Origin of the sequence: Streptomyces sp. NPDC006691 (genome assembly GCF_042869955.1) — a bacterium.
In the GTDB taxonomy this organism is placed as follows: Bacteria; Actinomycetota; Actinomycetes; order Streptomycetales; family Streptomycetaceae; genus Streptomyces.
Window position 1 is genome coordinate 1 of record NZ_JBIAGW010000004.1, and the last position, 57,108, is coordinate 57,108.

The window sequence follows — 57,108 nt, forward strand, 5'->3', positions numbered from 1 at the left end:
CTCTCGCAGCGGCACCCCAGTTTCTGCGCCCCGCGGGGGCGGGGGCCCCCCCCCGGGCCCGGGGGGGGGGCGGGCGCCCGTGGGGGCCCCCCCCCCCCCCCCCCCCAGGGGGGGGGGGGGCACGTCGGCGCGCTGTCCCGGGGCGCTGTCGCGCGGCTCGTCAGCCGAGCTGCGGCAGCACCTTGGTGCGGTAGAAGTCGAAGAAGCCCTGCTGGTCCTTGCCGATCTGGTTGATGTAGACGGTGTCGAAGCCCGCGTCCACGTACTCCTTCACCGCCGTCACATGCGCGTCCGGATCCGGCCCGCACGTGACGTTCTCGCGGACCCGGTCGGGCGTGACCAGTTCCGAGGCCTGCTCGAAGTGGCGCGGGGTGGGCAGGATCTGCGGCAGTTCGCCGGGCAGCTGCTCGTTGGCCCACAGCCGGTGCGCGGTGCGGACGGCTTCCTCCTCGTCCACGTTCCAGCACACCTTGAGTCCGGCGTACACCGGCTTGGTGCCCCCGCCGCTGCGCCGGAAGCGCTCGATCGCCGAGGCGTCGGGCGTCATGGTGACGAAGCCGTCCCCGATCCGCCCCGCGACCTCGGCGGCCTGCGGCCCGAACGCGGAGACGTCGATGGGCACGGGCTCGTCGGGGACGGTGTAGAGGCGGGCGTTCTCCACCGTGTAGTGCTTGCCGTGGTGGCTGATCCGCTCCCCGGTGAACAGCTGGCGCATCACCCGGACGGCCTCCTCCAGCATCTCTAGACGGATCGGAGCCTCGGGCCAAGGGTCGCCCAGGATGTGCTCGTTGAGCGCCTCGCCGCTGCCGACGCCCAGCCGGAAGCGCCCGCCGAACTGCACGGCGCTGGTGGCGGCGGCCTGAGCGATCACGGCGGGGTGTGTGCGGATGAGGGGGCAGGTCACCGCCGTCCCCACCGGGAGCGAGACCGCCTGGGACAGTGCGCCGATCACCGACCAGACGAACGGGGCCTGGCCCTGTTCGCCGTTCCACGGGTGGTAGTGGTCGGAGATCCACAGGGCCGTGAACCCGGCCTGCTCCGCCATCCTCGCCTGCTCCACCAGCTCGGCGGGACCGTGCTCCTCGGTGGACAGGAAGTAGCCGTATTCCGTCATCGGAGACTCCTCGGGAGTGATGAGCGCAATCCCTGTCCGGGTGGCCGTGGAACGGTCCGGCAAACGGCCTGGGACCCCGAATCCGGTGGCGCGCACCGGCGCCCACACCAGTCACCCTAAGCGCGGCCCCGACCCGGCGCACGCCCGAGCCGAGGCGCCGGCCGGCTGGCGGGGAGCCCCCGGCTCGGGTAGCCGTAGGGGAGTGTGGGTGCCCTGGTCAGGGGTACTGGCGGAGCGACCCGGTACGGCACCAAGTTCATCGACCGCACCGTGATCCCCGCGGTGCACTGAGAAGGGAGCGACATCATGAAGGTGGCATTCCTCGTGGCGACGGAAGGCATCGAGCAGGTCGAGCTGACCGAACCCTGGAAGGCCGTGACCGACGCCGGTCACACGGCGGAACTGGTCTCCACCGAGTCGGGGCGCGTACAGGCCTACAACCACCTGGACAAGGGCGACACCTTCCCGGTGGACCGGACCGTCGGGGACACCGGCCCCGGCGACTACGACGCCCTGGTGCTGCCCGGCGGAGTGGCGAACCCGGACGCGCTGCGCCTGGACGCGGACGCGGTCGCGTTCGCCAAGGGGTTCTTCGAGCAGGGCAAGCCGGTGGCCGCCATCTGCCACGCCCCCTGGACGCTCGTGGAGGCCGACGTGCTGCGCGGCCGCACCCTCACGTCCTGGCCGAGCCTGCGCACCGACATCACCAACGCGGGTGGCACCTGGGTCGACGAGCAGGTCAAGGTGTGCACCGGCGGCCCCAACACCCTGATCACCAGCCGCAAGCCCGACGACCTGAAGGCGTTCTGCGCGGCCTTCCTCGACGCGTTCGGCAGCTGACCCGGCCCGGCAGGAACCCGCATCCACCGGGTTGCCCGCCGCATGTGCGACCCGATGTTTCCCGGCCGCGCCCCGTGGTAGTCGGAAGTGCGTTCCTTACGTACGAAGGAACGAAGGCGCCGGACGGGTTGGGACCATCAGCCGCCGGCGCCGCCCTTGGCGGGACCCTGCCCTCAGGGGGCGGTGGCCTCGGACGTGATGAGCTCGATCACGGACGGGAAGCCGCCCTCGGCGAGCGCCTCGCGCTGGCGATCGGCGCCGTTGCCCTGGCGCAGCAGCCGGTGGATGAGCGAACCGACCTCGCGTTCGTCGCCGGATTCCGCCAGGTCCCGCGCGATGTGCTGGGTGAGCTGGCACAGCGTGTCGCCGGCTGGGCGCGGGCGGCCTGCCGAGTCGATCAGGGTGCCGCCGAGGCCGTGCCGGGCGGCATGCCAGACAGCGGCCTGCAAGAGCTCGGGCGCGCACTGCTGCTCGGGCTCGCCCGCCTGGTGCGCGCGCACGGCGGTGGCGGCGAGGGCCCGGACGATGCCCGCGAACATCACGGCGTCGTCCGCCCTCAACTGCACGTCCAGACACCGCAGTTCGAGGGTGGGGTAGCGCTCGGAGAGGCGCGCCTGCCAGTAGAGCTGGCCGGTGTCCGCGATGACCTTGGACTCGACCAGGGCCCGGGTGCGCCGCTCGTAGTCCTCCAGGCCGTCGAACCGGGGCGGTGGACCGCAGACCGGCCAGCGGCTGAAGACCGGGGTGCGCCAGCTCGCGAAACCGGTGTCCCGGCCCTGCCAGAAGGGGGAGTTGGCCGACATGGCGAGCAGCGTCGGCAGCCACAGCCGGATCCGGTTCAGGACGGACACGGCCACCTCCCGGTCCGGCATGCCGACATGGACGTGCATCCCGTTGATGAACTGCTCGTCCACCAACTGCGGGGCGCGGGCCCGCAGATCCTGGTAGCGCGGCTCGTGGGTCACCTCGGTGGGCGCGGAACCGGTCAGCGGGGCCGCCGCGGTCGTCGCGAGGCGGCAGCCGTACCGCTCCGCCGCGGAACCGACGGCGTGCCGCAGGCGCAACAGGTGACCGCCCACCTCGTCGAGGGACGAGCAGACCGGCGTCGCGACCTCGACCTGGGCCAGGAGCAGTTCGGGCTGTACTTCGCGCTCCTGCACCATGGGTTCGAGACCGGCGGCCGTACGCACCTCGTCGGACAGCGGTACGGGCAGACCCGAGTCCGGGTCCACCAGCAGATACTCCTCTTCGACCCCAATGGTGATCACGAGATGTGAGTACCCGCTCCGGGCCGCCCGTACCCGGCGCCCGACACGCTCGCGGGCCCTCGCGACCGGGCTCCGCCGGGCCGCGCTCCGAAGGCCGGTGCCTCAGGCGTCGCTGAGACACCGCACGTCGGCGGGCTCGGCCCGCTCCGCCCGGGGGTGCGGCCGGGTGTCGAACCGAGGCAGGGCGGGGACGCTCGCCGCCGCGGTGAGCACGGGGCTCGGGGGCAGCGCGCGCAGCGGGCGCAGCTCCTGCGGCTGGGCGGTCAGCGTGAACCACACGACCTTGCCGCCGGGCGTGTTCTGGGTGCCCCAGCTGTCGCTGAGGTGGGCGACCAGGGCCAGGCCGCGGCCGCGCTCGGCGAACGGCCGGGGGCCGTGCAGCCGGGGCAGCCGGGGATCGCCGTCGGCGACGGACGCGGTGAGCTGGCCGCGGGCCCAGCGCAGTTCCAGGACGCAGTCGTGGTCGCCCTGGGTATGGCGGTGCACATTGCTGAGCAACTCGGTCACGCCGAGGCTCACGGGCTGGATGATGCTCTCCAGCCGCCAGTGCCGTAGATGCGCGGCGACGATGCGGCGGACCTGGGGTATGCGGGCCGGCGTCGCGTCGAGGCCGAGGGTGTACTGGCGGGGACTGTCGATGGTGAACACTGCGACTCCCTTGTCGGCGGGAGCGGCTCGCCGGCCACTCCCACGTCCGCAGCCACGCGAGGGCTACTAAAAGTAGCCGGTCGGGCACAGCGCGGATTCCTCCAGCATGACCCGTACGGCCGCATCCGCAACACGAGGCGCCGGAGCCCCGCGGCAGCGGCCCGAAACGCCGGTGGTGCCGCGGTCGGCGGGCATCGGCGGCCGCGCCGGGCGATAGTGGAAGAGTCTGTGACCGGTGCCTCGGCCCCGTGACCGGCCCACCGGAACTCCTGGAAGCGAGGGCTTCAGTGACGCCCCCATCAACTGATTCCACCACCCGACTCGGCTCCGGGGCACCGGTGTTCGGCGCCCCGTGCTGGGTGAGCCTGATGGCCCGTGACCTGGACGCGGCGCTCGACTTCTACGGCGAGGTGATGGGCTGGACCTTCGGGCCCGTCAAGCTCGGCGACGAATTCCGGGTCGCGCTCGCGGACGGGACGCCGGTCGCCGGCATCTCCGCGCTGGCGTCGGCGTTCCAGGTCGCCGTGGCCTGGACCCCGTACTTCGCGGTCGAGGACGCCGATGTCACCGCCTCCCGCATCCGCGAGCGCGGTGCCACGGTCGCGGTCGGCCCGGTCGCGGTGTATACGGGCCGGGGGGCGCTGGCCGCCGACCGGGAGGGGGCGGTCTTCGGGATCTGGCAGGGGCCGCTCGTCTCCAACTGGGAGAGCTGGCGCGACTCCGCTCCGGCCTGGACCCGGCTGCACACCCGGGACGCGTTCGACGCGGCGATCTTCTACGGCGAGGTCCTCGACTGGGCCTCGGGCCGGCCCGGCTGCTGCGACGTCGAGTACGAGCACGAGGAGGTCGTCCTGCGGCACGGCGGCCGGGTCGTCGCCCGGCTCACCTCGGGTGCCATGGAGGCCGCCCCCGACCCCAACCTCAGGCCGCACTGGCACACGCACTTCGCCGTCGACGATCCGCACGCCCACGCCGAAAGGGCGCGCGCGCAGGGCGGCACCGTCCTGGCCGAGGGCACCTCGCCCGCCGGCCCCTGGGCGCGCATCAGCGACCCCGACGGCGCCGCCTTCACCCTCAACGGCAAGGGGTAGGGGTAGGGGAGAGGTGGGCAGAGCCCGCCCGGCGTTGCACTCCCACCGTCGGCGCGGCACGATGCCCGGGCGGGGCAGCTCCGGAACCGATCGTGGAGGTGGCGTGCGATGTGCCGACTGTTCGGACTGAGCAGCGCCCCGCGCCGCAGCCGCGCCACCTTCTGGCTGCTCGAAGCCCCCGACAGCCTCGCGGCACAGAGCCATCGCGATCCCGACGGCACGGGCCTCGGCTACTTCGACCCCGACGGCACGCCCGAGGTGCGCAAGGCACCGGACGCCGCCTACCAGGACCGGGACTTCGCCAGGGAGGCCCGCCGGATCTGCTCGGCCACCTTCCTCGCCCACATCCGCCTCGCCTCGACCGGAGGCCTCACCGCCCCCAACACCCACCCCTTCGAGCAGCAGGGACGGCTGTTCGCGCACAACGGGGTAGTCGAGGAACTGGCCTTTCTGGAAGCCCACTTGGGGCCGGACATGGCGCTGGTGCGGGGAGAGACGGACTCCGAGCGGGTCTTCGCGCTGATCACGCGGGAGATCAGGGACTCCGGCGGGGACATCGGGGCCGGAATCGAGCGCGCCGTACGCTGGATCGCCGCCCAACTCCCGCTCTACGCACTCAACTTCATCCTCACCACCCCGGACGAGCTGTGGGCCCTGCGTTACCCCGACACGCACGAGCTGTACGTACTGGAGCGCGAGGCGGGTGGACCGCACGGGACGCGGCACCTGGACCACAGCGGCACGGACGGCCGGCTGCGCGTCCGCTCCGGGGACCTCGCCGACCGGCCGGCGACCGTCGTCGCGAGCGAGCGCATGGACGAGCATCCCGACTGGCGGCTGATGGAACCCGGCGAGCTGCTCCGAGTCACCCCCGCCGGCTGCGCCGACCGGCATCTCGTGCTGCCCGACCCGCCGGCCCACCCGCTCCGGCTCGCCGACCTGACGGGCCGGGCCGCCCACTCGCAGAAGGCGGGCGGCTGAGCGCGGAGCAGCGGCGGATCAGCGGCCGAGGGCCTTGCGCAACTGCTGCTTGTTCATCGACGAGCGGCCCTCGATGTTGCGCTTCTTCGCCTCTTCGTAGAGCTGGTCCTTCGTCGGCCCCTGGGCGCCGCTGTGCGAGCGCTCGCCGCCGCGCTGGTACGCCGACTTCTTGTCCTGTGTCGAGGTCCTGCTCGCCGTCCTGGACTCGCCCGAGCGCGCGCGTTCCTTGTTGACGGTCCGCGCGGCGATCTCCTTGGCGCGCTCGGCGGAGGCGCCGCGCTCCTCCGCGCTCTCCTTGATGTGCTCGTACTGCCGCTCCCGCTTGGGGCTCGAACCTGCCGGCATGACGCCTCTCCTCACTTTCGCGAACCTTCGCGGCCCCCGGCCTGCCCGGGATGCGCAGCGACTGGTCGGACGCGGACGGACACCGCCGGGGAGCGGGCCGCGACCCGTGCCAGTCCACTGCGCCGCGTCACGGAACGCGACATCAGTACGTCTGGGCGGGTGACCGCGAGGCCTAGGCGCGGTGCTCGGGGTCCGTGGGCTCCTGGCCCTGCGAGGCCTCGGGCGGCTGCCAGGAATCAGCGCCCGGCTGCGGCGCCTGGGGAGGCATCGGCTTGTGGGCCGTACGCCGGCTCCCGAACCAGAAAGCCCCGATCAGCACGGCGACGATGACGACGCCCACGCCGGTGAACAGCCAGGTCGTGGAGGACGAGGCGAGTGTCTGCGAAGCAGCGAAACTGGTCATGTGAAGCGCCTACCCCCTCGGTGGCCGGCCTGACACGGAGATCCCGACGACTTCCGGCATCCGGCCCCGTACATCGAGCACGTCGAACGATCGCTGACTGTGTGTGACGGTTCGGGATGCGCGGGTCCCGGGTCGCTGTTTCCCTGTGGGTATCCGTAACCCACCGATGTCCAGGAGTGATCATGAGCGTCGCAGACGAGTTCCGTGCCCGTGCCCAGCAGATGCGCGAGAAGGCGGACCAGCTGGAGCAGGCGGCCGAGCGTGCCTCGGACCCGGCGGAGCGCCAGCGCCTGAAGGACAAGGCCCGCAGGCTCCAGGAGCAGAGCAGGATGCAGGGCGACAGCACGGGCATCGACCCCATGTGAAGGCGAAGCCGGCCCGTCATGTGCCCGTCATCCGGATGGCGGCCCGCGGGACCGGCATACAAGGCCGAGGACGGGATACCTGGCTAGGGTCGGAGCTGGAAGCCCGGTACCGGCGCCCGCCGCCGCTGTGCGCGCGGGGCGGTCACCACCCGGGGTGGCGGCGCACGAAGACCCCGTCCCGGCCTCGAAGAGAGGTACTGGCAGATGCACCCGTCGTACGCCTGCGCCTCACCCGCCCCGGCCGGGACCGGAGGCCGTGATGACATCGCCGCCGCCTGAGCGCGGCGGCGACCACGAGCCGGCCGGAATGACCTCGGGGGGACCCCCGGCCCCTGGCGGACGGTCGCGCGGGACGCGGATCGTGTTCGGCGGGTCATGGATCTCCAGCGGCTTCGGCCTCGGCCTCGGCGCGACCCTCGCGTGGCTGACCGTGCAGACCGTCCTGGAGGTCGGCAGCCTCCTGACCCTGCTGCTCCTGGCCGTGTTCATCGCGCTCGCGCTCGAACCGGTCGTCGCCTGGCTCACCCGGCACCACCTGCGGCGCGGCTGGGCCGTCCTCGTGGTCCTCCTCGTGCTGCTCGCGCTCTTCGCGGGCTTCCTCGCACTGGTCGTGCCGCCGGTCACGGACGAGGTGGACGCACTGATCAAGGCGGTGCCCGACTGGCTGAAGCAGCTGCGCGACCACGACTCGGCGCTCGGCAGGTTCGAGGACCGGTACCACGTCCTGCAGAAGGCCAAGGACCAGTTCTCCAACGGCGGGGCCGCGGGCCTCGCGGGGGGTCTGCTGGGTGCGGGGCGGGTGGTGGTCGGGGCCGTGACCTCGGCCGCCGTCGTCATCGTCGTGACGGTCTACGTGATGGCGTTCCTGCCTTCCCTGAAGCGGTTCTTCCTGCGGTTCGTCGCCGCCCGCAAACGTCCGCACGCGCGAGACGTCACCGACGAGATCCTGATCCGGGTGGGCCGTTACATGCTCGGCAACGTGCTCACCTCGGTGATCGCGGGGCTGGCCACCTTCATCTGGTGCGTGGTCACCGGCGTCCCCTACCCCGCCGCTCTCGGGGTGTTCATCGCGCTGATGGACCTGATCCCCATCGTGGGCACCACGATCGGCGGCTTCGTCGTGAGCCTGGTGGCCCTGTCGGTGTCCTTCCCGGTGGCCCTGGCGACGGCGGGGTTCTACGTAGCTTTCCGGGTCGCGGAGGACTACCTGATCGTGCCGCGCGTGATGAAGTTCGCCGTGGACGTCCACCCTCTGGTCACCGTGGTGGGCGTGCTGCTCGGTGGCGCACTGCTCGGCATCGTGGGGGCCCTGGTCGCCATTCCGGTCGCCGTCGCGATCGGTCTGATCCTGGACGAGCACGTCTTCGCGAGGACCGACGCGTCCTGAGCGACCGATCCCTGAGCGGCCGAGTCCCGAACCGGCGCCGACGATGGGCGGAGCGGGGCCTCAGACCCTGGTCTCGCTGTAGCCGCACACCCAGGTCAGGGCGTCGTGCACCCCGCGGGTGAAGTCCCGGACGCCCCCCTGGGTGGTGGGGTCATCCAGCTGGACGACGGCCGCGTCCACCTCGGCGGTGAGCAGCCGCAGGTCCGGCGGCGGACGGCGGGCGGACATACCCGTGACCGGTGCCCGGTCCACCCGGCCCATGGCCCAGCGGTAGGCGGCGGCCACGCCGAGCGCGAACTGGGCCGGTGCGTCCGACCGGTTGGTGAGGTACTTGAGTGCCAGGTCGACGTCACTGGGGGACCGGACGCCGATCAGCGTCGTCCCGCCGTCCGGCTCGGCCCGGTTCTCGGGTGTGGTTCCGTCCTCGGGTGCGGTCACTTCACTCACCTTCGCTCGTGTTCGCCTGCGGGGCGTCGCCGTCGTGGGGTCCACTGGGGCGAGTACCCAGCGAGCGGCTCCGTCGGCACCCCCCGACGGCCTTTGCGGCCGCGGACGACTCCGCCCGACCCCCATGCTGTACGCGCCGGCTCCTGTCGGGGGCGTACAGCTCGGCCAGATGGGTCACGTGCGGGGCCCGGACCACGCTGGTGCCACGGGCCCGTACCAGGAGCCCTGCCCCGAAGGCGGCCCACGGGCACCTACTAATCTGACCGCATGACGAGACACAAGGCCGTCCCGGTGCGCGTGGACGCGATGATCGAGGACCTCAGGACACTCGTCGAGGTCGAGTCGCCGTCACGCGACCGCGAGGCTCTCGCCGCATCGGCCAAAACGGTCGCCGCCGTCATCGAGAGCCGGCTGGGCGGCCGTGCCGTCCTCGTCGAGAGTGCGGCCGGACCGCACGTCCAGTGGTCCGGTGGTGGCGATCCGAAGGTGCTGATCCTCGGGCACCACGACACGGTGTTCCCGCTCGGCACGCTCGCGCGGCGCCCGTTCGAGGTCGAGGACGGACGTGCCACCGGCCCCGGGGTCTTCGACATGCTCGGCGGTCTGGTGCAGGCCGTGCACGGCCTCGCGGCCCTTGAGGACCGGTCGGGTGTGGAGATCCTGGTGACCGCCGACGAAGAGGTGGGGTCCCACTCCTCGCGGGCCCTGATCGAGGAACGTGCCCTGGCCTGCGGTGCGGTGCTCGTCTTCGAGGGGGCGGCCGACGGGGGCGGCCTGAAGACCGGCCGCAAGGGCTGCGGCACGTTCCGGGTCTCCGTCACCGGCCGCGCCTCGCACGCCGGGCTCGAACCCGCGGCCGGGGTCAACGCCCTGCTGGAAGCGGCCCACCAGGTCCTGGACATCGCGGCGCTCGGCCGTCCGGAGATCGGCACGACGGTCACCCCGACCGTCGCCACCGCCGGCACCCTCGACAACGTCGTGCCCGCGCACGCGACCGTCGTCGTGGACGTACGTGTCGAGTCGGCCGAGGAGAAGGCCCGCGTCGAGGCCGCCTTCGCGGCGCTGCGTCCGCATCTCGCCGAAGCGGGGATCACGGTCGAGGGGGCGGTCGGCCGCCCGCCGATGCCCGAGGCGGCGTCGGCCGAACTCTTCGCGCTGGCACGGCAGTTGGTGCCTGGCATCGAGGGCGTGGCGGTCGGCGGCGGCAGCGACGGGAACTTCACGGCGGCACTCGGCGTGCCGACGCTCGACGGCCTCGGAGCCGTCGGGGGCGGTGCCCATGCCGACCACGAGTATCTGCTGGTCGACACCATGGCCGAGCGCGCGAACCTGGTCACCGGTCTGGTGACCGCCCTGCGCGGCCGATAGTGCGACCGGGCCCCGGAATCACGGGGTGCGGTGCGGCTGCTCGACGCCTTCCGTGAGCGCACGGGGGAGCGCGTCGAGGATGGTGAACGAGCCGTCCAGACGGACGATCCGCAGGATGTGGGAGACCCGGGGGGTCCCCCGGATCAGTCTCAGCGTGCCGCCCCGGTACGCCACGTGCTCGCGTACCGCGAGCAGCAATCGGATGCCCCCGGCGTCCAAGAAGGTCACCGCACGCAGATCGAGCACCACATCGGCGTCGGCCACCCGGACCAACGCATGGACGCGGGGCCCCAGTTCGCGATGGGCCAGCATGTCCAGCTCGCCGTGCAGCTCGATGACCGTGGTGCCGCCAACGGTGCGGGTCCGCAGCCAGAAGGCCAGTTCGTCAGCGCTCACGTCGCGCCTGCCCGTCTCTTGTTTCCCGATGCCTGGATGCCGCCCCCGACATCCGTAACTTCTCACTCTCCGTGACCACCTGACGGGCCGCGAAGCGGGGCCCAACCACAAACCCCCTGGTAATCCTCATGCCCCAACGATCTGAGAAACTCACCTGTGTGACGTTCAGTAATGGTACGAGTTTCGGACAACATGTCGAACCCCCGTACGGGCGAGCCGACTTGGTCCCTCTCGGGGACCGTGAACCTCCCGGGACCCGTCGGCCCGGGAACGTCCTCGCCTCGCGCCATCAGCCCGGGAAGGCCCGGTCGAGCACCGAGCCGATGCGCTCCCAGGCCGCCAAGTCGCGCTCCACCGGAGGTAGTTCCCTGCCCCGGCCCGCTCCCCAGGCCCGGGCGAGCGTCACGGGATCGTCGCCGGTGGCGGCCGACGCGGCGAGGGCGGCCGCGCCGACGGCGACCAGTTCGGTGCCCGTCGGGAGGACGAGCGGGCGCCCGGAGAGGCGCCGTACGGTCTCCACCCAGGTGCGTCCCTGTGCGCCGCCCCCGATGAGCCGCAGCGGCCTGGTCGCCGTGGCGGGGGAGCCGGGGTCGAGGCCGCATGCGCTCAGCACCTCGTCCAGGGCCCGAAGCACGGTGAAGACGGCGCCTTCGTAGGCCGCGCCCAGGAGTTGCTGGGGCGTGGTGGCGTGGCGGAGGCCGGTGAGCAGCCCGGAGGCGGACGGGAGGTCGGGCGTGCGCTCGCCGTCCAGATAGGGCAGGAGAACGGCCTCGCCACCGGGTTCCGCGTCGTCGCGGCCGAGGCCGAGCAGACCGGCGATCCGGTCGACGGCGAGCGTGCAGTTCAGCGTGCAGGCCAGGGGAAGGTGGTGTCCGTCGGCCGAGGCGAAGCCGTTGAGCGCCGGGTTGTCCGGTCGGGTGCGGGTCGCCGCGAACACCGTGCCGGAAGTGCCGAGGCTCAGCACGGGGTGGTCCAGAAGTCCGGCACCGCCGAGCCCGAGGCCCACGGCCGCGCTCATGTTGTCACCTGTGCCGGCGGCCACGGCGACCGTGGGGGGCAGCCCGAGCGCCGCCGCGGCCCGTGCGGTGAGCGTGCCCGCGCGGACGCCGCCGGCAGGGGCCACGGTGGGCAGCAACTCGGCGTCCAGGGCGAGGAGTTGAAGGATCTCGGCGTCGTACGCGCTGGTGGCCGTCGAGTACCAGCCGGTGCCGGAGGCGTCTCCGGGGTCGGTGACCGCGACGCCGGTCAGCCGCTCGGTGAGGAAGTCGTGGGGCAGCCGGACCGCCGCACAGCGCTCGGTGGCCGACGGGTCGTTCTCCCGCAGCCACCGCCACTTGGCGGCCGTCATCGCGGCGACCGGAACGGACCCCGTCCGGGCGGTCCAGACGCCCGGCCCGCCGAGCTCCGCGGTGAGCGCGGCGGCCTGCGTGGCCGAGCGGGTGTCGTTCCACAGCAGGGCGGGCCGCAGGGGGCGCCGGTCCCGGCCCAGGACCACCAGGCCGTGCTGCTGTCCGGCGACCGCGATGCCGCGAACCGCGGACGCGGGTGCCCCCGACTCCTTGAGCCCGGCCGCGACGGCCTCCCGCAGGGCCTGCCACCACTGCTCCGGGTCGCTCTCGCGGGCCCCGCCCGCCCCGTCCACGCGGTGCGGGGAGCGCCCGACGGCGAGCGTCCGGCCGGTGACGGCGTCGGCGAACAGGGCCTTGGTGGACTGGGTGGAGCTGTCCACGCCGATGACGACCGGGCTGTGCGGCATCCGGGCACCTTTCTTCCGGGCCGGTGGTGTCTGCGGGCCCGGCCGGGGGCGGAATCATTTGACGGTGGCGGGAACAAAACGATGAGCGAATGAACGGACACTGGCGTGCCAAATTAGACGAACAGCCGGGGTTACGGAAGCACCGACCGTCGTGCAGTATTTGGTAAGGAAGAAAACAAATAGACCCGGCGTCGCGTCGGGCGGTCCCGCGAGAAGGTGGCGACGAGCATGACGGAACGCTTCACCCCGACCCCCGAGGACAAGTTCTCCTTCGGGCTGTGGACCGTGGGCTGGCAGGGGCGCGACCCGTTCGGGGACGCGACCCGGGCCGCGCTCGACCCCGTCGAATCGGTCCGGAGGCTCGCCGATCTGGGTGCGTACGGCGTGACCTTCCACGACGACGACCTGATCCCCTTCGGCGCCTCGGACACCGAGCGGGAGTCACACATCAAGCGGTTCCGGCAGGCACTCGACGGCACCGGCCTCGTCGTTCCCATGGCCACCACGAACCTCTTCACACACCCGGTCTTCAAGGACGGCGCGTTCACGGCCAACGACCGCGACATCCGGCGGTACGCCCTGCGCAAGACTCTGCGCAACATTGACCTGGCCGTCGAACTGGGCGCCCGTACCTATGTCGCCTGGGGCGGGCGCGAGGGTGCGGAGTCCGGCGCGGCCAAGGACGTCCGGGTCGCACTGGACCGGATGAAGGAGGCGTTCGACCTGTTGGGCCAGTACGTCACCGAGCAGGGCTACGACCTGCGCTTCGCCGTCGAGCCCAAGCCCAACGAGCCGCGTGGCGACATCCTGCTGCCGACGGTGGGCCACGCCCTCGCCTTCATCGAGCGCCTGGAGCGCCCCGAACTGGTCGGTGTGAACCCCGAGACCGGGCACGAGCAGATGGCCGGACTCAACTTCACCCACGGCATCGCCCAGGCCCTGTGGGCGGGCAAGCTCTTCCACATCGACCTCAACGGCCAGTCCGGCATCAAGTACGACCAGGACCTGCGCTTCGGGTCCGGCAATCTGCGCGACGCCTTCTGGCTGGTGGACCTGCTCGAAACCTCCGACTACACGGGTCCCCGGCACTTCGACTTCAAGCCGCCGCGCACCGAGGACATGGCCGGAGTATGGGCGTCGGCGGCCGGAAACATGCGCAACTACCTGATCCTGAAGGAGCGTTCGGCCGCTTTCCGTGCCGATCCGGCCGTGCGTGCGGCGCTGCGCGCGGCCCGTCTGGACGAGCTCGCCCGCCCCACCGCCGAGGACGGTCTGGCCGCACTGCTCGCGGACCGGGCCTCCTTCGAGGACTTCGACGCCGAGGCGGCGGGGGAGCGGGGCATGGCCTTCGAGCACCTCGACCAGCTGGCGATGGACCACCTGCTCGGAGCCCGGTGAGGCAGCCGCTGGGAGCGGCGGCCGGGTGAGACAGCCGCTCGGAGCGGTGGCCGGGTGGGGCAGCCGCTCGGAGCGGAGTGGCGCCGTAGCCGTCCACCCCCTCGACCGGGGCCGGGGCCGAATGGCCAGGCGTTCGTCGAAGTCGGGGCGGACGTAGTCCCGTGCCACCGATGCGGATCTGTTCGAGGGGCAACGGAGCCCGCGGGCGCGGCCCGCTGTCCTACCAAGGGACAGGGTCGCCGTGGCGGTCCAGGAACCGGAGGCCGCCGGAGCCGGCCCGGGCCTCCAGGACATCGACGACGGCCGGGACGCTCTCCCGGGGGTCGAGGGGCGCGTCCGGTCCGCCCAACCGGGTGCGGTTGTGGCCGGGGTCGATGAGGAGCTTGGTGTGCCCGTCGTCGCCGTGGCGGGTGGCATAGCTCCGCATCAGCTGGTTCAGGGCGGCCTTGCTGGCCTTGTACAGCTCGTAACCGCCCTCGGTGTTCCGCGAAACGCTGCCCTGCTCGGAGGACATGACCGCGACGGTCCCGCCGGGGGCCACCAGATCGCGGAGTGCCTCCAGCGCGCGCAGCGGGCTCAGCGCGTTGGTGATCATCACCTCGGTGAACATCTCGGTCGGGACCTGCCCGATGGGCAGATCGCCCCGGTCGATGGCGGCGTTGACGAAGAGCAGATCGAGTCGGTGGCCGTCCAGGCGCCCGCGCAGCGCGGCCAGCTCCTCGGCGCTCGTCATCTCCAGCAACTCGATTCGCAGCCGCCCCTCGGAGGCGTCGGCGGCCGCGCGCAGCGCACCGCCGCCGTGGCGGGCCGTGGCCACAACGCCCCAGCCCCGCAGGGCGAGTTCCTCGACCAGGACGAGCCCCAGGCCCCGGGAGGCGCCGATGACGAGTGCTCGGCGCTCGGATGTGACGGACATGTGCGCTCCTTCGTGGTGGACCGGTGCGCTGAGCTTAGACGAGACGTTGTGTCTGGACAATGCGTCCAGGCAGAGCCGGCGGACGGCCGGTGTTCCCGGCAAGCCCTCGGGGCCGAATCGGCCGGACGTGGCATCTGTTCGGAGTGGGTGGACTCGGCGTCTCGGCACCGCGTACGGCCGGGGCGCCGGCGGGTATCGTGCGCGTATGCCCGCCGCAAGTTCTCCCTCCCGCAGGCCCCACTCCGGCAATCGGCGCGACGACGCCGCACGCCTGGCCGTACTGCACGCCGCGGACGACCTGCTCGCCGAGAACGGCTTCGGCGGGCTCACCGTCGAGGCCATCGCACGCCGGGCCGGCGTCGCCAAGCAGACGATCTACCGCTGGTGGCCGTCGAAGGTGGAGATCCTCCTGGACACCCTCATCACGGACAGCGACAAACGCATCCCGGTCCCGGTCGAGAAGCCCTCGGCGGCGAACATCCTGCGCTATCTGCGCGGCTTCGCCCGCTTCGTCACCCGCGACCCCGCGGGGAAGGTGCTGCTCGCCCTCATCGCCGAGGCGCAGCACGACGCCGGTACCGCCAGGAGTTTCCACCAGCGCTACCTCGGCCCGCGCCGCGCTCGGGAACGCGAGATGCTCACCCGGGCGACCGAGGCCGGCGAGGTCGCGCCGCGTCTGGCTGCCGATGCCACGATGGACGCGCTCGTCGGCGCGATCGTCTACCGCGCCCTGACGGGGTCGAGCATTCCCCGAGGCCTCGTGGACACCCTCGTCGACGACCTGCTCAGGCCTCGCGCGGACTGACCGCCGCTCGGTCGCGGCGCCCGCGCACTACCCGCCCGGACGGGGTTCGGGCTGCGATCCGGTGGCGTGCAGCGATCCGAGGAGGCTCAGGGCGTGGGCCGAGCGGGAACCCGGTTCCGCGTGGTAGACGACCAGTTGCTGTCCGGGTGCCCCGCGCACGTCGAAGGCGTGGTAGGTGAGGCTCAGGGCGCCCACCTCTGGGTGGCAGAACTCCTTGGCGTCGTGGGTCTTGCCGCCTACCGCGTGGGCCTTCCACCATCGGCCGAACTCCGCACTTCCCCGGGTGAGTTCGGCGACGAGTGCGGGGAGCCGGGGGTTGTCCGGTTCGAAGCCCGTCGCCTCGCGCAGGGCGGCCACGATCGCCTGGGCGGTCCACTCCCACCGGGTGTGGAAGTGCCGTGCCGCGGGGTCGAGGAAGGCCATGCGCGCCAGGTTGTCGGCGGGCTCGAACGGCGCGTACAGGGCGTCGGCCAGAGCGTTGGTGGCCAGCAGGTCCAGGGCCCGGTCGACCACGAACGCCGGGGTGTGGGGGTAGCCGTCGATCAGCCGCCGCAGTGCCGGATCGACCGCCCGGGGCGCGCGGACGACCTCCGGGCCGGGAGCCGTGCCGGTCAGCCGGAACAGGTGCGCCCGGGCATCCGGATCGAGGCACAGGGCACGGCCCAGGGCGTCGAGTACCTGGGGGGAGGGGTTGCGCTCGCGGCCCTGTTCCAGCCGGGTGTAGTAGTCCGCGTTCACCCCCGCCAGGACGGCGACCTCCTCGCGGCGCAGCCCGCTCACCCTGCGGAGCCCGTGACTGGCCATTCCGACGTCCTCGGGCCGCACACCCGCCCGGCGTGCGCGCAGGAACTCTCCCAGGCCGTTGTCGCTCATGCGCCCCAGGCTACGGCGACGTGGTGCGGGGCCGCCTGGGTGTGCCGCACCCAGGCGGGCGGCTCAGGACACGGCCGGGGACCCGCCGCCGAAGTGCCATGCGGCGACGTCGCCGTAGCGGATCGGCCCCGGGCCCCGGCCGATGTCGCCGGCGACCAGGTGCAGACGCTCGGCCGGCCATGGCCGGCCCGTGAATCCGGCGAGTCCGGCGGCCACCTTCACCACGCTGGACGGGTCGTCGCGGCGGGCCCTGGCCAGGGTCAGATGGGGGCGCAGGGGCCGGTCCTCGAAGACGATGCCGCACTCCCTGACCGCGCCACGCACATCGGCGGTGAGCCGGTGCAGCCCGTCGAGGTCCCCTTCGATCCCGCTCCACAGCACACGCTCGTCGAAGTGCCCGCCACCGCGCAGGGAGAGCTCCAGCGGAGGCCGCTCCGCCGCCAGAGAACCGAGCGGCCGCCGCAGCGCCGGAATGGCGGTGCCCGGCAACTCGCCCAGGAAAGCCAGGGTGATGTGCCAGTCCTCGATGCGGTTCCAGCGCAGCCGCGGGTACGCCTCGTACGCGGCACGCAGCGCGTGCGCCAGTTCGTCCTTGGCGTCGTCGGGCGGGGCCAGCGCCATGAACACGCGGACGGTGGCGGCCTGGTCGGAATCGTTCACGTAGGACTTCGTACACCACCGGCGCTCGCGACGCTGAACCGCCGTACGGGGCCCGGGCCGCGAGCGCACTGCGAGATCATGGAGCGGCACCGCTCCACCGAGCACCGTCCCGTGCGCGCCCCGTCGCACCCGTACCGACCGAGGAGTCCCATGTCCGTCGTGATCCGACAGCCGGGCGTCGTCCTGACCGACCACCTCTTCCAGGTTCCGCTGGATCACGCCGTTCCCGGGGGTGAGCGGATCGAGGTGTACGCCCGCGAGGTGGTCGCGGCCGGCAAGGAGCGCGCGGAACTCCCCTGGCTGCTCTACCTCCAGGGCGGCCCCGGCGGACGCGCCGCCCGGCCGGTGGGCCGGGACACCTGGCTCGACCGGGCCCTGGACGACTACCGGGTGCTCCTTCTCGACCAGCGCGGCACCGGCCGGTCGACCCCGGCGACCCGCCAGACCCTGCCGCCGCGCGGCGACGCCGCGACGCAGGCCGACTACCTCGCCCACTTCCGCGCCGACTCGATCGTCCGCGACGCCGAGCTGATCCGGCGCGCACTGCTCGGCGAGCAGGGCCGATGGAGCCTGCTCGGGCAGAGCTTCGGCGGCTTCTGCACGCTCACCTATCTGTCGCTGGCCCCGGACGGGCTGCGCGAGGCGATGGTCACCGGCGGTCTCGCCGGCCTGCGCAGCAGCGCGGCCGACGTGTACCGGGCGGCCTATCCCCGGGTGGCCCGCAAGAACGCCGCTCACTACGCCCGTTACCCGCAGGACGTCGAGGCCGTACGGCGGGTCTGCGAGCACCTGCTCTCGGCGCCCGCCGAGCTGCCCGACGGCGGCCTGCTCACCGTCGAGGCCTTCCAGTCCCTCGGCCTGATGCTGGGCCGTGGCAACGGCTCCGACCTGCTGCACTACCTCCTGGAGGACGCCTGGGTCCGGGGCGGTGCCGGGCCCGAGCTGTCCGACACGTTCCTGGCCGGGGTCCGGGCGGAGCTCTCCTTCGCCGAGGGCCCGCTCTACGCCGTACTGCACGAGTCCGTCTGCGCGCAGCGGTCGGTGGACCCGGGGCCGACCGGCTGGGCCGCGCAGCGGGTGCGTTCGGAGTTCCTCGGATTCGACGCGGCCAAGGCCCTCGCGAACGGCGACCCCGTCCAGCTCACCGGCGAGATGATCTACCCGTGGATGTTCGAGACGGACCCGGCGCTGCGCCCGCTGCGGGAGACGGCGGACCTGCTGGCCCGGCGCACGGACTGGCCCGATCTCTACGCCCCGGACGTCCTGGCGGCCAACGAGGTGCCGGTGGTGGCCGCCGTCTACCACGACGACATGTACGTCGACACCGCCGACTCCCTGGCCACCGCCGGCGCGGTACGCGGGCTGCGGACCTGGGTGACCGACGAGTGGGAGCACGACGGCCTGCGGGTGAGCGGCGGCAAGGTCCTGGACCGCCTGATCCGCATGGCACACGGCGAGGCGTAGCCGAAGAAGGGCGGCGGGCGCCGGGTTACGGGGCCGGGTTGTGGGGCCGGGGGCGGGGCTCGCCCGGAGCCACGGCGCCGGTACCCGGCGCGCGGGCAGCCGCGGGACCGGACACGCGCTCACGGAGGGCGCACGGGCGGCTTCCGGGGCATTGTCAGTGGCGACCGGCAAGATGTTCGACATGACGACACCCGCTGCGCTTCTTGCTGATGAGACCGCCTATGCCGAGGCCGTGGAGACCGCGGTCAAGGCCGCGGCCGCGTACTACGCCACCGGCGAGAGCGTGCTGGACGACGAGGCGTACGACCGCCTCGCACGGGCGATCGCGGCCTACGAGACGGAGCATCCCGAGCGGGTGCTGCCGGGCTCGCCGAGCGGGAAGGTGGCAGGGGGCGCGGCGCAGGGCGACGTGCCGCACACCGTCGCGATGCTGTCGTTGGACAACGTGTTCTCGCCGGAGGAGTTCACGACCTGGGCCGCCTCGGTGGAGCGCCGCATCGGGCGGCCGGTCGCGGGATGGAGTGTGGAGCCGAAGCTGGACGGCCTGGCCGTCGCCGCCCGCTATGTCGACGGACGGCTCGTCCAGCTGATCACCCGGGGCGACGGCAGAGCCGGCGAGGACGTCTCGCACGCCATCGGCACCATCGTCGGCCTGCCCCAGGAGCTCGGCGAGCCGGTCACGCTCGAAGTGCGCGGTGAAGTCCTCATGACCACCGACCAGTTCGAGCAGGCCAATACGGTACGGACCGCCCATGGTGGCGCGCCGTTCGTGAACCCCCGCAACGGCGCCGCCGGTTCGCTGCGGGCCAAGGACCGCCCGTACACCGTCGAGATGACGTTCTTCTGCTACGGGGCACTGCCCTTGCCCGCCACCGCTCCCGAACTGGCCGATGCCCTGGGTGAGTCGACGCATGCCGAGGTGCTGCGCCGAGTGGCGGGGCTCGACGTCCACACGGCGGCGGACACGGCGGTTCCGCCGCGCACGGCATCCGGCGTGGACGAGGTCCTGGCGCGGGTGGCGGAGATCGCCGGGCTGCGGGCCGAGCTGCCGTTCGGTATCGACGGCGTCGTCGTCAAGGCCGACAGCGCCGCCGACCAGCGGGACGCCGGATCCGGCACCCGCGCCCCGCGCTGGGCCATCGCGTTCAAGCTTCCCGCCGTGGAGAAGGTGACCACGCTGCTGTCGGTGGAGTGGAACGTGGGGCGCACCGGCATCATCGCGCCGCGCGCCGTGCTCGAACCGGTCCGGATCGACGGCTCCACCGTCACCTACGCCACCCTGCACAACCCGGCCGACATCACCCGCCGCGACCTGCGCATCGGCGACCACGTGATGGTCTACAAGGCGGGCGACGTCATTCCCCGCATCGAGGCCCCCGTCGCCCATCTGCGCACCGGAGCCGAACAGCCGATCGTCTTTCCCGAGGTGTGTCCGCAGTGCGGCTCCGAGATCGACACCAGCGAGCAGCGCTGGCGCTGTGTCCGGGGCCGCGACTGCCGGGTGGTGGCCTCGATCTCCTACGCCGTCGGCCGTGACCAGCTGGACATCGAGGGCCTCGGCACGACCCGCGTCGTCCAGCTCGTCGACGCGGGCCTCGCCCGTGACATGGCCGACCTGTTCACGCTGACCCGAGAGCAACTCCTGAGCCTGGACCGCATGGGCGAGACCAGCACCGACAACCTGCTCGCCGCGATCGACGACGCCAGGCGCCAGCCGCTCGCCCGGGTGCTCGCCGCGCTCGGCGTACGGGGGACGGGCCGCTCCATGTCCCGCCGGATCGCCCGGCACTTCGCCACGATGGACCATCTGCGCGCGGCCGATGCCGCGGCGATCGAGCGGGTCGAGGGAATCGGCGCGGGGAAGGCCCCGGTGATCGTGGCGGAGCTGGCCGAACTGGGCTCGCTGATCGACAAGTTGACGGACGCCGGGGTCAACATGACCGAGCCGGGGGCGACCCCGCCGCCGGCCGACGGTGACGAGGCCGCCCCGTCCGAAGCCGCCGGACCCCTGTCCGACAAGACGGTGGTGGTCACCGGGGCGATGACGGGCAGCCTGGAAAAGCTGTCCCGCAACCAGATGAACGAACTCGTCGAACGTGCCGGCGGCAAGTCCTCGTCCAGCGTCTCCAAGCGCACCTCACTCGTCGTCGCCGGCGAGAAGGCGGGCTCGAAGCGGGCCAAGGCCGAAGAACTCGGCATTCCCCTCATGACGCCGGCCGAGTTCGCGGAGCTGATCGCCGACTATCTGGACGAGGCGTAGGGGGCCCGCCGCGGCGGGTGCTTCGGGCCACGGCCGGCCGAGGGGCGTGCACCGGGTTCACCCCGGCGGACGCAGCGTGGCGCGGGTGGTCGCGTCGACGACCGACCGGTGCCCGACGGGCTCCCGCAGGGTCGTGCTGATCTGCAGCCGAGCGATGTACGTCGGACAGGGTTGGCCCTCTTTGCCCGTCGATCTCACCTTCAGCGCGAGCGAGACGGTGCTCTCGCTCTCGCGGGAGGTGAGCCGGGCCGCCCCGCAGCCTCCGACCGTCGCGGTGGTGGACACCGTGCGGCCCTGCACGGAGAGGCCCTGAAGGGGGACCGGGCTTTCCGTCGCGCCGTCGCCGCAGCCGGAGAGGGTCAGCCCGGCGGTGAGGGCCAGCAGCGCCGCGGCCGCGTGGGACATTCTGCGATGCATGCCTCTGGGACGAACGGGGCACGTTCCCGGTTCCCCGAGAGGCCCCGCTCGGCCTTGGTGCATACGGTGGGGTCCGCGTCGAACCGGACGTACCGGCAAGGAGGTTGGACGCACGGAAGTAGAAAAGGTACGTCCGGCCGTGGGGGGCCGGTCCGGTCGTTCGCCGGTTGTCGCGCGGGACGCCAGGGCATTCTCGGTGGGGTGGGCCGCGGCGCGGCCACGAGCACCCTGGGGAGGAGTGCCATGGAGTGGGAGACCGAGGAGTTCGGGGCGTCGCACGCGGGGCGGGCCGCACCGGTTCTGGCCGACGGCAGTGAGCCCCGGCCGACGCACTTCGACGCCGACAGCGGCCCCTTCGGATGTGCACCGAGCGACTGGTGGGTCTATGACGGCACCCTGCTCGCGCCGCTCGCCACCCATCTGCGGGGCGTCTGCGCATGCGGCTGGCGCGGCACCGGCCTCCACCCGATCGACTGGTCCCGGGTGGACGAGGAGCGACCGTACGACACCGAGATCCCCGGCCCGCACGACGACTGGAAGGACCACATCGAGCACGTCGAGGCACGGACGGTACCGGTCCCGGCCGAACTCGACGCTCTGGTGGCCAAGTTGGACATGCGCCTGAGTTCCCTGGCCGACGACGCGCCGCTCGCCGCACTGCGCGTCGTCGCCGTTCTGGAACGCCTCGTCGGCCGGGTCGGCATGGTCGCCGCCTTCCACACCCGCGCCGACGAGGTCCCCTGGGAGTCGGTGGGCCAGGCGCTGGGCCTGACCGAACAGGAGGCCCGCTCCCGCGTGACGTCCTACCGCTATCGCTCCTAGCCGGCCGACGCACCCGTCCGCGCCGCCGCCGGCAGCAGGCGCAGCGGCGCGGCGGCCCTGGCCATCGCCGGGTCGGTGACGGTCGTCGTGCCCGTCTCGATGTGCCCGGCGAGGCGACGCAGGAAGCCGTCGGAGGTGGTGGCGGTGACCGTCAGGTCGTACCAGCCGCTCGCCGTCGCGAACGAGGCGGAGACCGGGGCGGTGGCGGTGGTGTGGGCCGGCACCGGAAAGGTCCAGGGGCCGCCGGTCGCGTACGCGTTGTCGGTGACCGTCACCGTGGCCGCGCTGCCGCCGGAGTTGGTGAGGGCGAGGCGCACCTCGCCGCGCGTCGTTTCGTAGGCGACGGCTGCCTCCACCGAGGCTGCGGTGCCGGCGCAGGCGGTGACGCGGTTGCCGACGAAGCGGCGGTGGAAGCCGTTGGGCCCGTACAGGGACAGGTCGTAGGCGCCGGTGCCGGCCGCCCAGTAGTCCGAGACGGTGGCTCCGGCGCCGACCGTGTACAGCCAAGGGCCGTCCGTGCGATAGGCGTTGGGGTACACCGAGTACGTCACCCCCGCGCTGCCGGTGTTGGTCATGTCGATCCAGAACTTGCCGCCCGCGCAGTCCGTCCGGCCGTTGGCGTTCGGCTGCCACGGCAGGGCCCGCGCCGGTTTGGTCCCCGACTCCTGGGTGGGCAGGGCCTGTTGGGCCGGAATCCTGGGCGCGGGCAGCGTGGAGCACTGGGTGTCGGCGCCGGATACGTACCCGCTGGTGTCGGGCAGCGAAGGCCAGGACGGGTCGGTCGAGCCGAAGCCGAACGCCGAGGTCAGGTCGCCGCTCACGGTCCGCCGCCAGGCGCTGATGTTGGGCTCGTGGACGCCGAAGCGCTGCTCCAGGAAGCGGATCACCGAGGTGTGGTCGAAGACCTGCGAGCAGACGTAACCGCCTCTGGTCCAGGGGGAGACGACGATCAGGGGGACGCGCGGGCCCATGCCGATCGCCTTGCCGCCGGATATCTCGCCCGCCGTGCTGACCGAACTGATGCCCTGACTGGAGGTGGCGGGCGGGACGGGCGGCGGTACGTGGTCGAAGAAGCCGCCGTTCTCGTCGTAGTTGAGGACGAAGGCGGTCTTCGACCAGGTGTCCCGGTTCGCGGCAAGGGCCGCTAGCAGCCGGGCCGAGAGGTCCTCTCCCCAGGCCGGTTTGTAGTTCGCGTGCTCGGACTGCGCGGCCGGCGCGATGATCCACGACACCTGGGGCAGGGTGCCCGCGGCGATGTCCTTCGCGAAGGCGGTCACGAGGTCCGGGACGGTCGCCATGCCCTTGTCGTGCAGGGCCGAACCGGCCTTCGCCTGCTTGAAGTTGGCGAACCAGGCGAGCGCGTTGTCGTCGAAGTTGTCGCTCTGCTGGTAGATCTTCCAGCTGATCCCGGCCGCTTCGAGGCGCTCCGCGTAGGTGGTCCAGGTGAACCCGGCCGAGGGCTCGGTGTTGTCGAGCACCGCGCTCTGGCCCACGGACAGCCCGTTCGAGCCGGTGAACAGATGCAGCCGGTTCGGGTTGGTCTGGGTCAGCGTCGAGCAGAAGTAGTGGTCGCAGACGGTGAACGCGTCGGCGAGCGCGTAGTAGAACGGCAGGTCGGCGCGGTTGAAGTAGCCCATGCCGAGGCCGGGGGTGCGTGCGGTGTTCCAGGCGTCGTACTTGCCGTTGTGCCAGATGGCGGTGTCCACCGGGTAGCTCATGGCGGGTGCGTCGGCGCAGATGGCGCTGGTCGTCGCGGTGTCCAGGTGGAACGGCAGGATGTGGCCGTCGGTGTTCGGGTAGGGCTGGTGGAACACGGACTTGCCGCTCGGCAGGCCGATGGCGTTGCGGTCGGCGAAGCCCCGCACGCCCCTCATCGACCCGTAGTAGTGGTCGAACGCCCGGTTCTCCTGCATGAAGACGACCACGTGCTGGATGTCCTCGATGCTGCCGCCGCTGACGGCGGGCGCGGCCAGCGCCTGCTGGAGGGAGTCCGGCAGCGCGGACAGCGCCGCCGCGCTGCCGGTGGCGCCTGCCGCCATGCTGATGAATCTGCGTCGGGACACGGGGCCCATGGCACTCCTTGGTGTGGGGGCAGCCGACCGCACGGGGTGAACTGACCTGTGGAGGAGGGGAGTTGACGAAACGGCCGTACGACGAGGGTGTTCGTCGTACGGCCGTCGCGTCTGCGCATGAGCCTGCTGTCACCGGGTGGCCGCCGGTCGCGGCTTGCCTGTCCGGAACAGAAACAGGCCCTGAAGACTGGGCTAGTCCCGTTATCGGCTCGTTACCAGCGATACCAGCGGCCGCTGCCGTTCTTCGGCCGGGCGATGAAACCGATCAGCCACAGGACCAGCACGACGATCGCGATCCACCACAGGATCTTCAGCGCGAAGCCCGCGCCGAAGAGGATCAGTACCAGGAGCAGGACAAGAAGGAGCGGGACCATCGTGATCAGCCTCCAGGCTGTCGGGTATCGCCATTGTGCGGCGTTGTGCGAGGGTTCGCACCCTGTGATCCTTTAGGTCGTGATGGTGTGGCCCTCGTACAGGGCCGAGCGCCCCTGGCCCCACACGCCGAGGAGATGCCCGGCCAGACGGTCCTCGACCAGGACGGTGGCGTCGGCGCCGAACGCGATGTCGGCGTCCAGGAAGGGCTCGTCGGCCAGGAGGCCGGCCACCACCTCGTGCCGCACCACCTGTTCGTGCACCGCGTCCGCCTCGACGTGTTCCGCGTAGAAGTGTTCGGCGGCCGGGCCCGCGTCGAGGCGGCGCATCGCGGCGGCGAGCCGGCGCGAGCCGGGGGACGAGGTGATCTCCACGGCCGCGAAGTGGCCGACCAGGGCCCCGCGCAGAGCCCGGTGCAGACCGAAGAGGGACATGAGGTTGACCGTCACCAGGGCCTCGGCCGGAGCCTCGTCGACATGGCGGCCGTAGGCGGAGTCCAGGCCGAGGCCGTCCATCAGGTTCGCGAAGAGCTGGGAGTGGACGCGGTCGGCGTGCCCGGCACCGAACTCGTCGTACTCGACGGCGACCATGCCCGCCTTGGCGCGCCCGCGCAGCCGGGGTACCACCCACAGGTGGGGGTCGGCCTCCTTGAGGTGGTAGAGCGAGCGGAGCTTCACATACTCCCGCATCTGCCACAGCTCCCCGTCACGGGCCAGGTGGTGGCTGACGCTCCCGGTCGCCTCGACGGGCTCGACCAGCAGTTCGTCGAGCGCTTCCTGTGCGGTGCGGCCTTTGGGGGTGTCGGCGCGCAGCGCGGACAGGAAGGAGCGCTCCAGGCCGCGGCGCAGGGCGAGCAGTGCCGGATCCCATTCGAGCTCGTCGGCCACGCCCTCGAATCCGCGGTAGTGCAGCTCGTACAGCGTGTACAGGGCGAGTTGGAGGTCGTCGCCGTACGGGGCGGCGGCGTCGACGGCCGCGGTGCCGGGCAGCGCGCCGTCCGGACCGTGGCCCAGCGTGGTGATCACGGCATGGGACACGGGCCCGCGTGGAGTGGGCAGGGCGGTCACGGGGTGCCCTCCGGGGCGTCGGTGGCGTGGTCGGGGTGGCGGACACGACGGCGGTGACTGGTGTCGCACCAGGGTGGGGTGCGGGTGCGCCGGCACAAGCAGACGGCGACGACGAAGCGGTCCGAGCGGGCCACCGTGCCGTCGGCGGCCGTCACCTCGACCGGGCCCTCGATCAGGACGGGTCCCTCGGGGTCGACGGTGACCCGCCGTGCCGCGACGGTGGTGTCGGGCTGTTCAGACGCGTTCGGCACGGATCACCACCAGCTCCTCCATCGTCTCGTCCGGGCCCACCAGACCCCGGGCGCGCAACCAGCCCAGACGCGAGCGCAGGACCGGCCCGTAGGGAATGAGCTCCCGGTCGGCCACCTTCGCCCGCATACCGGCCGCCTCCAGCATGTCCAGCGTCGCATCGGTGCCGCTCAGGGCGGAGTGCACGAGGAGGAGCACTCCGTGCGGCCCGAGGAGGGCGGGCGCGGCCCTGCCCAGCTGGTCGAGTACATGACGGCCGTCGACGCCGGCGTCCCAGGCCCGCGCGGCACCGCCGGTGGGTGGCCGACGGCGGGGGGCGGGCACATAGGGAGGGTTGCTGAGAATCAGGTCGAAGCGGCGGTCGGCGAGATCCTCGACACGGCCCCGGCGGGCGGTGACCGGCAGGCCCGCACGCCGGGCGTTGATCCGGGTGCTCCACACCGCCCGCCGCGAGACGTCGAGGGCGGTGACGTGTGCGCCGAGGTGCGCCGCGTACAGCGCGAGGGCGCCGCTGCCGGTCCCGATGTCGAGGACGTCCAGGCCGGTCAGCGAGCCTTCGTGGCGCAGCGCCGCGGCGAGGAGCCGGGTGTCGTGCTGCGGGGCGTAGACCCCGGGCAGGCGCCAGAGCCGGTCCAGCGCGGTGAACCGTGCCAGAGGCGCGTCAGGGGTGAGCAAACGTGCCATGGGGGCCTCGCTGAGCGGTCGGTGAAGCGATTGCCGCAGGAATCGAGGGAAGGGGTCTCCCATCAACCTTCCTCACTTTCTGCCCTGCGTCCATTCGAGTCGTCACGGTGCGTGCACCGTGGCCGACAGGGTGCCCACGAAAGCCTCGTTGATGCGGGGCGGGCCGGAGATTCCCACGGGGCGGATGTGCCGGGGGAGGCGGCGGGGCCAGGGGGTGGCTTCAGGGGGGGGCAGGGGTGGGCTTCAGGCGGGCGAGACGTGCAGCCGCAGGGTGAGGCCGGTGTCGTGGGCGCGTACCTCGACGAGGTCGCACAGCTGGTGGATCATCCACAGGCCGCGCCCGCCGTCGCTGGACGCCGGTGAGGGCCGCCTGAGGCCGGCCAGCGGGTTGGTCAGCCGGCCGCCGTCACGGATCTCCGCCACCGCGGTACCCCGCTCGGCGGTCCACAGCCGCAGGCCGCCGATTCCGCCACCGTGGGCGACGGAATTGGCGGCGGCCTCGTTGACGGCGATGACGAAGTCCCCGCGGCGCAGGGGGGACAGCCCGGTACCCCGTACCCAGGCGTCGGTCCGCTCGCGGATCTCGCCGAGCCGGCCGCCCGCGTACTCCAACTCCACGTCGGTGGCGGCCGGTTCGGGCAGCGGCAGGTCGCAGTCCGCGCAGACGACAGCGGCCGGCACGTAGGCGGAGCTGGCGCGGACGTGGCTGTCCTCGACGAGGGTGGGGTGGGTGCGTCTCGCGTCGTCGATCACCGCCGGGGGCAGCGTCGCGGTGTCGTACGGACACAGCACGGTGGCCGTGCGGTCGGTGAACGCGGTGTTGATCAGGGCCTCGTGGCGGGTCGCCTCCAGGATCTCGGCCGGCGAACGGCCCGCCCAGATCGGTTCCCCTATGATCCGGGCGGCCCGGCCCGGGTACTGGTCGGCGAAGCCCTGGAGGGCGGCGATGATGCGCCCGGGGTTGCGGCCGAGCTCGGTCATGTCGGCGAAGTCGACGGCGGCGGCGTCCGCGCCGAGGTACTCGCGCAGGGCATCGAGACGCGGCCCCGGGACGGCGACGAACACCGGCTCGTCCGCCGCGAGCGCGCCCCGCACGAAGCTGCCCGTCTCGCGCACGTACTCGTCGAGGTCCCGGTAGAAGAGCGCGGGGTGGACGAACGTCTCCGCGTCCGGACGCATGGTGTCGGTGTCGGTCATACGGGCACCTCCGACGCGGCACACCGGCCGCCTGCCCGGTGCCGCGCCGCGCCGGGTCGCGTCGCCGCCGCCTCGGGCAGGGCGGTGACGGTGACGGTGACGGTGACGGTGACGGTGACGGAGCGTCCACCGCGGGAGGCCATCGCGGCGAGGCCATGGGATGTCGACATATGGCCTCCTTCTGGGCGGTGACACGGCCGGGGAACGGTGCTGAGCCTAGCTCCCCCCGGTCCGCCGGTGCTCGGAGTCCGCCAGGTCAGGACAGTTTCGGCGCCCCGGCCCGGCGGGTTCGAGCGGTGGGATAACCTCCTCGGCGGTACGTGTGCGCCCGGTGTGGATCTCGTGAGGTCCATGTGCCAGCCACGTATCAAGCGGGCGACCATGGTGGGCCGTTGGCCTGGCGTAAGACGGAGGCGAAGTTTCGATGGCTGGCTCGACGAAGCCCGGCGTTGCTCAGCAGCGCACCGCGGGGTCCTCCGGTCCCGCCCAGGTGGGGGAGTCGGAACTGCGGCAACTGCTCGCGGGGCTGACCGCGGTACGGGACGGGGACTTCGGCACCCGGCTGCCCGGCGAGACCGACGGCTTGCTCGGTGAGATCGCGACCGTCTTCAACGGGATGGTCGACCAGCTCTCCCTCTTCACCTCCGAAGTGACCCGGGTGGCCCGCGAGGTGGGCACCGACGGACGCCTCGGCGGCCAGGCGGAGGTGCCGGGTGTCTCCGGTACGTGGAAGGACCTCACCGACTCCGTCAACGCGATGGCGGGCAACCTGACCAGCCAGGTCCGTGACATCGCCCAGGTGGCCACCGCGGTGGCCCAGGGCGACCTCTCGCAGAAGATCGACGTGGCTGCCCGCGGCGAGATCCTGGAACTCAAGAACACCGTCAACACGATGGTGGACCAGCTCTCCGCGTTCGCCGACGAAGTCACCCGCGTCGCCCGGGAGGTGGGCAGCGAAGGACGCCTGGGCGGTCAGGCGCAGGTGCCCGGTGTGGGCGGCACCTGGCGGGACCTGACCGACTCGGTGAACTTCATGGCGGGCAACCTCACCGACCAGGTCCGCAACATCGCCCAGGTGACCACCGCGGTGGCCCGCGGCGACCTGTCGCAGAAGATCACCGTCGACGCCCGGGGCGAGATCCTGGAGCTCAAGAGCACCGTCAACACCATGGTCGACCAGCTCTCCGCGTTCGCCGACGAGGTGACCCGCATGGCGCGTGAGGTCGGCACCGAGGGCATCCTCGGCGGCCAGGCCGACGTCAAGGGCGTCTCCGGCACCTGGCGGGACCTGACCGACTCCGTCAACGGCATGGCCGGCAACTTCACGGCGCAGGTCCGCTCCATCGCCCAGGTCGCCACCGCCGTGGCGAAGGGCGACCTGTCGCAGAAGATCACCGTCACGGCGCGCGGCGAGGTCCTGGAGCTCAAGGACACCATCAACACGATGGTCGACCAGCTGTCCTCGTTCGCCGGGGAGGTGACCCGGGTGGCCCGCGAGGTCGGTACCGAAGGGCGGCTCGGCGGCCAGGCGGACGTCCGTGACGTCTCCGGCACCTGGCGGGACCTGACCGAGTCGGTCAACGTCATGGCCGACAACCTCACCGCGCAGGTCCGCTCGATCGCCGAGGTGACGACGGCGGTCGCCAAGGGCGACCTGTCGCAGAAGATCCGGGTGGACGCCCGCGGCGAGATCCTCGAACTCAAGGAGACCATCAACACGATGGTCGACCAGCTCGGCGCGTTCGCGGACGAGGTGACCCGGGTGGCCCGTGAGGTCGGCACCGAAGGCAACCTCGGCGGCCAGGCCACCGTCCGGGGCGTCTCCGGCACCTGGAAGGACCTCACCGACAACGTCAACGTGATGGCCTCGAACCTCACCGGACAGGTCCGCTCGATCGCCCAGGTCGCCACCGCGGTCGCCAAGGGCGACCTCTCGCAGAAGATCAACGTCGAGGCCAAGGGCGAGGTCGCCGCCCTCGCCGGAGTGATCAACACGATGGTCGACACCCTCTCCGCGTTCGCGGACGAGGTGACCCGGGTGGCCCGCGAGGTCGGCACCGAAGGCACCCTCGGCGGCCAGGCGCGGGTGCCCAACGTCGCGGGGACCTGGAAGGACCTCACCGACAACGTCAACTTCATGGCGCACAACCTGACCAGCCAGGTCCGCAACATCGCCCAGGTCACCACGGCCGTCGCACAGGGCGACCTGACCCGCAAGATCGACGTGGACGCGCGCGGCGAGATCCTGGAACTCAAGACGACGATCAATACGATGGTCGACCAGCTCTCGTCGTTCGCCGCCGAGGTCACCCGTGTCGCCCGCGAGGTCGGCAGCGAGGGCAGGCTGGGCGGACAGGCCGAGGTCGAAGGCGTCTCCGGCACCTGGAAGCGGCTCACCGAGAACGTCAACGAGCTGGCCGGAAACCTCACCCGGCAGGTCCGCGCGATCGCCGAGGTCACCGGAGCCGTCGCCGAGGGAGACCTGACCCGGTCCATCACGGTCGACGCCTCCGGCGAGGTCGCCGACCTCAAGGACAACATCAACTTCATGGTGGAGTCGCTGCGCGAGACCACCCGGGCCAACGAGCAACAGGACTGGCTCAAGTCCAACCTGGCCCGCATCTCCGGCCTGATGCAGGGGCGCCGTGACCTCGCGGTGGTGGCCGAGCTCATCATGGACGAGCTCACCCCCCTCGTCTCCGCCCAGTACGGCGCCTTCTACCTCGCCGAAGAGGCGCACGACGGGATCTACCTCAACCTGATCGGCTCGTACGCGCGGCCGGACACCACGCTCGGGGCACGCTTCAAGCTCGGCCAGTCCTTCGTCGGCCAGGCCGCCCGCAGCAAGCGCACCATCGCCGTCGACGACCTGCCGGCCGACTACGTGTCCGTCTCCTCGGGCCTCGGCAGTACCGAGCCCGTCTGCCTGATGGTGCTGCCCATCGTGGTCGAGGAGCAGGTGCTCGGCGTCATCGAACTCGCTACCGTGCACGCGTTCACGCCGATCCACCGGGACTTCCTGGAACAGCTGATGGAAGCCATCGGCGTCAACGTCAACACCATCACCGCCAACGCCCGCACCGACGAGCTACTCGGCGAATCGCAGCGGCTCACCGCCGAACTCCAGACCCGATCGCAGGAGTTGCAGGCCAGGCAGGAGGAACTCCAGTCCTCCAACGCCGAGTTGGAGGAGAAGGCCGAGCTGCTCGTCGCGCAGAACCGGGACATCGAGACCAAGAACCTGGAGATCGAGCAGGCCCGCCAGGAACTGGAGGACCGCGCCCACCAGCTCTCGCTGGCCTCCAAGTACAAGTCCGAGTTCCTCGCCAACATGAGCCACGAACTGCGCACCCCGCTCAACAGCCTGCTGATCCTTGCCCAGTTGCTCGCCCAGAACCCGAGCCGCAACCTCACCCCCAAGCAGGTCGAGTACGCCGGCATCATCCACTCCGCAGGCTCCGACCTGCTCCAGCTCATCAACGACATCCTCGATCTGTCCAAGGTCGAGGCCGGCAAGATGGATGTCAGCCCCGAGCGGATCTCGCTGCGCAGACTCCTGGACTACATCGAGGCCACCTTCCGCCCGGTGACCAGCCAGAAGAGCCTGACGTTCACCGTGTCGACCGCCGACACCCTGCCCGCCGAACTGCTCACCGACGACTACCGCCTGCGCCAGGTGCTGCGCAATCTGCTCTCCAACGCCGTCAAGTTCACCGAGAAGGGCGGCGTCGAGCTGCGGATCGAGCTGCTCGCCGAGCAGCTCGCCCCCGAGGCCGCGCGGCGCGGCGGCCCGGTGATCGCCTTCCATGTCGTGGACACCGGCATCGGCATCGCACCGCAGCACCTGGAAACCGTCTTCGGCGCCTTCCAGCAGGCCGACGGCACGACCAGCCGCAAGTACGGCGGCACCGGCCTCGGCCTGTCGATCAGCCGCGAGATCGCCTTCCTGCTCGGCGGGGCCATCACCGCGGAGAGCGCGCTCGGCCAGGGCAGTACGTTCACCTTCTATCTGCCGGTCGCCCGGCCCGACTACGCCGAACTCAACGTGCAGGTCGGCCGCGCCGCCCTGCCGGCCGCCGCGCCGCAGGAGGAGGCCGCCGCCGAGCCCGAGCCGCACCGTCCGGCCGCGCCCGCCCCGGAACCCGTACAGCCCAAGCGACTGCTCGTCGTCGAGGAGCGCTCGCGAGGTCTGCTCTCCCTCGTCGCGGAGAGCGCCGTCGGCGATCTGGCCGCCCACCCGGACCTGGGCGACCCGCGCGGCCCGGTGGAGATCACCGCGGCCGTCGGCGTCAACGAGGCCGCGGCCGCGCTCGCCGCGACACCCTGTCACTGCGTGGTTCTCGAACTCGACCTGCCGGGCGACGCGGCGCTGCGCTTCCTGGAGGACATGGCGCGGGACGCCGCGCTGCGCGGGGTCCCGGTGCTGGCCCACAACAACCGCCGGCTCGGCACGGAACAGGAGCAGATCCTCCAGAAGCGCGCCACCTCGCAGCCGTTGGAGCTCATCTCCAGCCTCGACGAACTGCGCGAGCGCATCGCCCTGCACCTGAGCGCGGACCAGCCCGGCGATGTGCTGCCGCTGGTACGGTCCGACGAGCCGGTCGCCGTCAGCCACCAGGTCGACAGCTCGCTCAACGGACGCACCGTCCTCGTGGTCGACGACGACGACCGCAATCTGTACGCCATCACCGGCATCCTCGAACTGCACGGCATGGCCGTGCTCCAGGCCGAGAACGGCAGGGTCGCCATCGACACCCTGACCTCGCACCCAGGCATCGACCTCATCCTGATGGACGTGATGATGCCCGAGATGGACGGCTACTCGGCCACCTCGGCCATCCGCGCCATGCCCGCGTACGCCGATCTGCCGATCATCGCCGTGACCGCCAAGGCGATGATCGGGGACCGGGAGAAGAGCCTGGCCTCCGGAGCCAGCGACTACGTGACCAAGCCCGTGGACGCACACGAGCTGGTCGCACGGATCAAACGGCAACTGACCGCCTGACCCCGTCCGGCCACCTTCCGATCCGTCCAACTCCCAAGGAGCGAGCTCGTGTCCACCTCCCCCGCGCCCGGGGACGAGCACAGCGTCGATGGTCGTCCGGATCCCGAAATCCCGCTGCCGGAGCAGAGGCTGCCCAGTGGACCGCCGCCCGAAGACGCCCCCGGCACGGCGGTCGCCCCGCCAAGGGATGCGTCCGTCACCGCGGAGGCGCCCCGTTCGGAGGACGCGGCCGTCACCACGGACGTCGCCCCGCCCGAGGGCGCGGGCACCGTGGGCCGGCTCGCCGGCACCGTCCACCGGCTGCGGGAGCAACTCCAGCGCGCCCAGGCCGAGGCCGACGGCCGCGCGCTGGTCGACCTGGCCAGCGGCATCCTCGTCGAGCGCCTCGGGTGCAGCCCGGTCGAGGCCGCGGCACAGCTGGAGGGCCTCGCCGCTCAAGCAGGTCTTTCCACGCTGGAGTTGGCGGCCGACCTGGTCAACCAGGCGACCCGGGACGACATCGCCGAGCTGGCCCGCGACTTCGTGGCCGAAGCCGGCCAGCCGGCCAGGGCGTCGGTCGGCCTGCGCCTGCGCAGCGCCGAGGCGGGCGCGCTCGCCGCCGGTGACGCACAGGCCGCGGCGCAGTCGATCCTCCAGCACGCCCTGGCGCCCCTCGGCGCGGTCGCCGTCGCCATCTGGGCCGCCCACGCCGACCAGTCCCTCTCCCTGGCGGGCAGTGCGGGGTTCGGCGACGAGGAACCCGCGCGCTGGCGCCATGTGCCGCCCGGTGTTCCCACCCCGGCCCGGCACGCCCTCGACAACCGCGCCACCACGAGTTATGACACGCTCGCCGGGGCGGCGCTGCCGTCCATCGGGCTGCGGGAGCTGAGCGGGGGCCGGATCGCGGTCCCGGCCGGCACCGGTGGCCGCATCGTCGGCGTACTCGAAATCTGCTGGGCCGAAGCGCTGCCCGCGCGGTCCCAGTCCGTCGAGCGGCAGGTGCAGGTCCTCGCCGAGCTGTGCGCGATCACCCTGGAGAGCCACCCGCTCGGCGAGCACGACCCCCGGTCGAAGCGGCCCGCCGACCCCCGGCTGACCGAACTGCTCGACCTCACCGACGGACTCAACGACCCGTGTCTGGTCCTTGAGCCGCTCCTCGACACGGCCGACACCCCCGCCGACTTCCTGATCCGGCACGTCAACACCAGCTTCGTCGACTTCGCGGGCCGGCCACGGAACATGATCGCAGGCGCACTCCTCCTGGATGCCTACCCGCTCGTGGCCGAGCCCGGGGGCCTGTTCGCCAAGGTGGAGCACGTCCTGGCCACCGGTGAGCCCTTCCGCGCCGAGCGCATGCGGCTCGCGGCGGTGGTCGACACCGTTCCGCTCACCACCCAGGCCCAGGTCAGCATCAGCCGCCAGGGCGGGCACGTTCTCGTGGTGTTGCGCCTGGAGGACGGGACGCCGAAGGTCGCCAGCCTGTTGCAGCACGCCCAACGCCTGGGCCGGATCGGCGGGTTCGAGGAGAACCTGATGACCGGCGACATCGCGTGGAACGACACCCTCTTCGATCTGCACGGCCTGCCGCCCACCGCCGAACCGATCCCGCTCGACCAACTGGCCGCGCACGTCCACCCGGACGACGCCCACTCCATCGGCCGGTTCCTGCGCTCGCTCCTCCACCACCACCGCCCCGCGTCGACCGCCTTCCGGCTCCAGCGCGCCGACAGCGTGGCCCGGCACATCCGTGTCGTCGCCGAGCCCGTACTCGACGAGAACGCCCGGGTCACCTCGGTGCGCGGCGCCTACCAGGACGTGTCGGCCCAGCACTGGACCGAGGTCGCGCTTGCGGCCACCCGGGACCAACTCGCCCAGAGCCAGCAGGAGACGGCCGAACGCAACCGGCTCGCGCTCCGCTTGCAGCACGCCATCATGCCGCCCAGCCACGGGCCCGTGGACCTGCACAACCTGAGCGTGGCCGTCCGCTACCGGCCCGCGGAGAAGGACCACCTGGTCGGGGGTGACTGGTACGACGCCGTGGCACTGCCCTCCGGCCAAGTGCTGCTGTGCGTCGGCGATGTGGCGGGTCACGGCATCGAGGCGGCCACCGGCATGGTCGCGCTGCGCAACGCACTGCGCGGCCTCGCCACCACCGGCGCCGGGCCCGCCCAACTCCTCGCGTGGCTCAACACCGTCACCCACCACCTGACCGACAACGTCACGGCGACCGCGGTCTGCGGCCTGTACGACCCCGCTTCCCGCCGGCTGCGCTGGGCCAGGGCCGGTCATCTGCCGCCCGTGCTGCTGCGCGAGGGCAAGGCGGCCGCGCTGCCCAAGGTCGCCGGCATCCTGCTCGGCGCCGTCGGCCAGGCCACGTACGAGGAGGGGCACACCCAGCTGGAGACCGGTGACACCCTGCTGATGTACACGGACGGACTGATCGAGCGGCGGGACCGCTCGGTGCAGGATTCCCTGGAGAGCCTCCTCCAAGTGGCGCGCAAGCCGCGCCAGTTGGGCCGCGAGGGTCATCTGGAGGACCAGCTCGACCATCTGCTGCGCCACACGAACGCGGACACCGACGACGACACCTGTCTGATCGGGGTCACCGTGCGCTAGCGGCGGGCGGTCCGCCGTTCCGGTGGGCCGCCCTCAACCGGGTTTCCCGGCAAGGCCGTTCCGTGCTCCGTGCGGCGCCGCATATGGTGCGGCCCCGCGCATCCGGGGGGGGGGGAGTGGATGGCGGGGCCGCAAGCCCGGGCCAGGTCGGGGGGACGCCTGGCCCTGAGGGGGGCTTGAAGAGCGAGTGCCCCCGCCCCACCAGCTCATGCGTGTGACCCGTGTCACTCTCGTGGGGTGGGGCGTCGCGGCGCTACGCCCCGCGGGCCCGCTCGAAGCGGGCGCGGCCCTCGGCGAGGTCGACGATGGGCTCCGGGTAGTCGAGCTCGGCCCGGTCCGCCTCCTTGAGCTTCCAGGGTTCGTGCACGAACTTCCGCTCCAGCTCGGCGAGTTCGGGAACCCAGCGCTTGACGTAGAGGCCCTCCGGGTCGAAGCGCTTGCCCTGGATCACCGGGTTGAGGACCCGGTTGGGGCGGGTGTCGGTACCGGTCCCGGCCACCCACTGCCAGTTGAGCTGGTTGTTGGCGACGTCCCCGTCCACCAGCAGATCCAGGAAGTGCCGGGCGCCGGTGCGCCAGTCGGCGTACAGGGTCTTGGTGAGGAAGCTCGCCACCAGCATCCGGCCCCGGTTGTGCATCCATCCTTCGTGTGCGAGCTGCCGCATCGCGGCGTCCACGAGCGGATATCCGGTGCGTCCCTCGCGCCAGGCGGCGATCTCCCGCTCGTCGTCGCGCCACCGGTCGCCGCGCGGCCGGTAGTCCCGGTGCGCGGCGGCGGGGCGGGCCGCGAGCACCTGGTGGTGGAAGTCCCGCCAGGCCAGCTGCCGCACGAACGCATGGGCGCCGGGGGAGTCCTCGCGCCGGGCGAGGCGGACGAGTTCGACGGCGGAGAGCGCGCCGAAGTGGATGAAGGGGGAGAGGCGGGACGTGGCGTCGCCCGCGAGATCGTCGTGGCCGTCCTCGTAGCCCGCGACCGGCCCCGAGAGCCACTGCCGCAGCCGCTTGCGGCCCGCCGTCTCGCCGCCCGCCACGAGCGCGGGCGAGACCCCCTGCACGGCGGCCCGCCGGGGCAGGGAGCCCGCGGCCACGTCGGGCACGGAGATCTTCCTCGGGGTCGCCGCCACGTCGCGCAGGCCCGCCTGCGACCAGCGCCGGAAGTACGGCGTGAACACGGTGTAGTGGTCCCGGTCCGCCGGAACGACAGCGCCCGGCGCGAGCGCGGTCACCACCGCGTCGTGCACCGACAGGGCGCAGCCGAGGGGTTCAAGCGCCTTGCGCAGCCGCTCCTCGCGGCGCGCGGCGTACCTGCTCACGCCGCTCGCGACATGGACGTGGTCCGCCCCCACCGCCGTCACGACGGCACAGGCCTCCTTCACGACATCACCGTCGCGGACCACCAGATGCCCGCCCCGCGACCGCAGGCCCTCGTCCAGATCGGTCAGACAGTCGGCCAGGAAGGCCCGCCGGTTGGGGGCGTCGAATCCGGCGGCCCGTACCCCGTCGTCGTCCACGAACAGGGGGACCACCTGATCGGATCCGCGCACGGCGGCGGCGAGCACGGGGTTGTCGTGCAACCGCAGATCGGAAGTGAACAGGACCACGGACACCGTCACTGGGTCGACTCCTCGGGGCATGCGTCACGGGCTGGGGCAGGCGGCGCCGGCGTCGGTGTGGACCGGCCCCGGCAGGGTCGATCCTCCTGGACGTCGACCACCACGTGGGTGATTCGGCGTGGGCGTGGCGAAGGCTTGGTCCGATCTGGAGGCAGGAGTTCCGGTGGGGACGGTAGGGGGCGTTCCACGGGGTCCCTGTGCTGGGCGTAGGGGACGTACGTCAGCGGGGTCCGCCCCGCTCGGGGTTCCGTCGTGCGGCGGGGCGGTCGGCCCCGCATCATCGGCAACGGGGGAACCCGTGCAGAGACCTGTACAAGAGCCCCGTACAGAGAACCCGTAGAAGAGACCCGTACAGAGAAAGGGAGCGCCCGGTGGTTCCAGGAGACGCGACGCAGCACGACCGGGCGCCCCTGCGCTGTCTGGTGACCGGCGCCACCGGATACATCGGTGGGCGGCTCGTGCCCGAACTGCTCGAAGCCGGTCACCAGGTGCGCTGTCTGGCGCGCTCCCCGGAGAAGCTGCGGGATCAGCCCTGGGCGGGGCAGGTCGAGGTGATGCGGGGCGATGTCACCGACGCCGCCTCCGTGGCGGAGGCGCTGCGCGGCATCGACGTCGCGTACTACCTGGTGCACGCCCTCGGCACCGGAGCCGGCTTCGAGGAGACCGACCGCAAGGCCGCCCACCTCTTCGCCGACGCGGCCGCCGACGCGGGGGTGCGGCGGATCGTCTACCTCGGCGGGCTCACCCCGACCGGCGTACCGGTGTGCGAACTGTCGCCGCACCTGCGCTCGCGGGCCGAGGTCGGCCAGATCTTCCTGGACTCCCCGGTCCCGGCGACCGTGCTGCGCGCCGCCGTCGTCATCGGCTCCGGCTCGGCCTCCTTCGAGATGCTGCGGTATCTGACCGAGCGGCTTCCGGTCATGGTCACGCCCAGTTGGGTCGGCACCCGCATCCAGCCCATCGCCGTCCGCGACGTGCTGCGCTACCTGGTCGGTGGCGCCCGTATGCCCGTGGAGGTGAACCGGACCTTCGACGTCGCGGGGCCCGACGTCATGTCGTACCGCGACATGATGGAGCGCTACGCGAAGGTAGCGGGGCTGCCGCACCGGCTGATCCTGTCGGTGCCCATGCTCAGCCCGAGGCTCTCCAGCCACTGGATCGGTCTGATCACCCCGGTGCCGGCCGCCATCGCCCGCCCGCTCGCGGAATCCCTGCGCCACGAGGTGGTCTGCGGCGAACACGACATCGCGCGGTACGTGCCCGACGGTCCCGGAACCCCGCTCGGTTTCGACGAGGCCCTGGCCCTGGCCCTGCGCAGGATCCGCGACGCCGAGGTCGTCACCCGCTGGTCCAACGCCTCCGTGCCCGGAGCGCCCAGCGACCCGCTGCCCACGGACCCCGACTGGGCGGGCGGCAGCCTCTACACCGACGTACGGGAGCGGGACGTCGAGGCATCGGCGGACGCGCTGTGGCGGGTGGTGGAGGGGATCGGCGGCGAGAACGGCTGGTACTCCTTCCCCGCGGCCTGGGCGCTGCGCGGCTGGTTCGACCGGGCGGTGGGCGGGGTCGGTCTGCGGCGCGGCCGCCGTGACGCCCACCGGCTGATCGTCGGGGACTCGCTGGACTTCTGGCGGGTCGAGGAGATCGAGCGGGGCAGGCTGCTGCGGCTGCGCGCGGAGATGCGGCTGCCGGGTCTGGCCTGGTTGGAAATGAGCATCGAGGAGAGGGGCCCCGGCCGCAGCCACTACCGTCAGCGAGCCGTCTTCCATCCGCGCGGGCTGCTCGGTCACGCGTACTGGTGGAGTGTCTCGCCCTTCCACGCGATCGTCTTCGGCGGAATGGCCCGCAACATGGCGAAGGCCGCCGAGGCCGAGGCCGGCCGGTCGTCGCAGGTGCGGGGCGCGGGCGCGTGAGGGGGCCGGGGTCCCGGCCGGACCAAGCGGGATTTATGGTGGGGTGGGCACACGTTCGGCCATGGGGAAGCGGGGCAGAAGCCTCAGTACATCCACAGTCCAGGGCAAGTTTTCTGGGGGTTTCGATCATGGCGCGCCCGTCTGCCAGCACCGGCGCTTCGCCGAGCGCCGCTCACGTCGGCACGGGGCCGGCCACCGCGGCCGAGGCCCGTGACGAGGCCCGTGCCTTCCTCCGCGCACTGGCGCCGCGGCCGTCCCGGGAAAGCGCCGAGAACGTCCTGCTCGTCGTCTCCGAACTCGTCACCAACGCGCTGCGGCACGCGGGCGGAGCCACGGCGCTGCGATTCGCCGCCGACCACAGCCTGCTGCACATCACCGTCCGCGACCCGAGCCCCGAACCGCCGCGCGAACGCACACCCGACCTGCGCGGACACGAGGGCGGATTCGGCTGGGTCCTGGTCCGCAACCTCGCCCGCAGCGTGGCCGTCACCCCGTGCGGCGAGGGCGGCAAGAACATCTGCGTAGCTCTGCCTCGTTAGCCCGCTGAGCAGCGCGAACACCGTTTTCCCGCAAGGTGCTTCGGCCACTTGGGGGACGCTGTGCATGATCCGGATCGAAAGGGGCACCCGAGGGCTTCGACGGATGAAGCACGGTGACTAGGGAGGTTGTCCTCATGGCAGCGGCGCAGGTGACGGGGCCGGAGCGGACGGACCGGACGGCAGCCACGACCATGGATCCCGGGGTGGGGGAGTTGCCCTGGGTGGAGGATGCGGGGAAGGTCGCTCCGAAGGACGCGCGCGAGCTCTCGAAGGTCTTCTTCGAGCGGCTCCAGGTACTGGAAGAGGGCACGGCCGACTACCAGTACGCGCGCAACACACTGATCGAGATGAACCTGTCGTTGGTGCGCTTCGCGGCCGGCCGCTTCCGCAACCGTGGCAGTGGCGAGATGGAGGACGTGATCCAGGTCGGCACGATCGGCCTGATAAAGGCGATCGACCGGTTCGAGCTGTCGCGCGAAGTGGAGTTCACCTCCTTCGCCGTGCCCTACATCGTCGGGGAGATCAAGCGCTTCTTCCGTGACACGACGTGGGCCGTGCACGTACCGCGCCGCCTCCAGGAGTTGCGGGTGGAGATCGCGAAGGCGAAGGAGACCCTCGCCCGCGATCTGGACCGCGACCCGACGGTGAGCGAGCTCGCGCTGCTTCTCGACCGGGACGAGGAAGAGGTCGTCGAGGGCCTTGTCGCGGCCAATGGCTACACCGCCGGCTCCCTGGACATGTCCGCCGACGCGGAGGAGTCGGGCGGCACGGCCGGGGGCCGCAGCCGCACGCTCGTCGACTTCATCGGCGAGGAGGACCCGGGCATGGAGAAGGTCGAGAACCTCCAGTCCCTGGCTCCGCTGATGGGCGAGCTGACCGAGCGTGAACGCCGCATCGTGAGCATGCGGTTCGGCCTGGAGCTGACGCAGGCCGAGATCGGTACCGAGCTCGGCGTCTCGCAGATGCAGGTCTCGCGCCTGCTCTCGCGGATCCTCGGCAAGCTCCGCGCCGGAATGACCGAGGACCAGCCCGCACGCGCCTGAGCGCGGGCGGTGCCGCGGCGGGGGCCCGAGACGGGCCGGACCCCCGCCGCCGCTGATGGATTTCCCCACGGGCGGGTGCCCGCTGCCCGAGCCCGGACGCTGGAGGAGATCCGTGAGTTCCCTGTGCGAGACCGTGTTCATGAACCTGGAGATCGACGCGACCGAGCGGATCCCCCTGGTGACACGGCTCGTCTACGAGGTCGACGACCCGTTCGCGGTGCGCCTGCGCTTCGAACTCCACGAGGACGTGGCCGTCACCTGGGCCATCGAGCGTGACCTGCTGAGCCACGGCCTCACGCGCGAGGTCGGTGACGGAGACGTGCGCGTGTCCCCCCGGACCGTCGACGGCCGGCGCGAGGCGCGCATCGAGCTCGCGGGCTGCGGCCTCGACGGCGAATGGGGCAGCGCGGTGTTCTCGGCGTGGGAGCCCGTGCTGCGCGACTTCCTGGACCGGACGTACGAGCTGGTGCCGCCGGGCCAGGAAACGGTGGACGTGGACGCGTTCCTCACTCAGGTCCTGGCCATGGGCTGAAGACTCAGGTCCTGGCCAGGGGCTGAAGCCCGTTCCCACCCGAGAAGCAGGGGCTGAAGCCCGTTCCCTCCGAGAAGTCCGAGGAGCCCCATGGGCCCGACGAGCCGGACGAGGCGCAGGACATCCGAGGAAATCCGGCCCGTTTGAAGTCCGCCGAATCGGCCAGGCGTAGTTCGTACCTACAAAGAATTCATTCTGGAGGCGACACGATGTCTGCCGACGAGAAGACCGGTGCGAAGACCGAGCAGGCCAAGGGCAAGGCCAAGGAAATGCTCGGCCGCATGACCGGGAACGACCGGCTCACCGCCGAAGGGCGTATCGACCAGGTCAAGGGCGAAACCCGCGAGGAGATGCGGAAGGCGAACGAAGCCTTCCGTCGCTGACTCGGCCGCCCGGACACGACACCGCCACGGAAAGGGGCACCTTCGATGCACGAGGACCTGTGGGGCTACAAGGACACGAGCGGCCATCTCGCCGGCGCGGATCTGCGCGGCTGGAAGGTAGAGGCGGCGGACGGTGACATCGGCAAGGTGGACAACCACTCCGACGAGGTGGGCTCCGCGCACCTCGTGGTGGACACCGGGCCGTGGATCTTCGGCAAGCGTGTCCTGCTGCCGGCCGGCACGGTCACCAGGCTCGACCCGGACGACAAGAAGATCCATGTCGCCCTCACCAAGGACCAGGTCAAGCACTCCCCGGAGTTCGAGCCGGCCACGCACCTCGACGATCCCACCTACCGGGACATCGTCGGCCGCTATTACGGGGCACCCCTCATCTGAACTCCTTTGTGACAACGCTCTGTTGGTGGCCCACCGCATATCCGGTGGGCCACCGCTCGTTTGGCGACGGGCTTTTGTGCCGAGGCCGGCGCCACGCCTTTTTTCGTACCGCCCCCGTTTGGGGCAGCGTTTTCGAGGAAGGCGACATATCGGACCGGTCAACGGTCCAGCGGATAGCAGCAAAGGCGAAATGGAGTGAAGCAGTGTCTGTCGTGAAGAGTTCGCTGTCCGACGCGGATCTGAAGGTCGTGGGCTCGGCCCTGCAAGGCGCCCTCGTCGATCTGGTCGACCTGTCGCTCGCCGCCAAGCAGGTGCACTGGAACGTGGTGGGACCGCGCTTCCGCTCCGTACACCTCCAGCTCGACGACGTCGTGACCACGGCACGCCAGCACTCGGACACCGTCGCGGAACGCGCCTCGGCGCTCGGCGTGAACCCGGACGGGCGCGCCGCGACCGTCGCCGGGAGCAGTGCGATCGGCACCATCCCCGAGGGCTGGATCAAGGACTCCGAGGCCGTGGAGGTCATGGTCGTCGCGCTCGGCCGGATCACCGAGCGGATGCGCGAGCGCATCGCGGCCACCGACAAGCCCGACCCGGTGAGCCAGGACCTCCTCATCGCGCTGACCGCCGATCTGGAGAAGCACGCCTGGATGTTCCAGGCCGAGAACAGCTGACGCCACCGCGTACGGAGCGGGGCGGCCCCGACGGGCCGCCCCGCTCCGCCGTGTCGGCGCCCTTCGGGATGCCGGACCGGACGAGCTGTACGACGCTGGGTGATGCGGGCGGCGGCCGGCCGTCCGGATCGAGGGACAGAGGAACGATGGAAAGCAACAAGGGGCCCCACGGCGGCCCCGGCACGACGATTCGGTACGCACCCTGGCCCCGGCCCGCGGACTCGCCGCCCGGAGCGACCGGATCACCGGTGACCCTGCGGGTGAACGACGCCCCCGTAGAGGCCGAGGTCGACCACCGCACCACCCTGCTCGACCTGCTGCGCGAGCGGCTCGCCCTGACGGGCTCCAAGAAGGGCTGCGACCACGGCCAGTGCGGCGCGTGCACGGTGCTCGTCGACGGGCGGCGCGTCAACAGCTGTCTGCTCCTCGCCGTCGCTCTCGACGGCCGTGACGTCGTCACCGTGGAGGGTCTGGCCAGGACCAAGGACGCCGACGGCGACCTCCACCCGCTCCAACGGGCCTTCCTGGAGCGCGACGCCTTCCAGTGCGGATACTGCACCCCGGGCCAGCTCTGCTCGGCCGTCGGCATGCTGGCCGAGGCCAAGTCCGGCCAGCCCTCCGTCGTCACCGACCCGGGCCTGGCGACGGACGGCCCCGTGCCGCTGACCGACGACGAGATCCGCGAGCGGATGAGCGGCAACCTGTGCCGGTGCGGCGCCTACCCGCACATCCTTGAGGCGATCCAGGACGTGGTCTCGTGAAACCCGTGTCGTATCTGCGCGCGAGCAGCGTGGAAGAGGCGGCGTCGGCCCACGGCGGCCGGACCGAGGCCCGCTACCTGGGCGGCGGCACCAACCTCGTCGACCTCATGAAGCTCGGTGTGGAACGCCCCGAGGTACTGGTCGACATCACCCGCCTCCCGCTCGACGGCGTGCGCGAACAGCCCGACGGCTCGGTACGTGTCGGCGCGACCGTGCGCAACAGCGATCTCGCCGCGCACCCCCTGGTCCGCGAGCGCTACCCCGTCGTCTCGCAAGCCGTCCTCAGCGGTGCGTCGGGCCAACTGCGCAACATGGCGACCACCGGAGGCAACCTCCTCCAGCGCACCCGCTGCGCCTACTTCCAGGACCTGGCGAAAGCCTGCAACAAGCGGGTTCCGGGCAGCGGTTGCGCGGCGGTCGAAGGCGTCAACCACGACCACGCCGTCCTCGGCCACTCGCCGCACTGCGTCGCGACGAACCCGTCCGACCTGTGCGTGGCGCTCGCCGCGGTCGACGCCGTGGTGGAACTCGCCGGGCCCGGTGGCGGGCGGACCGTTCCCGTGACGGAGTTCCACCGCCTGCCCGGCGACCACCCCGAACTCGACACCGTGATCCGCCCCGGCGAACTGATCACCGGTGTGCTGCTTCCCCCGCTTCCCCGGGGCGCGGTCTCCCACTACCGCAAGGTGCGGGAGCGCGCGTCGTACGCCTTCGCGCTCGCCTCGGTGGCCGCCGTGCTCCAGCTGGAGGGCGGCGAGATCCGGCACGCCGGAGTCGCCTTCGGCGGGCTCGCCCACCGGCCCTGGCGCGCCCGGCGGACCGAGGCGGCCCTGCTCGGCACCTGGCCGAGCCCGGAATCCGTCGCCCGGGCGGTGGAGGCCGAGCTCGCCGAGGCCGTACCGCTGCGGGACAACGCCTACAAGGTGTCGCTCGCCCGGGACCTCGCCACGCAGGTCCTCGGCTCGCTGTCCACAACGGTCTGACGCCTCCTCGGAGGACCCCGCCCCTGATCCGCCTGGGAGGAGAACCGCCATGGCTTCGTACGCGAACGCGCTCGGCGCACCGACAGAACGCCGCGAGGGCCGCGCGAAGGTCACCGGCGACGCGCTGTACGCCACCGAGTACACGCCGCCCGGCTGCGTGTACGCCTGGCCGGTCACCGCCACCGTCGCGCGGGGCCGGATCGCCTCCCTCGACATCGACGCCGCCCTCGCGCTGCCCGGTGTGGTCGATGTCCTCACCCCCGAATCGGCGCCCCGGCTCGCGGCGTCGGACGACGCGACCCTCGCCGTGCTCCAGGACGCGAAGGTTCCGCACCACGGCTGGCCGATAGCCGTCGCGATCGCCGAGACCATCGAGGCGGCCCGCGCCGCCGCCGAGGCCGTGCGCGTCACCTACGACACCGAGCCGCACGAGTCGGTCCTGGGCGACAACCCCGCCGACGCGTACCGCCCCGAAGAGGCCAACGGCGGCCATCCCGCGGAACGCAGGCGCGGCGAACCGGAAGAGGCGTTCGCCACCGCGCCGGTACGCGTCGACGTGCGCTATCGGGTGCCGCCGCTGCACAACCACCCGATGGAGCCGCACGGCGCGACCGCGAACTGGCATGACGGCCGGCTGACCGTGTACGACAGCAGCCAGGGCTCCGACACCGTACGGTCCGTCCTGGCCGAGCTGTTCGGGCTCCCCGAGGAGCAGGTCACCGTCATCAGCGAACACGTCGGCGGCGGATTCGGCTCCAAGGGCACGCCCCGGCCGCATGTCGTGCTCGCCGCGATGGCGTCCGTGCACACCGGCCGCCCTGTCAAACTCACCCTGTCCAGGCGGCAGTTGACGGAACTCGTCGGCCATCGCGCGCCGACCGACCACCGGCTGCGGCTCGGCGCGGACACCGAAGGCACCCTCGCCTCCGTGATCCACGAGGTCACTACGCACACCTCGCGGGTCAAGGAGTTCGTCGAGCAGGCGGCCGTACCCGCCCGCGTCATGTACGGCAGCGCGACCAGCCTCACCGACCACAAGGTGGCCGCACTCGATGTGCCCACTCCGTCCTGGATGCGCGCCCCCGGCGAGGCACCCGGCATGTACGCCCTGGAGTCGGCCGTCGACGAACTCGCCTACGCGCTCGACATCGACCCCATCGAGCTGCGGGCACGCAACGAACCCGGCCGGGAGCCGGACAGCGGGCTCCCGTTCAGCAGCCGCCACCTCGTCGAGTGCCTGCGCGAGGGCGCACGGCGCTTCGGCTGGGCCGACCGCGACCCCCGACCCGGAGTCCGGCGCGAGGGGGCGTGGCTCACCGGCACCGGGGTGGCCTCGGCCACCTACCCGGTCCTCGTCTCGCCCAGCCGCGCGACCGTCACCGCCCACCCCGACGGGCTCCACGTGGTGCGGGTGAACGCCACCGACATCGGCACCGGGGCCCGCACCGTCCTCGCGCAGATCGCGGCGGACGCGCTCGGCGTCCCGGTGGAGAGCGTCCGAACCGAGATCGGCTCCACCGGGCTGCCGCGGGCGCCGCTCGCCGGCGGCTCGTCGGGCACCGCTTCCTGGGGTTGGGCCGTGCACGACGCGTGCCGCGCCCTGACCGGTCAACTCCAGCGCCGCACCGGCCCGTTGCCCCCCGACGGGCTCACGGCCGCCGCGGACACCAAGGGCTCGGCGGACCAGGAGTCCTCCTATTCGCGGCACGCCTTCGGCGCCCACTTCGCCGAGGTGGCGGTCGACACCGACACCGGTGAGGTGCGGGTGCGCCGGCTGCTCGGCGTGTACGCGGTCGGCCGCGTCCTCAACGCACGCACCGCCACGTCGCAATTCATCGGCGGCATGGTGATGGGCCTCGGCATGGCCCTCACCGAGCGCGGCAGCGTGGACCCCGCGTCCGGTGCTTTCATCGGCAGCGACCTCGCGGGCTACCACGTACCCGCACACGCCGACGTGCCCGCCATCGAGGCGCACTGGATCGACGAGCGGGACGACCACCTCAACCCGATGGGCAGCAAGGGCATCGGCGAGATCGGCATCGTCGGCACCGCCGCCGCCATCGGCAACGCCGTCCACCACGCCACCGGCGTCCGCTTCCGGGAACTCCCGCTCACCCCCGACCGCGTGCACGGCGGCCTGTGAGGAGCGGCGCGGCCTCGGCAGGCGGGTCGCGGAACGGGGTGTGAGACTGCCTCACAGGACAGGAGGTGGTCGGCCGTGAGCACGCAGTACGCCGAAGAACCGGGCAGCGGGGAGCGGTTGCTGGAAGAGCTGCTCGCGCAGGCACACAGTGCGGCCCCGATGGACCTCCCGCTCCTGGTCAACCGCTGCGCCGAGGCGTTCGGCCTGGGCGAGATCGCCATCCATCTGACGGACATCCAGCAGCGCAGCCTGGTCCCCCTGACCGAGGGGCTTCCGACGCTGGACATCGACGCGTCCGTCGCGGGCTGGTGCTACCGGACGGTGTCCTTGCGGGTGGAGGACGTGGAGGGCGGCCTGCTGTGCGTCTGGCTGCCCGTGGTGGACGGGGCCGAGCGCCTCGGCGTGCTCGGCGTACGCGCGCGCTCCGTGGACGCGGTGCGGCTGCGCCGCTGCCGGATGCTGGCCGGGGTGATCGCCATGGCCATCACCTCGAAGCGCGCCTACAGCGACAGCTTCGCCCGCCGGGCCCGCGCCGAGCGCATGCAGCTGCCCGCCGAAATGCTCCGCGCCTTCCTGCCGCCGCGCACCATCGGCAACGACCACGTGGTGTCCACCGCCGTGCTCGAACCGGCGTACGAGATCGGCGGCGACGCCTTCGACCATTCACTCACTCAGTCCACCCTGCACGTGGCGATCCTGGATGCCATGGGCCACGACCTCGCCTCGGGCCTGACGACCTCGGTCGCCCTGGCAGGATGCCGCAGCGCCCGGCGGGCCGGCCTCGGGCTGCTCGACCTGGTCGACACCATCGACCAGGCGCTCGCCCAGTGGCTGCCCGACAAGTACTGCACCGGCATCCTGACCCAACTCGACCTGGCTTCAGGGGTGTTCAGCTGGACCAACTGCGGTCACCCGCCCCCTGTGCTGATCCGGGCCGGCCGGGTCGTTGACGGTGCCCTCGAACGCACCCCTCAGCCGCCCATGGGTCTGCCGGCCCGGTTCGGCAAGGGCGCCCGGGACCTGCACGAGACGGCCCTGGAACCCGGCGACCGCGTCCTGCTCTACACCGACGGAGTCACCGAGGCGCGCACCCCGGGCGGCGGCGAGTTCGGCATGGACCGCTTCACGGACTCCATCATCCTGGCCACCGCCTCGGGCGAGCCGCCCGCGGAGTCACTGCGCCGGCTCATCCACGCCATCCTCGACAGCGAGGACAGCGATCTGCGGGACGACGCCACCATGCTGCTCATCGAGTGGTGGCCTCCCACGGTCCGGCCCACCCAGCACATCGCCCGGGTGGGCTGAACCCGCGGGCCGGGCAGCCGAACCGCCGGGGTGAGTCCGGTATGGGGCAGGCCGGCCGTAACCCGCTGGGCGGGGAACAGGAACGCCGCGGGGCTGCCCGAAGGCGACGAGGAAGGACACCCCCTGACGTACGGAAGGTCGCCGCGGTCTGCGTGGTGGGCAACGGGGCGTTCGGGTGGGTCTCCGGCCGGTGGTCACGCGGAGTGATCTGGAGAGGCGCGCTGTACAGAGCGCGCCTAGGATGACGAGGGTCGGGCCCTGCCCGGACAGGCGCCGAGCGCGGTCCGGATGCCGAAGCGGCCCCTACCCGATCCACGGACACGTGGAGGTACCCATGCGCATCACCCACATCGCCACGACGGCCGCCGCCGCGGCGCTGGCCCTCACCGGAACCACGGCCGCCTTCGGTGCGGCCAGCCCCTCCGCCACCGCGGACGCGGTGTTCCTCCAGGCCATCCACCAGGGCAACCTGGCCGAGATCGCCGCGGGCAAGGACGCCGCCACGCACGCGAGCGGCAGCTGTGTGAAACAGGTCGCGGCCATCATCGTGCGCGACCACACCAAGCTCGACGCCAAGGGCGCGGCACTCGCCAAGACCAAGAACATCTCGCTGCCGAAGGAGCCCACCGCGGCTCAGCAGAAGTCGCTGTCCGCGCTGAAGCCGATGAACGGCACCGCCGCCTACGACACCGCCTGGCTCAAGGTCCAGAGCAGCGGCCACCAGCAGGTGCTCGCGCTCATCGACAAGGAGCTCAAGTCCGGTACCGACAGCCAGATCCAGGCCGCCGCCAAGGAGGCGCGCCCGATCGTCGCCGAGCACCTGAAGATGGTGGAGGGCGGCACGTGTCACGCCACGGCGAGCAGCAGCCCGTCCCCGCAGTGACGCCGCTGCCCGCACCTGTTCCGCGCCCCCTCGCCCTCACGGGTGAGGGGGCGCGGCGGTGCCGGCAGCGGCGGATCCGCTCAACCCGGCACGGGGGAGCGGTCGTTGGGCCTGAGGACTGTTTGGGTGGCCGGGTGGCGGGCAGGCGCGGTGTGTGCTTCGGACCGGAGGCACGCCCGCGGAGTTCCACCCTGCCGGGGCGTGCCGCATCCGGGTGCGTCCTGGGCGGAGTCCTGCGGGGCCGTGGGAGCCGACCCGACGTCCAAGGAGTTCCGTCATGCCGACCACCGTGCGCACCCGTACGAGGAACCACGACGACGCGCCCGACACCCTGGAGGCCTTCTCACGCCTGGCGGCGCTCGAACCCGGCCCGGCGCACGACGCCCTGCGGGACGACCTGGTGGCGCGGTGGCTCCCGATGGCCAGGCGGCTCGCCGGCAGGTACCGCAACCGCGGCGCGGAACTGGAGGACCTGTACCAGGTGGCCGCGATGGGCCTGGTGAAGGCCGTCGACCGGTACGAGGCGGCGCGCGGCGCCTTCGAGTCGTACGCGATCCCGACCATCGACGGCGAGCTGAAGCGGCACTTCCGGGACCATCTGTGGGCGGTCCATGTCCCGCGCCGCGTCCAGGAGTTGCGCAACAAGGTCCGTATCGCGCGGCGCGACCTCCAGGACGTGCGGCCGGGCGAGCCCACCATCGGTGAGCTCGCCGCCCGGTGCGGGATCGACGAGCAGGACGTACGCGAAGGCATGGAGGCGCTTGAGTCCTACCGCAGCCTGTCGTTGGACGGGGAGTCCCGGAGCTCCGACGGGGACGGGCTCGCCCTGGCCGACATGCTCGGCGCCCCCGAGCCCGCCTTCGACACCGTCGTCGACCGTGAGGCGGTCAAGCCCGCCCTCAGGGCGCTGCCCGAGCGCGAGTGCCGGATCCTGCACATGCGGTTCTTCCAGGACATGACGCAGCATCAGATCGCCACCGAGCTCGGCATCTCGCAGATGCACGTCTCACGTCTGCTCAGCCGCACCTGCGCACGCATCCGCAGTCAGGCGCTCGCGGAGTACCGGGACGCCGCCTGACGGCCCAACTGGTGGCTGTACAGCTGTAGTTGATCACTGCGGGATGGCAGTCCGGGGTTCCGTGTGCGCCGGGCGTCCGTCGCCCGGCACGCTCGTTTCCGGCCAATGAGTCCGCTGGACGGAACCGTTCCGCGCGCGTGCCCTCGGCGGGTGTCCGGGGGCGTGGCGCCGCTCGGGGCGGTCGGGCGCGGCGGTGCTCCGGTCGTGGTGCGGCCGGAACACGGCGGCGGCCACCGGTTCGCCGCCGGGAAGGTGCATATGCCGGACGGAGTGCACGAACCCGCCACCAGGGGCTGGGCGTTCGCCGCCGCGAAGCGGGGCGCGGGGGAGTGGAAGGTGTGTTCGGGGGCCGGCCGTGCGGACGCGGTCTTTCCGTTTCGTCCCTTTGGGGTCGGCCGATGGACGGCGTGAACCACCGATCAAGTAATCGGTTACTTTGCCCGGCCCTTACAGAGTTCGATTCCGGCCTCGGTGCCGCAGCTCTTGTGAGCCGAGCGGGCGCCTGGTTAGGCTCCCGCTCGTTTCGATTCCTGCACATATTCTTCGCAACTTGACCAACTGTGGGGTGGCTGTGCGCGAACCTGAGTCCCTGGGCCTGCCAGGGACCTCTTCAGGGGCGGGACGCTGATGGCCCCCGGCGCCACGGCCGCCGGACGACGGGCGGCCCGTCGGCCGGTGTCCCGTGACGTCCGGCTGTTCTGGTGGGCGAGCGCCTCCGACGCCCTCGGCACCCAGGCCTCCGGCGTCGTCCTGCCGTTGCTGCTCCTCGGGCTCGGCCACTCGGCCACGACGGTCGGCCTTGTCGCCGGTGTGTCCACCGCGGCCGGACTGCTGCTCGCCCCCTTGGCCGCCGTCCCCGCCGACCGGGGGGCGCGCAAGCCCGTGATGTTCTGGTCGGCGACGATCTCGGCCCTCGCCATGGCCGGGGTGACGGGGGCGGTGGTGACGGGGGAGCCTCCGCTCGCCCTCGTGCTCGGCGCGGTCCTCGTGGAGCGGTTCGCGACCGCCGTGTACGAAGCGGCCGCGGCAGGCACCGTGGCCATGATCGCCCCTCCCGAGGACTCCCCCCGCGTGGTGGCCGGGTTGTCGGCGGGGGACCAGGGCGCGCTGATCCTGGGCCCGGCGCTCGGCGGCGCTCTCTACCAGGTCGCCCGCGCCCTGCCCTTCCTCGCGGACGTCGTCTCGTACGCCGTCGCCGCCGCGTGCGTACGGGCGCTGCGTTCGGACCTGCGGCCCGAGCGTCGCCCCGACCCGCAGACCGCGACGGACCCCTCGGCGCAGGCGCTCGAAGCGACCGCGGATCCGGTGCGTGGAGGCTCAACACCCCTGCCCGGCAAGGGACTTGTGCGGCGAACGCGGAACGAACTCGGCGCCGGGCTCGCCCTCGTCCGTACCTCACCCTTCCTCCGGCTCGTGGTGACCTGGACCGCCACCGTCAACGGGGTGATCGTGGCGCTCTATTACGGCGCGGTCTTCACCCTGCAAAAGGGCGGACACGGTGGCGCGCCCATGGGTCTGGTCCTGGCGCTGTCCGGAGCCGCGGGGCTCGCCGGGTCGCTGGCCGCACCGCGTGTGGTGGGGCGGATCGGTGCCGCGCGACTGCTCGTGACGGTGACCTGGCTGCTCGTCCCGCTCGCCGCCGGTCTCGCCACCGCCGACGGGCCCTGGACCTACGGGGCGCTGTTCGGGGTGTTCTGCCTGCTGATGCCACTCGTCGCGGTAGTGCTCCAGTCCCGCGCCCTCCAGGAGACACCACCCTCGCTACAGGCCCGCACGGGCGCCGTCCTCGCCAGTGCCGCCGGCGGCTCCGCCGCACTCGCGCCGGTCGTGGCCGGGGTGTTCGTGACCAGGCTCGGGACGGCCGCGCCCGCCGTGGTCTGCGCCGGGCTGCTCGCCGCCCTCGCCCTGCACACCACCGTCGTACGGTCACGGCTGACGGGGGCGACGGCATGAGCAGGAGCTACCAGGTCTACCGCGCGGCCCTGCCCGAGGTGTGTGCCGCGCAGCCCGCCAAGATGGTGTTCACCGCCGACGCCGACGGCCGCTGCGAGGTGTTCACCTGGGACGCCGACACCCGCACGGCCCGCCGGGTGACCGACCGCCCGCACGGCACGCTGCACGGCGCGATCGACCGCGACGCCCGGGTGTGGTGGTTCGACGAGGACGAACACGGCGCCGGACGCTGGCGGTTCCAGCCGTTCGAGGGCGGCCCCGATCTGCCGGGACTGCTCGGCGTGCCCGAGGGCGAGCCGCGCGGCCTCGCGGTGAGCGACGGCGCACGCGTGGCCATCGGGCTCGGAGCCGCCCGCTCCACCGCCGTGTACCTCGGCCCGCGTGGCGGCGCCGCCCGTGAAGTGGCGCGCGTCGACGGGCACGCCACCCTGTCCGGCATCACCCCCGACGGCCGCCTGCTCGCCCTGAGCGGCGCGGCCGGCTCGGCACGGGCGGTGACCGTACTCGCCGACGACGGCACCCCGCGCGCCGTGCTCACCGGGGACGGGCCCGAGGGGCGACTGTGGGCGCTGGGCTTCGCGCCCACCGCCGAGCGCGCCGAACTGCTGCTCGTCCGGGAGGTCAACGACCGCTATCTCCTGGCGAGTTGGCGACCGGGCGTCGGAATCGTCACCCACTCGTGGTGCTCCTTCGACACCGAGATCACCGCCCACTGGCACCCCGGCGGGGCCTCGCTCCTGGTCCGCCAGGATCGGCACGGCCGCAGCATCCTGCACCGCGTACACCTCGCGGAGCGCACCGTCGAGCCCGTACCGACCCCGCGCGGGACCCTCCTCGACGCGGCGCCGCGGGCCGGATCCGATGTGCACCTCCTCTGGACGGACACGGCGACACCGCCCCGCATGATCTCCACCGCGGGCACCGGGCTGCCCCCGACGCACGGAATCCCCGAGCGGGTGCCCGGCGAGCACCGGGACCTGTGGACCCCGGGTCCCGACGGTCCCGTGCACTCGCTGCTCAGCCTGCCCGAGGGCCGTACCGGCGCGGTCCCCGCGGTGTTCCTCGTGCACGGCGGCCCCGCCGACCACGACCGGGACGCCTACGACGGCGTGGTGCACTCCCTCGTCGCCTCCGGCTTCGCCGTCGTACGCGTCAACTACCGCGGCTCCACCGGCTACGGTCCTCGCTGGCGGCGGGCGTTCGGCGAGGGCGTCGGGCTCACCCAGGTCGCCGACCTCGTCGCGGTCCGCGCCGACCTCGTCGCCCGCGGCCTCGTCCGCGCGCGGGAGACCGGACTGTGGGGTACCTCCTGGGGCGGCTATCTCGTGCTGCTCGCGCTCGGCACGCACCCCGGGCTGTGGCAGGCGGGCGTCGCCGTCAAACCCGTCGCCGACTGCGCGGCCGCCCACCGCACCACCACCCCGGCCCTGCGCGCCCTGGACGAGCGGCTGTTCGGCGGCACCCCCGACGAGGTGCCCGAGCGCTACGAGCGCAGCTCGCCCCGCCACTACGCCGCCGGCGTCCGGGCACCCCTGCTGGTCGTCGCCGCCACCCGGGACGCCAAGTGCCCGCCCGGCCAGGTGCGCGACTACCTCGGGGCCCTCCAACTCGCCGGTGTGCCACACGAGTCGATGTGGCTCGACACCGGTCACGACGGCTACGAGGCCGACGACCACGTGGCCGTGCTGCGCCGCGCCGTGGTCTTCCTCGACCGCGAACTGCGCCGGAGCCGGCCCCGTACCACCACCCCCAAGACGCCCCGCTCCGACCGGAGCGGGGATTCCGGACGGGAGCGCTCCCCAGCGCCCGCCGGAGCACGCAGTACCCACACAGAGAGGAGTTCCGGCCATGCAGAAGGACATCATCCACAATGACCCGCTCGCGGGTGACGAGGAAAACCGCAAGCCGAGCGTCGGCGTGACCGTCACGGTCCCGTTCCGTAACGCCGAGGACGGCGAAGAGGACTGATCCTCGCCGGCCGGTCCCGTGGCCCGTGCGCCGCGGGACCGGCCGGGCAATACCCCAACTCCGGCCCCCCGGGCCTTGTTCACTCCACGTCTCCGCACATCCCGAGGAGCCGACATGCGTGTTCTGCTGGTCAATATGCCCTGGTCGCCCATCGATCTTCCCTCGCTGGCTCTGGGAATCCTCAAGCGCAGCGTGGACGAGCGCGTGCCCGGCGCCGGCGCCGAAGTCCTGCACGCCAACCTCGAATTCACCGACTGGATCACCGAGCACACCGAATTCACCGCGGACGACTACGAGTACTACGCGCTCTCCTCCTACTTCATGGGCTGCGGCGACTGGGTGTTCTCCTCCGCCCTCTACGACGACCCCACCTGGCGGGACGAGGAGTTCGCGGCCGCGATGAAGGGCAAACTCGGCGCGTCGCGGCTGCGCATGTCCCAGGAACTCCACCGCCAGGCACCGGAGTTCGTGGACATGATCGCCCGGCGGATCGTCGCGTACGCGCCCGACGTCGTCGGCTTCACCTCCACCTTCCAGCAGAACACCGCGGCCCTCGCCGCCGCCAAGCACGTCAAGCGGCTCGCCCCGGGCATCGTGACCGTCATGGGGGGCGCCAACTGCGACGGCGAGCAGGGCGAGGCCGTCCACCGCAACTTCCCGTTCGTGGACCACGTGATCCGCGGCGAGGGCGAGGCCGCCTTCCCGCAGCTACTGACCGCGATCGCCGAGGCAGCGGGCGAGGAGACCCTCGCCAAGGTGCCGGGCCTGTGCTACCGCGGCCCCGAGGGCGAGAGCGTCGTCAACCCCATGGCCACGAGCCCGCTGCCGCCGGCCACCATCCTGGCGCCCGACTACAGCGGCTACTTCGAGCGTCTCGGCTCCTCCGTGGCCCGCAACTGGGTCGAGCCCAAGCTGGTCGTCGAGGGCGCACGCGGCTGCTGGTGGGGCGAGAAGCACCACTGCACGTTCTGCGGCCTCAACGGATCGTTCATGCAGTTCCGCTCCAAGAGCCCGGACACGTTCTTCGAAGAGATCATGGAACTCGCCCGCCGCCACCGGGTGCTCGACATGTACCTGGTCGACAACATCCTCGACATGGGATACCTCACCACGGTGCTGCCCCGCATCATGGAGAGCGGCTACGACCTGCGGATGCACATCGAGATCAAGGCCAACATGCGGCGCAGCCAACTGCGTACGCTCGCCGAGGCCGGACTCATCTACGTACAGCCCGGCATCGAGAGCCTCAACAACCGGGTGCTCGACCTGATGGACAAGGGCGTCAGCGGCTGCCAGAACGTGCGCATGCTCCGCGACGGAGCCGAGACCGGCCTCTCCGTGGCCTGGAACTACCTGCACGGCTTCCCGGGCGAGACCGCCGAGGACTACGACCCGGTCATCGCCCAGATCCCCGCGCTCGAACACCTCAACCCACCGGTCGACCGCTCCGCGCGGATCGCCATCGAGCGCTTCAGCCCGTACTTCAACCGGCCCGAACTCGGCTTCGACGGACTGCGCCCCGAGAAGCACTACCGCTTCACCTACGACCTGCCCGAGTCCGAGCTGTACGACCTGGCGTACGTCTTCGAGGCTCCCCAGCGGGGCATCACCAAGCCCACGGTCACCGCACTCAACGACGCCCTCGACGCCTGGAAGAAGCACCATGCCGACGCCCGGCTCACCCACAACGACCTCGGCGACCGCATCGTCCTGGTGAGCCGGCGGCGCACCTTCTCCTGGCGCGCGATGGAGCTGACCGACCCGTTCGAGCTGGCCGTCTTCCGCCTCCTCGACCAGCCGCACGCGATCCCCGCGCTCACCCGCAAGGCCGCGGCCCGCGCCAAGGGTGCCGCGCGCGCGGAGAGCGAGGTGCGCCAACTGCTGGACTCCTGGCTCGCGTTGGGCCTGGTCTTCACCGACGGGGGCCAGTACGTCCACATCGCGCCCTCGGCCGTCAACGAGGACCTGCTGCGCCTCGACTTCATGCGCCACGCACAGGCCGCGCTCGACGCCGACGCACAGCCCGCCCGGCCCGAGCCCGTGAGCGTCTGAGCCCGCGCGGGTCCGACACAGGAGCAGGAGGAACAGCCCGATGAGCACCGCCCTCACCACCGCGATCGAAGCCCTCACGGTCGCCACCTGGCGCGACTACGACCCCGAGGCCTGCACCCTGCCCGGGATGTACCTCGGCGAGCTGGAACTGACCGGCCCCCTGGCCGAGGAGAGCGACCGGCTCTGGGAGCTGGGTGTCCGCCGAGTCCGGCTGCCCGAGGCCATCGACCTGGCCGGCCTCGAAGCCCCGGGGGCGGCCGAACGCGCGGTGCGCGCCCTGAGCCTCGTCCGCGACCTGACGGCCCGGGCCGTCCTGGTCGAATGGAAGCTGCGTCTGGACCCGGCGGCGGCCGACGACACCTGGCGCACGCTCAGCCACCTCCAGCCGCCACAGCTCCTGGAGGGGACCGGGGACGCGGCAGGGGACCTGCGCCGCTGGCGCGACGGCCACTACCTCTGCAAGTGCCTGTGGCGCCAGGGCCCGGGCTTCGTGCAGATCCGCGACCGGCGCTGGGGCGATCTGCGCCGCTTCACGGCCGAGGAGCCGGAGTACCGCCAGACCATCGAGACCCTGGCCTACGGAGCCCCGGCGGCATCGGTGCCCGCCGCCGTGCTGGCCGACTTCCTCGGCGAGCGGCTCGTCCTGGAGGTGGGGGAACTCGCCTGGTGGATGCCGTACCGGGTGAACCGCTGGATCCAGGAGGCCATGGCGATCTGAGCGCGGCCGGGGAGTCGGAGAGTCGGGGGAGTCACGGACGGGCTGCCGCGCGGGTGGCGCGGCAGCCCGACCCGATCGCCGGACACGTCAACTGCCCTGCGGATGGCGCCACTTCACTTGGTGACGGTGCCTCGGCGCCGCCGCACCCGGCGACGCAGCCGCGCCGGCCACTTGCGGGTGTCGCGGGGCTCCACGTACGGCTCCTCGCTCTCGGGGTGACCACCGCTGATCGCGCGCTGGCGGGCCAGCTCGGCGTCCAGTTCAAGGCCGAGCAGGATCGCCAGGTTCGAGAGCCACACCCAGATCAGGAAGATGACGAGCCCGGCGAGCGTGCCGTACGTCTTGTTGTACGAGCCGAAGTTCGCCACGTACAGCGCGAAGCCGCCGGATGCGGCGAGCCACAGCAGGACCGCGAGCAGGCTGCCCGGGCTCAGCCAACGCAGGCCTGGGCCACGGACGTTGGGGGCGCGCCAGAAGAGCAGGGCCACCATGAAGACCATCAGAAGCAGCAGCACCGGCCACTTCGCGATGTTCCAGGTCGCGACCGCCGCGTCGCCCGCCCCGATCGCGTCCCCCGCGCGCTGCGCCAGCGGGCCCGTGAAGACCACGATCACCGCACTGAGCGCGAGCACCACCATCAGCGTGACGGTCAGCGCGAGCCGCAGCGGCGTCAGCTTCCACACCGGGCGGCCCTCCGGCAGGTCGTAGACGGCGTTCGCGGCGCGGATGAAGGCGGCGACATAGCCGGACGCCGACCAGAGGGCCGCGATCAGGCTGACCACCGCGACGATCCCGCTCGTACCCCCGTTGTCCTGCAATTGCCGCACCGCGCTGTCGAGCAGATCGTGGACGGGCCCCGGGGTGAGATGGCCCAGGTTGTCCAGAATTCCGCGCGTGGCCTTCTCGC

At 72.1% G+C, this 57,108-nt stretch carries 51 protein-coding genes (1 of these 51 only partly in view); 30 read left to right on the forward strand and 21 right to left on the reverse strand.

Going from position 1 to position 57,108, the window contains the following annotated elements; all coding sequences use genetic code 11:
- Positions 1-160: 160 nt before the first annotated feature.
- Complete coding sequence (locus ACFYNP_RS10065; protein WP_388784334.1) at positions 161-1,114, reverse strand: LLM class F420-dependent oxidoreductase; 954 nt, start codon at positions 1,112-1,114, stop codon at positions 161-163.
- Between the two features lie 306 nt (positions 1,115-1,420).
- On the opposite strand from ACFYNP_RS10065, the gene ACFYNP_RS10070 reads away from it, so the two are divergent.
- The gene (locus ACFYNP_RS10070) at positions 1,421-1,954 is read left to right on the forward strand and encodes a type 1 glutamine amidotransferase domain-containing protein (RefSeq protein WP_388419195.1); all 534 of its coding nucleotides are present in this window, start codon (positions 1,421-1,423) and stop codon (positions 1,952-1,954) included.
- A gap of 173 nt (positions 1,955-2,127) precedes the next feature.
- On the opposite strand, the gene ACFYNP_RS10075 is transcribed toward ACFYNP_RS10070, so the two are convergent.
- Complete coding sequence (locus ACFYNP_RS10075; RefSeq protein WP_388784336.1) at positions 2,128-3,222, reverse strand: glutamate--cysteine ligase; 1,095 nt, start codon at positions 3,220-3,222, stop codon at positions 2,128-2,130.
- Between the two features lie 102 nt (positions 3,223-3,324).
- On the reverse strand, positions 3,325-3,870 hold the full coding sequence (locus ACFYNP_RS10080) for an ATP-binding protein (RefSeq protein WP_388419192.1): 546 nt from the start codon (positions 3,868-3,870) through the stop codon (positions 3,325-3,327).
- 368 nt (positions 3,871-4,238) lie between these two features.
- Between ACFYNP_RS10080 and ACFYNP_RS10085 the strand changes: the two genes are divergently transcribed.
- Both ACFYNP_RS10085 and ACFYNP_RS10090 read left to right on the forward strand, forming a co-directional pair.
- A complete protein-coding gene (locus tag ACFYNP_RS10085; RefSeq protein WP_388784339.1) occupies positions 4,239-4,961 on the forward strand; it encodes a VOC family protein in 723 nt (240 codons plus the stop codon).
- A 108-nt stretch (positions 4,962-5,069) separates the two neighbouring features.
- Positions 5,070-5,942, forward strand: a complete 873-nt coding sequence (locus ACFYNP_RS10090) for a class II glutamine amidotransferase (RefSeq protein ID WP_388784342.1) — start codon at positions 5,070-5,072, stop codon at positions 5,940-5,942.
- An 18-nt stretch (positions 5,943-5,960) separates the two neighbouring features.
- Here ACFYNP_RS10090 and ACFYNP_RS10095 read toward each other — a convergent pair whose 3' ends face one another.
- Together ACFYNP_RS10095 and ACFYNP_RS10100 are read right to left on the reverse strand one after the other, a co-directional pair.
- Complete coding sequence (locus tag ACFYNP_RS10095) at positions 5,961-6,287, reverse strand: plasmid stabilization protein (protein ID WP_388419186.1); 327 nt, start codon at positions 6,285-6,287, stop codon at positions 5,961-5,963.
- A 172-nt stretch (positions 6,288-6,459) separates the two neighbouring features.
- Positions 6,460-6,690, reverse strand: a complete 231-nt coding sequence (locus ACFYNP_RS10100) for a DUF6479 family protein (protein ID WP_388419185.1) — start codon at positions 6,688-6,690, stop codon at positions 6,460-6,462.
- A 182-nt stretch (positions 6,691-6,872) separates the two neighbouring features.
- Here ACFYNP_RS10100 and ACFYNP_RS10105 point away from each other — a divergent pair, with 182 nt between their 5' ends.
- Positions 6,873-7,055: a DUF6381 family protein gene (locus tag ACFYNP_RS10105; RefSeq protein WP_100576292.1), complete on the forward strand. Its 183-nt coding sequence runs from the start codon at positions 6,873-6,875 to the stop codon at positions 7,053-7,055.
- A gap of 361 nt (positions 7,056-7,416) precedes the next feature.
- The gene (locus tag ACFYNP_RS10110) at positions 7,417-8,442 is read left to right on the forward strand and encodes an AI-2E family transporter (protein WP_388784345.1); all 1,026 of its coding nucleotides are present in this window, start codon (positions 7,417-7,419) and stop codon (positions 8,440-8,442) included.
- A gap of 60 nt (positions 8,443-8,502) precedes the next feature.
- Here ACFYNP_RS10110 and ACFYNP_RS10115 read toward each other — a convergent pair whose 3' ends face one another.
- On the reverse strand, positions 8,503-8,880 hold the full coding sequence (locus ACFYNP_RS10115; RefSeq protein ID WP_388784348.1) for a hypothetical protein: 378 nt from the start codon (positions 8,878-8,880) through the stop codon (positions 8,503-8,505).
- Between the two features lie 276 nt (positions 8,881-9,156).
- Here ACFYNP_RS10115 and ACFYNP_RS10120 point away from each other — a divergent pair, with 276 nt between their 5' ends.
- Entirely contained in the window at positions 9,157-10,257 is a 1,101-nt protein-coding gene (locus tag ACFYNP_RS10120) for a M20 family metallopeptidase (RefSeq protein WP_388784351.1), read from the forward strand.
- Between the two features lie 18 nt (positions 10,258-10,275).
- Here ACFYNP_RS10120 and ACFYNP_RS10125 read toward each other — a convergent pair whose 3' ends face one another.
- Together ACFYNP_RS10125 and xylB are read right to left on the reverse strand one after the other, a co-directional pair.
- Positions 10,276-10,653 (reverse strand): STAS domain-containing protein, encoded by a 378-nt coding sequence (locus ACFYNP_RS10125; protein ID WP_388419178.1) that lies wholly within the window; start codon positions 10,651-10,653, stop codon positions 10,276-10,278.
- A gap of 289 nt (positions 10,654-10,942) precedes the next feature.
- A complete protein-coding gene (gene xylB / locus ACFYNP_RS10130; RefSeq protein ID WP_388784354.1) occupies positions 10,943-12,409 on the reverse strand; it encodes a xylulokinase in 1,467 nt (488 codons plus the stop codon).
- Positions 12,410-12,637: 228 nt separating this feature from the next.
- Between xylB and xylA the strand changes: the two genes are divergently transcribed.
- Positions 12,638-13,807, forward strand: coding sequence for a xylose isomerase (gene xylA / locus ACFYNP_RS10135; protein ID WP_388784358.1), 1,170 nt, complete (start codon positions 12,638-12,640; stop codon positions 13,805-13,807).
- A gap of 220 nt (positions 13,808-14,027) precedes the next feature.
- Here xylA and ACFYNP_RS10140 read toward each other — a convergent pair whose 3' ends face one another.
- On the reverse strand, positions 14,028-14,723 hold the full coding sequence (locus tag ACFYNP_RS10140) for an SDR family NAD(P)-dependent oxidoreductase (RefSeq protein WP_388784361.1): 696 nt from the start codon (positions 14,721-14,723) through the stop codon (positions 14,028-14,030).
- Positions 14,724-14,928: 205 nt separating this feature from the next.
- On the opposite strand from ACFYNP_RS10140, the gene ACFYNP_RS10145 reads away from it, so the two are divergent.
- Entirely contained in the window at positions 14,929-15,528 is a 600-nt protein-coding gene (locus tag ACFYNP_RS10145; RefSeq protein ID WP_388784364.1) for a TetR/AcrR family transcriptional regulator, read from the forward strand.
- Positions 15,529-15,555: 27 nt separating this feature from the next.
- Here the strand turns inward: ACFYNP_RS10145 and ACFYNP_RS10150 are convergent, their stop codons facing one another.
- Together ACFYNP_RS10150 and thpR are read right to left on the reverse strand one after the other, a co-directional pair.
- Positions 15,556-16,401: a helix-turn-helix transcriptional regulator gene (locus tag ACFYNP_RS10150; protein WP_388784367.1), complete on the reverse strand. Its 846-nt coding sequence runs from the start codon at positions 16,399-16,401 to the stop codon at positions 15,556-15,558.
- Between the two features lie 63 nt (positions 16,402-16,464).
- The gene (gene thpR / locus ACFYNP_RS10155) at positions 16,465-17,022 is read right to left on the reverse strand and encodes an RNA 2',3'-cyclic phosphodiesterase (RefSeq protein WP_388785251.1); all 558 of its coding nucleotides are present in this window, start codon (positions 17,020-17,022) and stop codon (positions 16,465-16,467) included.
- A gap of 189 nt (positions 17,023-17,211) precedes the next feature.
- Here thpR and ACFYNP_RS10160 point away from each other — a divergent pair, with 189 nt between their 5' ends.
- The gene (locus tag ACFYNP_RS10160) at positions 17,212-18,525 is read left to right on the forward strand and encodes an alpha/beta fold hydrolase (RefSeq protein WP_388784369.1); all 1,314 of its coding nucleotides are present in this window, start codon (positions 17,212-17,214) and stop codon (positions 18,523-18,525) included.
- A 172-nt stretch (positions 18,526-18,697) separates the two neighbouring features.
- Positions 18,698-20,785 carry an NAD-dependent DNA ligase LigA gene (gene ligA, locus ACFYNP_RS10165; RefSeq protein ID WP_388785252.1) on the forward strand — a complete coding sequence of 696 codons (2,088 nt, stop codon included), beginning with the start codon at positions 18,698-18,700 and terminating at the stop codon, positions 20,783-20,785.
- Between the two features lie 57 nt (positions 20,786-20,842).
- Here ligA and ACFYNP_RS10170 read toward each other — a convergent pair whose 3' ends face one another.
- Positions 20,843-21,190: a hypothetical protein gene (locus ACFYNP_RS10170; RefSeq protein WP_388784372.1), complete on the reverse strand. Its 348-nt coding sequence runs from the start codon at positions 21,188-21,190 to the stop codon at positions 20,843-20,845.
- Positions 21,191-21,445: 255 nt separating this feature from the next.
- On the opposite strand from ACFYNP_RS10170, the gene ACFYNP_RS10175 reads away from it, so the two are divergent.
- Positions 21,446-22,024, forward strand: a complete 579-nt coding sequence (locus ACFYNP_RS10175; protein WP_388784374.1) for a hypothetical protein — start codon at positions 21,446-21,448, stop codon at positions 22,022-22,024.
- On the opposite strand, the gene ACFYNP_RS10180 is transcribed toward ACFYNP_RS10175, so the two are convergent.
- The 7 genes from ACFYNP_RS10180 to ACFYNP_RS10210 all read right to left on the reverse strand — a co-directional run bounded on the left by ACFYNP_RS10180 (position 22,021) and on the right by ACFYNP_RS10210 (position 27,835).
- Positions 22,021-24,096: a phosphocholine-specific phospholipase C gene (locus tag ACFYNP_RS10180; RefSeq protein ID WP_388784377.1), complete on the reverse strand. Its 2,076-nt coding sequence runs from the start codon at positions 24,094-24,096 to the stop codon at positions 22,021-22,023. The genes ACFYNP_RS10175 and ACFYNP_RS10180 overlap by 4 nt on opposite strands.
- Positions 24,097-24,308: 212 nt before the next feature.
- Positions 24,309-24,470, reverse strand: coding sequence for a hydrophobic protein (locus tag ACFYNP_RS10185; RefSeq protein ID WP_100576273.1), 162 nt, complete (start codon positions 24,468-24,470; stop codon positions 24,309-24,311).
- 72 nt (positions 24,471-24,542) lie between these two features.
- Positions 24,543-25,505, reverse strand: a complete 963-nt coding sequence (locus ACFYNP_RS10190) for an iron-containing redox enzyme family protein (protein WP_388784380.1) — start codon at positions 25,503-25,505, stop codon at positions 24,543-24,545.
- Positions 25,506-25,531: 26 nt separating this feature from the next.
- Positions 25,532-25,786, reverse strand: a complete 255-nt coding sequence (locus tag ACFYNP_RS10195; RefSeq protein ID WP_388419157.1) for a CDGSH iron-sulfur domain-containing protein — start codon at positions 25,784-25,786, stop codon at positions 25,532-25,534.
- The gene (locus tag ACFYNP_RS10200) at positions 25,770-26,468 is read right to left on the reverse strand and encodes a HemK2/MTQ2 family protein methyltransferase (protein WP_388784383.1); all 699 of its coding nucleotides are present in this window, start codon (positions 26,466-26,468) and stop codon (positions 25,770-25,772) included. The genes ACFYNP_RS10195 and ACFYNP_RS10200 overlap by 17 nt, the downstream gene beginning before the upstream one ends.
- 243 nt (positions 26,469-26,711) lie before the next feature.
- Complete coding sequence (locus tag ACFYNP_RS10205; protein ID WP_388784386.1) at positions 26,712-27,665, reverse strand: anti-sigma factor RsbA family regulatory protein; 954 nt, start codon at positions 27,663-27,665, stop codon at positions 26,712-26,714.
- Positions 27,662-27,835 carry a hypothetical protein gene (locus ACFYNP_RS10210; RefSeq protein WP_388784389.1) on the reverse strand — a complete coding sequence of 58 codons (174 nt, stop codon included), beginning with the start codon at positions 27,833-27,835 and terminating at the stop codon, positions 27,662-27,664. The genes ACFYNP_RS10205 and ACFYNP_RS10210 overlap by 4 nt, the downstream gene beginning before the upstream one ends.
- 254 nt (positions 27,836-28,089) lie before the next feature.
- Between ACFYNP_RS10210 and ACFYNP_RS10215 the strand changes: the two genes are divergently transcribed.
- Together ACFYNP_RS10215 and ACFYNP_RS10220 are read left to right on the forward strand one after the other, a co-directional pair.
- Positions 28,090-32,670, forward strand: coding sequence for a HAMP domain-containing protein (locus ACFYNP_RS10215; protein ID WP_388784392.1), 4,581 nt, complete (start codon positions 28,090-28,092; stop codon positions 32,668-32,670).
- Positions 32,671-32,718: 48 nt separating this feature from the next.
- Positions 32,719-35,265: a SpoIIE family protein phosphatase gene (locus ACFYNP_RS10220; RefSeq protein ID WP_388419147.1), complete on the forward strand. Its 2,547-nt coding sequence runs from the start codon at positions 32,719-32,721 to the stop codon at positions 35,263-35,265.
- A gap of 253 nt (positions 35,266-35,518) precedes the next feature.
- On the opposite strand, the gene ACFYNP_RS10225 is transcribed toward ACFYNP_RS10220, so the two are convergent.
- Complete coding sequence (locus ACFYNP_RS10225) at positions 35,519-36,877, reverse strand: cryptochrome/photolyase family protein (protein ID WP_388784395.1); 1,359 nt, start codon at positions 36,875-36,877, stop codon at positions 35,519-35,521.
- Positions 36,878-37,248: 371 nt separating this feature from the next.
- On the opposite strand from ACFYNP_RS10225, the gene ACFYNP_RS10230 reads away from it, so the two are divergent.
- From ACFYNP_RS10230 to ACFYNP_RS10310, 17 genes are all read left to right on the forward strand, one after another.
- Complete coding sequence (locus ACFYNP_RS10230) at positions 37,249-38,790, forward strand: SDR family oxidoreductase (RefSeq protein ID WP_388419143.1); 1,542 nt, start codon at positions 37,249-37,251, stop codon at positions 38,788-38,790.
- Between the two features lie 128 nt (positions 38,791-38,918).
- On the forward strand, positions 38,919-39,329 hold the full coding sequence (locus ACFYNP_RS10235) for an ATP-binding protein (RefSeq protein WP_388784398.1): 411 nt from the start codon (positions 38,919-38,921) through the stop codon (positions 39,327-39,329).
- 134 nt (positions 39,330-39,463) lie between these two features.
- Positions 39,464-40,372, forward strand: coding sequence for a SigB/SigF/SigG family RNA polymerase sigma factor (locus ACFYNP_RS10240; protein WP_388419139.1), 909 nt, complete (start codon positions 39,464-39,466; stop codon positions 40,370-40,372).
- A 112-nt stretch (positions 40,373-40,484) separates the two neighbouring features.
- Positions 40,485-40,904, forward strand: coding sequence for an SsgA family sporulation/cell division regulator (locus tag ACFYNP_RS10245; protein ID WP_388784399.1), 420 nt, complete (start codon positions 40,485-40,487; stop codon positions 40,902-40,904).
- A gap of 209 nt (positions 40,905-41,113) precedes the next feature.
- On the forward strand, positions 41,114-41,287 hold the full coding sequence (locus ACFYNP_RS10250; protein WP_388419135.1) for a CsbD family protein: 174 nt from the start codon (positions 41,114-41,116) through the stop codon (positions 41,285-41,287).
- A 45-nt stretch (positions 41,288-41,332) separates the two neighbouring features.
- Positions 41,333-41,683 carry a PRC-barrel domain-containing protein gene (locus ACFYNP_RS10255; protein ID WP_388419133.1) on the forward strand — a complete coding sequence of 117 codons (351 nt, stop codon included), beginning with the start codon at positions 41,333-41,335 and terminating at the stop codon, positions 41,681-41,683.
- A 203-nt stretch (positions 41,684-41,886) separates the two neighbouring features.
- Positions 41,887-42,357 carry a Dps family protein gene (locus ACFYNP_RS10260; RefSeq protein WP_388419131.1) on the forward strand — a complete coding sequence of 157 codons (471 nt, stop codon included), beginning with the start codon at positions 41,887-41,889 and terminating at the stop codon, positions 42,355-42,357.
- A 146-nt stretch (positions 42,358-42,503) separates the two neighbouring features.
- Entirely contained in the window at positions 42,504-43,118 is a 615-nt protein-coding gene (locus ACFYNP_RS10265; protein ID WP_388784401.1) for a (2Fe-2S)-binding protein, read from the forward strand.
- Complete coding sequence (locus ACFYNP_RS10270) at positions 43,115-44,101, forward strand: FAD binding domain-containing protein (protein WP_388784403.1); 987 nt, start codon at positions 43,115-43,117, stop codon at positions 44,099-44,101. Before ACFYNP_RS10265 ends, ACFYNP_RS10270 begins: the two co-directional genes overlap by 4 nt.
- Positions 44,102-44,150: 49 nt before the next feature.
- Positions 44,151-46,244, forward strand: a complete 2,094-nt coding sequence (locus tag ACFYNP_RS10275) for a xanthine dehydrogenase family protein molybdopterin-binding subunit (RefSeq protein ID WP_388784405.1) — start codon at positions 44,151-44,153, stop codon at positions 46,242-46,244.
- A 75-nt stretch (positions 46,245-46,319) separates the two neighbouring features.
- Entirely contained in the window at positions 46,320-47,549 is a 1,230-nt protein-coding gene (locus ACFYNP_RS10280; RefSeq protein WP_388419123.1) for a PP2C family protein-serine/threonine phosphatase, read from the forward strand.
- Positions 47,550-47,883: 334 nt separating this feature from the next.
- The gene (locus tag ACFYNP_RS10285) at positions 47,884-48,432 is read left to right on the forward strand and encodes a DUF4142 domain-containing protein (protein ID WP_388419121.1); all 549 of its coding nucleotides are present in this window, start codon (positions 47,884-47,886) and stop codon (positions 48,430-48,432) included.
- A gap of 277 nt (positions 48,433-48,709) precedes the next feature.
- Complete coding sequence (locus ACFYNP_RS10290) at positions 48,710-49,510, forward strand: SigB/SigF/SigG family RNA polymerase sigma factor (RefSeq protein ID WP_388784406.1); 801 nt, start codon at positions 48,710-48,712, stop codon at positions 49,508-49,510.
- A gap of 675 nt (positions 49,511-50,185) precedes the next feature.
- On the forward strand, positions 50,186-51,463 hold the full coding sequence (locus ACFYNP_RS10295) for an MFS transporter (RefSeq protein ID WP_388784408.1): 1,278 nt from the start codon (positions 50,186-50,188) through the stop codon (positions 51,461-51,463).
- Complete coding sequence (locus ACFYNP_RS10300; protein ID WP_388784409.1) at positions 51,460-53,337, forward strand: S9 family peptidase; 1,878 nt, start codon at positions 51,460-51,462, stop codon at positions 53,335-53,337. Before ACFYNP_RS10295 ends, ACFYNP_RS10300 begins: the two co-directional genes overlap by 4 nt.
- 208 nt (positions 53,338-53,545) lie before the next feature.
- The gene (locus ACFYNP_RS10305) at positions 53,546-55,483 is read left to right on the forward strand and encodes a RiPP maturation radical SAM C-methyltransferase (RefSeq protein WP_388784410.1); all 1,938 of its coding nucleotides are present in this window, start codon (positions 53,546-53,548) and stop codon (positions 55,481-55,483) included.
- Between the two features lie 40 nt (positions 55,484-55,523).
- On the forward strand, positions 55,524-56,201 hold the full coding sequence (locus ACFYNP_RS10310) for a DUF5825 family protein (protein WP_388784411.1): 678 nt from the start codon (positions 55,524-55,526) through the stop codon (positions 56,199-56,201).
- 113 nt (positions 56,202-56,314) lie between these two features.
- Here the strand turns inward: ACFYNP_RS10310 and ACFYNP_RS10315 are convergent, their stop codons facing one another.
- On the reverse strand, positions 56,315-57,108 hold the 3' portion of the coding sequence (locus ACFYNP_RS10315) for a YihY/virulence factor BrkB family protein (protein ID WP_388784413.1). It continues 334 nt past the right edge of the window; the window shows 794 of its 1,128 coding nt (coding positions 335-1,128); its start codon lies beyond the right edge, outside the window — the gene reads right to left on this strand; its stop codon occupies positions 56,315-56,317.

Coding starts and splice junctions, on each gene's coding strand:
- ACFYNP_RS10065 (WP_388784334.1), bottom strand. CDS start 1,114: ATGACGGAATACGGCTACTTCCTGTCCACCGAGGAGCACGGTCCCGCC.
- ACFYNP_RS10070 (WP_388419195.1), top strand. CDS start 1,421: ATGAAGGTGGCATTCCTCGTGGCGACGGAAGGCATCGAGCAGGTCGAG.
- ACFYNP_RS10085 (WP_388784339.1), top strand. CDS start 4,239: ATGGCCCGTGACCTGGACGCGGCGCTCGACTTCTACGGCGAGGTGATG.
- ACFYNP_RS10090 (WP_388784342.1), top strand. CDS start 5,070: ATGTGCCGACTGTTCGGACTGAGCAGCGCCCCGCGCCGCAGCCGCGCC.
- ACFYNP_RS10095 (WP_388419186.1), bottom strand. CDS start 6,287: ATGCCGGCAGGTTCGAGCCCCAAGCGGGAGCGGCAGTACGAGCACATC.
- ACFYNP_RS10100 (WP_388419185.1), bottom strand. CDS start 6,690: ATGACCAGTTTCGCTGCTTCGCAGACACTCGCCTCGTCCTCCACGACC.
- ACFYNP_RS10105 (WP_100576292.1), top strand. CDS start 6,873: ATGAGCGTCGCAGACGAGTTCCGTGCCCGTGCCCAGCAGATGCGCGAG.
- ACFYNP_RS10120 (WP_388784351.1), top strand. CDS start 9,157: ATGACGAGACACAAGGCCGTCCCGGTGCGCGTGGACGCGATGATCGAG.
- xylB (WP_388784354.1), bottom strand. CDS start 12,409: ATGCCGCACAGCCCGGTCGTCATCGGCGTGGACAGCTCCACCCAGTCC.
- xylA (WP_388784358.1), top strand. CDS start 12,638: ATGACGGAACGCTTCACCCCGACCCCCGAGGACAAGTTCTCCTTCGGG.
- ACFYNP_RS10140 (WP_388784361.1), bottom strand. CDS start 14,723: ATGTCCGTCACATCCGAGCGCCGAGCACTCGTCATCGGCGCCTCCCGG.
- ACFYNP_RS10145 (WP_388784364.1), top strand. CDS start 14,929: ATGCCCGCCGCAAGTTCTCCCTCCCGCAGGCCCCACTCCGGCAATCGG.
- ACFYNP_RS10150 (WP_388784367.1), bottom strand. CDS start 16,401: ATGAGCGACAACGGCCTGGGAGAGTTCCTGCGCGCACGCCGGGCGGGT.
- thpR (WP_388785251.1), bottom strand. CDS start 17,022: ATGGCGCTGGCCCCGCCCGACGACGCCAAGGACGAACTGGCGCACGCG.
- ACFYNP_RS10160 (WP_388784369.1), top strand. CDS start 17,212: ATGTCCGTCGTGATCCGACAGCCGGGCGTCGTCCTGACCGACCACCTC.
- ligA (WP_388785252.1), top strand. CDS start 18,698: ATGTTCGACATGACGACACCCGCTGCGCTTCTTGCTGATGAGACCGCC.
- ACFYNP_RS10170 (WP_388784372.1), bottom strand. CDS start 21,190: ATGTCCCACGCGGCCGCGGCGCTGCTGGCCCTCACCGCCGGGCTGACC.
- ACFYNP_RS10175 (WP_388784374.1), top strand. CDS start 21,446: ATGGAGTGGGAGACCGAGGAGTTCGGGGCGTCGCACGCGGGGCGGGCC.
- ACFYNP_RS10180 (WP_388784377.1), bottom strand. CDS start 24,096: ATGGGCCCCGTGTCCCGACGCAGATTCATCAGCATGGCGGCAGGCGCC.
- ACFYNP_RS10185 (WP_100576273.1), bottom strand. CDS start 24,470: ATGGTCCCGCTCCTTCTTGTCCTGCTCCTGGTACTGATCCTCTTCGGC.
- ACFYNP_RS10200 (WP_388784383.1), bottom strand. CDS start 26,468: ATGGCACGTTTGCTCACCCCTGACGCGCCTCTGGCACGGTTCACCGCG.
- ACFYNP_RS10205 (WP_388784386.1), bottom strand. CDS start 27,665: ATGACCGACACCGACACCATGCGTCCGGACGCGGAGACGTTCGTCCAC.
- ACFYNP_RS10210 (WP_388784389.1), bottom strand. CDS start 27,835: ATGTCGACATCCCATGGCCTCGCCGCGATGGCCTCCCGCGGTGGACGC.
- ACFYNP_RS10215 (WP_388784392.1), top strand. CDS start 28,090: ATGGCTGGCTCGACGAAGCCCGGCGTTGCTCAGCAGCGCACCGCGGGG.
- ACFYNP_RS10235 (WP_388784398.1), top strand. CDS start 38,919: ATGGCGCGCCCGTCTGCCAGCACCGGCGCTTCGCCGAGCGCCGCTCAC.
- ACFYNP_RS10240 (WP_388419139.1), top strand. CDS start 39,464: ATGGCAGCGGCGCAGGTGACGGGGCCGGAGCGGACGGACCGGACGGCA.
- ACFYNP_RS10250 (WP_388419135.1), top strand. CDS start 41,114: ATGTCTGCCGACGAGAAGACCGGTGCGAAGACCGAGCAGGCCAAGGGC.
- ACFYNP_RS10255 (WP_388419133.1), top strand. CDS start 41,333: ATGCACGAGGACCTGTGGGGCTACAAGGACACGAGCGGCCATCTCGCC.
- ACFYNP_RS10265 (WP_388784401.1), top strand. CDS start 42,504: ATGGAAAGCAACAAGGGGCCCCACGGCGGCCCCGGCACGACGATTCGG.
- ACFYNP_RS10275 (WP_388784405.1), top strand. CDS start 44,151: ATGGCTTCGTACGCGAACGCGCTCGGCGCACCGACAGAACGCCGCGAG.
- ACFYNP_RS10285 (WP_388419121.1), top strand. CDS start 47,884: ATGCGCATCACCCACATCGCCACGACGGCCGCCGCCGCGGCGCTGGCC.
- ACFYNP_RS10290 (WP_388784406.1), top strand. CDS start 48,710: ATGCCGACCACCGTGCGCACCCGTACGAGGAACCACGACGACGCGCCC.
- ACFYNP_RS10300 (WP_388784409.1), top strand. CDS start 51,460: ATGAGCAGGAGCTACCAGGTCTACCGCGCGGCCCTGCCCGAGGTGTGT.
- ACFYNP_RS10305 (WP_388784410.1), top strand. CDS start 53,546: ATGCGTGTTCTGCTGGTCAATATGCCCTGGTCGCCCATCGATCTTCCC.
- ACFYNP_RS10310 (WP_388784411.1), top strand. CDS start 55,524: ATGAGCACCGCCCTCACCACCGCGATCGAAGCCCTCACGGTCGCCACC.